This window comes from Serratia sp. NFX21, assembly GCF_048517035.1.
Classification (GTDB): Bacteria; Pseudomonadota; Gammaproteobacteria; order Enterobacterales; family Enterobacteriaceae; genus Serratia; species Serratia quinivorans.
This window is the reverse complement of the sequence record NZ_CP183196.1, coordinates 2685651-2742530: the sequence shown is the minus strand read 5'-3', so window position 1 is coordinate 2742530 and position 56880 is coordinate 2685651. Positions and strand designations below refer to the sequence as shown.

Here is a 56880-nt window from a genome sequence, read left to right as displayed (position 1 = left end):
CGAACGTCGGTATAGATGCGACCGATGTACTCTCCCAACAGGCCCATGCCGACAAATTGGGCGCCGATAAAGGTAAACAGCACGGCAAACAGGGTGAACACCCCGCCGCCCGACCATTCAGGTCCCATAATCAAACGCAAAGCGATCAACAGCACCGCCAGCAAAAAACCTGACAGCGCCACCACACTGCCCACCACGCTGAGCAAACGCAGCGGCGTCGTAGTCAGGCAGGTGATCAGGTCATACATCAGGTTAATCAGCTTCATCAGGCTGTATTTGGAATCACCAAACTCGCGCTCGGCATGCAGCACTTCAATTTCAGTGGTGCGGCGGGCAAAGGTATTCGCCAGAATGGGGATAAAGGTACTGCGCTCGTGGCAGTTCAACATCGCCTCGATAATATGGCGGCGATAGGCGCGCAGCATGCAGCCGTAATCCCCCATCGATTTACCGGTGGCACGTTGGATCATCATATTGATGATGCGCGAAGCGCTTTTGCGGAACCAGGAGTCCTGACGGTTGGCACGCACGGTTCCCACCACGTCGTAACCTTCTTCCGCCACTTTCACCAGACGCGGGATCTCTTCCGGTGGGTTTTGCAAATCGGCATCCAGCGTAATCACCAGATCGCCACTTACCTGATTGAAACCGGCCATGATCGCCGAATGCTGCCCATAGTTACGGTTAAGCAACACGGCAATCACGCAGCTGCCCGGCTGTTCGGCCGCGGCGGTCAGCATATCGGCAGAATTGTCGCTGCTGCCGTCATCGACCAGGATAATTTCATAAGGTTGGGTCAGTTGTTTACAGGCGGCGGTAGTACGTTCGAGCAAGGCAGGCAAACTTTCCTGCTCGTTATAGACCGGGATCACCACCGAAACTTTTTTTATCGGTTCAACGCGAGACACGTAACGACTCCACAACAGAAGACAAGGCTTTAACCACGCGATCAACATCGGCGTCGGTCATATCAGGGAATAGCGGCAAGGTGCACAGACGTGCCGAGTTCCATTCGGTATTGGGCAAGGAAAGCTGCGGATAGCGATCGCGATAAAACTTCTGGGTATGGGCGGCGCGGAAATGCAGGCCGGTACCGATACCCATTTCTTTCAGGCGTTCCATCAACTGGTCGCGATCGATACCGCAGCGTTCAGCGTCAACGCGCACCATAAACAGATGCCAGGCATGGTCGTGCGGATAATCAGGTAATCCCAACGGCAGGAAAGGCGAACCTTCCAGAGCGGTGAGGTAACGTTGCGCCAGCGCCTTGCGGCGAGCATTAAGCTGCGGCAGACGGGCCAACTGCACCACGGCGATAGCCGCGTGGATATCAGAAAGATTGTATTTGTAACCAGGCTCGACCACTTCGGCCTGGGGTTTGCGCCCCAACTGCTGGCGATCAAAAGCATCAACGGCCAGGCCGTGGAACTTCAGACAGCGCAGGCGATCTGCCAGTTGGTCGTCGTCGGTGGCGATCAGGCCGCCTTCGGCACAGGTCAGGTTTTTTATCGCATGGAATGAGAAAATTGCCGTGCCGCGAGCCCCCACCCACTCACCGTTGTAACGGGCGCCCACCGCATGAGCGGCGTCTTCAATCAGGGGGAGATTATGGCGTTTTGCCACCTCACGCAGTGCATCCATCTGCAACGGTGCGCCGGCGTAGTGCACCGGGACAATGGCTTTGGTTTTCGTCGTAATGGCGGCTTCAACATCACTGGCGCTGACCATCAGCGTATCTCGGTCAACGTCAATCATCACCGGCGTCGCACCGAGCAATTCAATCATGTTGAGGGTAGAAACCCAGGTCTGGGACGGGGTGATAACTTCGTCACCCGGGCCAATGTTCAACGCCATCAGGGTGATATGCATACCTGCAGTAGCGGAACAGACGGCAATGGCGTGTTTACAGCCGAAGGTGGCACAGAACTCACTTTCCAACTGCTGATTTTGCGGCCCGGTGGTGATCCAGCCTGAGCGCAATACCTTTTCTACCGCCGCGATCTCTTCATCGCCAATCGCCGGGCGTGAGAAAGGTAAAAATTGATCCATAGTTAACCCCAAACGTATCAAATTGCTTTAATGACACTGTAGATCTCTTTTATTTAACGAATATTAAACGCCAGAGAGAATCGTTCCTGATGGATTAACTGCCAATGTACGGCCGCAAGCTTAACTAAACCTTAAGATGCAATTTATTATCAGCTAACTATCTGATCTGCGGGGGCTATCATCATTAAATTTAATTGATTTCAAAATCAATTAGTTATAGTTATATGTAATTATATAATTATTCTGTTTGAACTTAATCATCGTAGCACTTCAGCGACGGCTTTCAAGATTGATGAGGTATTTTTGGGAAGCAAGGGGAAATAAAGCCGGTCGTTATCCGGCTATTTATATCAGGTCCGTTTATTTTTCGTTTAAGTCGCATTTTCAATGCGCTAACGCATTATGCCGTCCTGGTCATAATCCAGCGTTGATCGCCTACCGCCTGCAGGTGAAAATCCACGTCATAGATCTGTGAAAGCAATACCGGCTCCATCACTTCCCGCGTGGTTCCCTGTGCGACAAGGCGCCCGGCATGCAGCAACCAGACCCGATCGGCCTGCTGCAAGGTATGATTAAGGTCGTGCGCGCAAACCAACGCGCTACGTCCACTCTGACAAAACTCACGCAGTAACCGATCCAGCGCTACTTTTTGCGCCACGTCCAGGCTATTGGTCGGTTCATCCAGTAACAGCAGTTGGCTGTAAGGATTGACCGTCGGCCAAACCTGCAGTAATACCGCGGCCAGCCGCACCCGCTGCCATTCACCGCCGGACAACTGAGTCAGCATGCGCGGCAGCTTGTCCATCAGTTTAAAACGCTGGCACAGATAAACAATAGTGCTCTCCAGCGCCTGTTCCGTGCTACCTGCAGGCCGGTGCAGTTCCAGATACTGGAATACCGGCATCAGCGCCACTGGCGGCTGTTGCTGGCTTAAATAAGCACGGCGCAGAGCCAGTTCATTGCCCTGATAACCCGCCAGCGGCTGGTCTGCCAGCCGGATCTCTCCCGTGCCAGGCAGCATGCCTGCCAAACACGCCAGCAGTGTACTTTTGCCGGCACCGTTCGGACCAATAAGGTGAAACTGCAACCCAGCATCGACCTGTGCTGAAAATGGGGCCAGACGCCCTTCTACCCCAACCTGACTGAGTTGCAGCATTATGAATTATCGCTCCTTCTTTATATTACTTGGCCAACGCCTGTTTGACGGCGGCCACCAACGCAGGATCTTCCGGTGTCATATCCGGAGAGAAACGTTGGATCACATTGCCATCACGCCCGATCAGGAATTTCTCAAAATTCCACAGAATGTCACCGGTTTGCTTTGGTGCCCGGCCTTTACTGCTCATGCGCTCCAGGAATCCACTGTCCTGCGGCGCCACGGCTTGCGGTTCGGCGGCAATCAGCGCCTGGTACAGCGGATGACGGTTTTCGCTGTTCACTTCAAGCTTGGCAAACATCGGGAACTCAACGCCAAAGGTGCCACGGCAAAACGCCAGGATCTCTTCGTTGCTGCCAGGCTCCTGCCCGAGGAACTCGTTGGATGGGAAGCCCAATACCTCAAAACCCTGGTCACGGTAGGTTTCGTACAGGGCTTCCAGCCCGGCATATTGCTTGGTCAGGCCGCATTCCGAAGCCACATTGACCACCAGCAACACGCTGCCTTTATATTTGCCCAGCGTGGTGGATTGATTCTCGATAGTGTTCAACGGAATGTCATAAATCGCTTGAGTCATGGAGCTTATCCTCTTGTTTTACTTGCAGGTGAACAGAGAAACTACCTTAAGCTTTTTACCCGGGTCAGTAGCCAGATAAATAGCGGTGCCCCCAGCGTGGCGGTTACCACGCCGATGGGTAATTCAGCCGACAGCAGCGTAATACGCGCCACCACATCGGCCGCCAGCAACACACCGGCGCCAGCCAGTGCGCAGCCCGGCAATAAATATCGCTGATTGGTCAGGCCACTGAGACGCAGCATGTGCGGTATGACCAGTCCGACAAAACCAATCACCCCGGCCAAAGCCACACTGACGCCCACCAGCCAGCCGATGGCCAGCACCAGTAGATTACGCCACAGATGCAGGGAAAGCCCAAGTTGACGCGCCTGTACTTCACCCAGCGCCATAAAGTTTAGCGCCTTGCCCTGGCAACACAGCCAAAGCAGCACCGGTAACAATGCCAGCACCAGCCATTTCTGCCGCCAGTCTACACCGCCAAAACCGCCCATCATCCAATACATCAGCTGGCGCAGGTCCAGGCTGGAACTAAAATACACCGCCCAAGTCATCACCGCGCTACACACAATGCCCAAGGCAACACCCACCAGCAGTAGACGCGCATTGGTCAGACGTTTTCGACGGGCAAAGCTCAGCAACAGAAAGGTCATGATCAGCGCACCGGCAATGGCGCTCAGGCTCATAAATGCTACCGGCAGCAGGCCGTTGCCCAGCAGCACCGTTAGCACCAATGCCACCCCCGCGCCGTTGGCGACGCCCAGCAAACCCGGCTCGGCTAGCGGATTTTCAAACAGCGACTGCATTACCGCCCCGGCCACCGCCAGGCTGGCCCCTACCAACATCACTGCCAGCGCGCGCGGCAGGCGTAGTTGCCAGACAAACAGCTGCGCGGCCTCACCCGACCACTGTGAGGGCCAAAGCCAAACGTCGCCCGCACTGAGGCTGAAAACAAAGGCCACGGCAACGCCCAGCGTTAGCAGCAACAGATGGCGTTTATCGCGATGGCGCTGTTTGTGCAGCAATAAGGTAAAGGTCTGGCTGGCTGGCATAGGCGTGGCGATTCCCTGCTGGCCGCCAAGGCGGCCGAATAATTGACGTCTGGGTCAAATATTAGGGGGTTAGTGCCCGAAGGGAAAGCATTGCATCAGGATAATCACAGGAAAACAGCAGCTAATCCTGCCGGTCACCCGTAAGTGATGGCAAAATCAGCCGCCGTTGAATCAATCAGCGACGCGGGTCGTTATCGTTTTGCGGGTAAGGTTTACCATGGCCATTGTCCTTACCACGGTCATTGTCACGACCGCCGTTATCATGATGGTTGCCATTGTCACGGTGGTCGCCGTCGTTACGATTATCGCGTTCACCGTGGAACGGGTTACCGCCCCGGTCAGGGCCACGATGATCGTAACCACGCGGCGGCGAGGATTGCCAGCGGCCACCATCCCAATACATACCCCGATTGTTACGCTCCCCCATGCCACGCCCCTGGTGCTCATGCCACCACTGCGGCGGACGCCAGTCATAACCATCCCAATAGTAACCCCGACGGTCCTGATCCCCCAGATGCACCGCCACTCCCGGCACGTTGATATCGATAGAGACATCCGCCTGCGCAGCCACCGGCAGCAACAGCGGTAAACACACCAGCAACAGGATCTTTTTCATTGTACGCTCCGACTTTATTTTCTTGCTGAGTGGGTTATATCAGTGTGCTTATTTTGCGCCTATCTCACCAACGCCTATTTTCGGATCGTTTTCATCTCCCTTACACATTCCATACTTTTTATTTTTTTGAATAAAACAGTCGCTAACAACCTTTAACGAATAGCTAAAAAACCGAATGCCGTACGCTATTTATAAGCACTGTAGTACTGAGCACGGCGCTAAGCGCCTGCTGCTTCGGGCCTCACGGTGGGGGTCATCGTGGCGGTAGCGGACCGGGGCACGACTACAATCACTATTAATCTCCAGGGGCTTCGGCCCCTGCTTTATTTCCACTCAATCAGAATGTAAAATACATATAAGAATAATCCGCAATAAATATATTATTTAAATGTGAAGGGCCGGTGTCAATTTTATTGGGTAGGCGTTTTTATTTTATATAGTCTAAGAATAAACCGAAAACTCCCTCTAAAAAGAAAAAGGCCGCTAAAGCGGCCTTTTTTGGTTTCACGCAACTTACTCTTTCGGGCTTGCGTTCTCTACCCGACTTTTCAGTTTTTGCCCTGGACGGAAAGTGACCACGCGACGCGCCGTAATCGGAATGTCTTCGCCGGTCTTCGGGTTACGCCCCGGACGTTGGTTCTTGTCACGCAAATCAAAATTGCCAAAACCTGACAGTTTAACCTGCTCACCGTTTTCAAGAGCACGACGAACCTCTTCGAAAAACAGTTCTACCAGGTCTTTGGCATCCCGTTTGCTAAGCCCAAGCTTTTCAAACAGGTGTTCTGACATTTCAGCTTTAGTAAGCGCCATAGGTTCAATCCCTCAAGGATGCTTGGAATCGCTGTTTTAGAGCCTCTACACATTTTGCAACGGTAACGGCTATCTCCTCTTCTTCCAGTGTACGAGCGGTATCCTGCAATACCAGACTGATAGCCAGGCTCTTATAACCCTCTGCCACGCCCTTGCCACGGTACACATCAAACAAGTTTACGCCAACTACCTGATTTGCGCCAACTTTCTTACACTCTGCCAAAATATCTTCTGCGGGGACGTTTTCAGCCACCACAACGGCGATATCACGGCGGTTTGCCGGGAAGCGAGAAATCTCCCGCGCCTGAGGTACGGCGCGGCTTGCGACCTTGTCCCACTCCAGTTCAAACACCACTGTGCGGCCGTTAAGATCCAGTTTACGTTCAAGTTCCGGATGAACCACACCGATGAAACCTACACGTTCACCCTGGAAATAAATCGCTGCGCTCTGCCCTGGGTGCAGGGCCGGATTAGCCTCTGCCTTGAACTGAATTTCGGATAATTTACCGGTCAGCTCCAGGACAGACTCCAGATCCCCTTTTAAATCATAGAAGTCGACTGGCTTACGCGCCAGATCCCAATGTTCTTCATGCGTATGGCCCGCAATCACCCCTGCCAGCATGACATCCTGACGGATACCCAGATTTGCCGCAGTATCAGGGACAAAGCGCAGGCCGCTTTCAAACAGGCGCAGACGCGTCTGCTGGCGATTCTGGTTATAAACCACCGCGGACAACAAGCCGGTCCACAGCGACAAACGCATGGCGGACATCTCTACCGAGATTGGGCTTGGCAGGATCAGAACTTCTTCGCCCGGGTGCAGCAAGGCCTGTACTTTAGGATCAACGAAACTGTAGGTGATCGCTTCCTGGTAACCGTGATCGACCAGCATGGTCTTCACGCGTTTCAGGGTCAGATCTGCTTCGCGATGCTTGGTCATGATCAGGTCAGCGCGGACCGGCACGTCAGGAATGTTGTTGTAGCCGTAAACACGCGCCACTTCTTCCACCAGGTCTTCTTCGATTTCCATATCGAAACGCCAGCTCGGCGCAACCGCCAGCCAGTTATCGCCCTGCTCGGTCACCTGGCAACCCAGACGACGCAAAATGTCACTGACCTGCTCGCTTGGCACCACATGGCCAATCAGGCGATCGAGCTTTTCACGACGTAAGGTAATGGTAGCGCGCTTCGGCAACTCACTTTCGGTGGTCACATCGATAACCGGACCGGCCTGGCCGCCACAGATATCAATCAACAGGCGAGTCGCACGCTCCATCGCTTTGTACTGCAACGCCGGATCAACACCGCGCTCGTAACGATGGGAAGCATCAGTGTGCAGACCCTGACGGCGTGCGCGGCCGGTAATGGCCAGCGGGTTGAAGAACGCACATTCCAGCAGCACGTCCTGGGTGGATTCATTCACCCCTGAGTGTTCACCACCGAAGATGCCACCCATCGCCAGAGCTTTCTGGTGATCGGCAATCACTAAGGTATCGGCATTCAGTTTGGCTTCGGTACCGTCCAGCAGCGTCAGAGGCTCCCCAACGTTGGCCATACGCACCACGATACCGCCTTCGATGCGGCTCAGGTCGAAGGCATGCATTGGCTGCCCCAGTTCCAACAGCACGTAGTTGGTAACGTCCACCACCGCATCTATAGAACGAATGCCGCAGCGACGCAGCTTCTCACGCATCCACAACGGGCTGGCAGCCTTGACGTCGATGCCTTTTACTACGCGGCCAAGGTAACGCGGACACGCCTGTGGCGCATCTACGCGGATCGGCAGCGTATCGTTAATGGTGGCAGCAACCGGGCTCATGTCCGGTTCGGTCAGGGCAACCTGGTTCAGCACCCCAACGTCACGCGCCACGCCAATAATGCCCAGGCAATCGGCGCGGTTCGGCGTTACGCTGATTTCGATCGCGTTGTCATCCAGCTTCAGATATTCACGGATATCGGTGCCAATCGGTGCGTCTTCCGGCAACTCAATGATACCGTCGTGATCGTCAGTAATACCCAGCTCGGAGAACGAGCACAGCATCCCTTCCGAAGGCTCACCGCGCAGTTTGGCGGCTTTGATTTTGAAATCGCCCGGCAGCACCGCGCCCACGGTAGCAACGGCCACTTTCAGACCGGTACGGCAGTTTGGTGCACCACAGACGATATCCAGTAAGCGATCGCCGCCCACGTTGATCCTGGTCACGCGCAGTTTGTCTGCGTTCGGATGCTGACCGCACTCAACCACATGGCCCACGACGACGCCATTAAAGGCACCGGCTACCGGCTCCACGCCGTCCACTTCCAGGCCGGCCATGGTAATTTGATCGGATAATGCTTCGCTGCTGATGGCCGGGTTTACCCACTCGCGCAACCAGAGTTCACTGAATTTCATGTAATATTCCCGCCTTACTTAAACTGTTTGAGGAAGCGCAGATCGTTTTCGAAGAACGCACGCAGGTCGGTAACGCCGTAACGCAGCATCGTCAGACGCTCCATACCCATACCGAAAGCGAAGCCGGAGTAAACTTCCGGATCGATACCCACGTTGCGCAGCACGTTCGGGTGAACCATGCCGCAGCCCAGAACTTCCAGCCACTTGCCGTTTTTACCCATCACATCCACTTCAGCGGAAGGTTCGGTAAACGGGAAATAAGAAGGACGGAAACGAACCTGCAAATCTTCTTCAAAGAAGTTATTCAGGAAATCATGCAGCGTGCCCTTCAGGTTGGTGAAGCTGATGTCCTTGTCGACAATCAGGCCTTCCATCTGATGGAACATCGGAGTATGCGTCTGATCGTAGTCATTACGGTAAACACGACCCGGCGCAATAATGCGGATTGGCGGCTGCTGCTCCTTCATGGTGCGGATCTGCACGCCAGAAGTTTGAGTACGCAGTAAACGCGTAGCATCGAACCAGAAGGTATCGTGATCGGCACGCGCCGGGTGGTGGCCCGGAATATTCAGCGCGTCGAAGTTATGATAGTCATCTTCAATCTCAGGCCCGGTCTCTACGGAGAAGCCCAGTTCGCCGAAGAAGGCTTCAATTCGGTCGATGGTGCGGGTTACCGGATGCAGCCCACCGTTTTCCATACGACGGCCCGGCAAAGAAACGTCGATGGTTTCTGCCGCCAGACGCTCATTCAACGCAGCAGATTCCAGCGCATTCTTACGCGCGTTCAGCGCTTCCTGTACCGCCTGCTTTGCCTGGTTGATCACCGCTCCGGCCGCCGGGCGATCTTCTGCCGGCACGTCACGCAGCGATTGCATCTGTAAGGTAAAATGGCCTTTCTTGCCTAAATATTCGACGCGTACCAAATCTAACGCGGCAACATCCTGGGCATCTTCTACGGCTGCCTTGGCATTGGCAACCAGCTCTGCGAGATGTGGCATTGCTTTCCTCTTCCTCTGGCCGATATGGCTCTAAGTAATTGTTATCTATTATTCGAACACGCCTTTGGCTCAACTCCAAAGCATTTTAAGTTATAGCCCGGCAATGACTTGAGATGGCCAAAAACAAAAAAGCCTCCACAGGGGAGGCTTAGGCGCTACTTTTCGTTTCTTCTCTTACGCGCAAAGCCTCCTGAAATCAGGCGCTAAAGTAAAAAAAGAAACGAAAAATAACAGAGTTCATGATTGCGTTACCTTGTCGATGATTGCCCACCAGCGATACGGCGGCGGTCAATAAAAGCCAGTATTTGTAGCTGAAAAACAAAGATTAAAGAGGGAGCAAGCCCCCTCTTTAATAACTGACTTACGCCAGTGCTGCTTTCGCTTTCTCGACCAGTGCGCCAAAGGCCACTTTGTCGAAGACTGCGATGTCAGCCAGGATCTTACGGTCAATTTCAATAGAAGCTTTTTTCAAGCCGTTAATGAATTTGCTGTAAGACAGGCCGTTCACACGAGCAGCTGCGTTGATACGTGCAATCCACAGCTGACGGAACTGACGCTTACGTTGACGACGGTCACGGTAAGCATACTGACCTGCTTTGATTACTGCCTGGAAGGCAACACGATAAACGCGCGAACGGGCACCGTAGTAACCTTTCGCTTGTTTTAAAATTTTCTTGTGACGTGCGCGTGCAATTACACCACGTTTTACGCGAGCCATATGCTCTCTCCTAAAGTCTTATTCTAGATTCAAAAAAAATGGCTTATGCGTACGGCAGGCACGCAACAACCAGGACCATATCGTTTTTAGACACCATGCCTTTCGGACGCAGGTGACGTTTACGCTTGGTTGCTTTTTTGGTCAGAATATGACGCAGGTTAGCATGCTTACGCTTAAAACCACCGCTGCCGGTTTTTTTGAAGCGTTTGGCTGCACCACGTACAGTTTTAATCTTTGGCATTTTAATTAAATCCACTTCGCATTGTTAAACAACGAATCAGTTAGGCGAATAAAACCCACACAACGCAAGCGCTGCGTGAGTTTTATTACTTGGAGGCCTTACTGCCTCTTCTTCGGTGCGAGCACCATGATCATCTGACGGCCTTCGATCCTCGTAGGGAAGGATTCGACAATGGCCAAATCAGAATCTTCACACAGGTCTTTACGGACGCGGTTAAGCACTTCCATGCCGATCTGTTGGTGCGCCATCTCACGCCCACGGAAACGCAGGGTGATTTTGGCTTTATCGCCATCTTCAAGAAAGCGAATCAGGTTGCGTAGTTTTACCTGATAGTCGCCATCATCGGTACCAGGACGGAATTTGATTTCCTTGACCTGAATAACTTTTTGCTTCTTCTTCTGTTCTTTTGTCGACTTGCTCTTCTCGTAGAGGAATTTGCCGTAATCCATGATTCGACAAACTGGCGGTTCGGCATTTGGGCTGATTTCTACTAAATCAACGCCCGCTTCCTCAGCTTTTTCAAGAGCTTCATTCAGACTGACAATACCAATCTGCTCGCCATCGACGCCGGTTAGGCGAACTTCTTGCGCGCGAATTTCTCTGTTAATGCGATTAGGACGCGCCGGTTGAACTCGTTTTCCGCCTTTAATACTTTATTCCTCCAGTTGATGAAGACTACGGCTGCGAATCTCTTTTAGCAGCTTGTCTACGACTTCATTTACGTCCAGGCTTCCCAGGTCTTTGCCACGGCGGGTACGAACGGCAACTTTGCCTGATTCGACCTCTTTATCACCGCACACCAACATGTAAGGAACCCGTCGTAAAGTATGTTCGCGAATTTTAAAGCCAATCTTCTCATTTCTCAAGTCCGCTTTAACGCGAATACCTGCGTCCTGCAATTTTTTGGTCAATTGCTGGACATAATCAGACTGGCTGTCGGTGATATTCATCACCACCACCTGTACCGGAGCAATCCAGGTTGGGTAGAACCCTGCGTATTCTTCGGTAAGGATACCGATGAAACGCTCCATGGAGCCCAAAATAGCACGGTGAATCATTACCGGGACCACGCGATCGTTGTTTTCGCCAACATACGATGCGCCTAAACGGCCCGGTAAGAAGAAATCGAGCTGCACGGTACCACATTGCCATGCACGATCCAAACAATCATGCAGAGTAAATTCAATTTTTGGTCCGTAGAAGGCACCCTCACCCGGCTGATATTCAAACGGAATCCCGTTTTCAGTCAGCGCAGCGGCCAGATCTTCTTCCGCACGGGTCCACATATCGTCAGTACCAATGCGCTTCTCAGGACGGGTAGAAAGTTTTACCGCAATCTTGTCGAAGCCAAAGGTGCCGTACACATCATAGACCATTCTGATGCATTCGTTCACTTCGGCACGCACCTGCTCTTCAGTACAGAAGATATGGGCGTCATCCTGGGTGAAACCACGCACGCGCATCAGGCCATGCAGAGAACCCGAAGGCTCGTTACGATGGCAACTGCCGAATTCGCCCATACGCAGCGGCAAATCGCGGTAAGACTTCAGGCCCTGATTGAAGATCTGCACGTGACCCGGGCAGTTCATCGGCTTGATGCAATACTCGCGGTTTTCCGACGAGGTGGTGAACATGGCGTCTTTATAGTTTTCCCAGTGGCCGGTTTTTTCCCACAGCACACGGTCCATCATAAATGGCCCTTTCACTTCCTGATACTGGTATTCCTTGAGCTTCATACGCACAAAGGCTTCCAGCTCGCGGAAAATAGTCCAGCCATCGTTGTGCCAGAACACCATGCCCGGCGCTTCTTCCTGCATATGGTACAGGTCGAGCTGCTTACCGATCTTGCGGTGGTCACGCTTGGCGGCTTCTTCCAGACGCTGCAGGTAGGCATTCAGCTGTTTCTTGTCTGCCCAGGCAGTACCGTAGATGCGTTGCAGCATTTTATTTTTGCTGTCGCCACGCCAGTAAGCGCCCGAAGTTTTCTGCAGTTTGAAATGATGACAGAAACGCATGTTCGGCACGTGCGGCCCACGGCACATGTCGACATATTCTTCATGGTGATACAGGCCAGGACGGTCGTCATGGCTGATGTTCTCATCCAGAATTGCCACTTTGTAGTCTTCACCACGCGCAGCAAAGGTATCGCGAGCTTCTTGCCAGCTAACCTTTTTCTTGATGACGTCATAATCTTTGTCGGCCAACTCATGCATCCGCTTTTCCAGCAGATCCAGGTCTTCCTGTGTCAGGGTACGGTCAATATCAACGTCATAATAGAAACCATTGTCGATCACTGGACCGATCGCCATTTTGGTGTCTGGCCACAGTTGTTTGATCGCATGACCCAGCAGGTGCGCACAGGAGTGGCGCATGATTTCCAGGCCTTCGGCGTCCTTGATGGTGATGATCGCCAGTTGCGCATCTGATTCGATCAGATCGCCGGCATCAACCAGTTCACCGTTTACACGGCCGGCAATACAGGCTTTCGCCAGGCCAGGGCCGATATCAAGGGCAACATCGAGGGGGGAAACAGGGTTTGCGAAATGACGCTGACTGCCGTCAGGAAGAGTAATAACAGGCATTAATAATTCCTTATCTACAGTGGTGACCCTCACGACAGATCACATGCAGTACGAAAATTGGGTTGGGATTTAGTCAGTTAGGTTTCAGATCTCGCCCACAATTGCCAGATTGATACCTAACCGGGTACACAGAATGGAAAGCATACCTTCACAGCCAAATTGGCTAAGTGGATACTATCACTAAAATTGTTCCGGATAAATAAACTGCAATTCAGATCCAATCAGCGAATTGCCACAGTCCGCGACGATAAATAGTCTTTCAGGTAACTCAGGGTGGCAATCAGGCACAGGGAATACCCCAGGACTTCACAGCCCTCCTCTACCATATTCTTCACCACCCGGTTGTAACCATCGAGCATCAATGTCTGCCACAGTAAACTTATGCCGAACAGCCGTGAAAACACCAAGATACACAGCAGGCCGGCACACATCATGCCGTAGCTCGGGTGCGTCACAAAATGCGCCAGCCCCTGCAATGTGGCTGCGATATGACGTGATGCATACCCCAAACAAATCAGTGCAACCGCCACAGCAAACCAGATCCAGGAGCCATGCCAAAGCGTATCAAAGGCAAAATCCATCTCTCGAATCAGCATGCACAGAAAGAACCCCCCGACCAACATCCATGCTGGCCGATAAACAGCATCCCTGTATGCCACAATGAAAAAACAGGATGCTATGGCGGCAAGAATCAACTCCTGAGCTATTTCAGTTAACGAGGTTTCATAAACAAAATTATGCAACCAATGCACGTCGATAAAAATCAGGCCCACCAAGCCAGCCAGTAGCAGGCTGCAAAGCAGAAAGTGGCTTGCTTTTCCCAGTAAAATTTGCAGATTATGTTTCATAGTCACTCTCGTTATTATTTAAAGCGCGCCTATGGTATTTGTCTGTACCTGGGGATCGTGGCAATTAATGCGAAATAGAAGCAACTCGGGGAAAATTTGCGGTAAAAGTGCCATAAAAAACAAAAAAAACCACAAAACACCCTATGACAGTGCAGGAAATCACCGTGTCGGAACAAGATAAAAAGAGCATCGAGGTATTTCCCACTGAAAAATCAGCTATGGCGCACCTCATCCGCTCCCGCTATTCTGATGCCACTAACGGCAGAGTTGAGACAGCATCCCGCATCATGAATCGGTTATTGAAGTTACTCGTTGGCGTCTGCATCGTGCTGGTGGCTATTTTTGCATTGTTACACCTGGGGGCAGACCGCCGCCCAAGAGCCATTGCGGTAAACGAACCGCCCATCGAGTGTGAAGATACGCAGGAGATAACCAGCGATTGTGTGAATGACGATGATGCCAACACTGACGTGCTGCCCGAGCTGACCCCCTCCAGCACTCAGGGATAATGAGCTGCAAATACCATTCCTCTATATTTACAGCTCGCTTCCCTGGCGTTGCCGCTGAGCGTGCGGCAAGTTAGGGTATGACTTTATGCTGCGTCACAACATTCACTGAAAACAGGAAGTCTGACCCATGACGAGTATTCTGCAGTTATTCCAGGCCATTGGGCTGGGTTTGGTGCTACTGCTGCCCCTGGCCAACCCACTCACCACGGTCGCGCTGTTGCTCGGTCTTTCGGGCAATATGACGCGCGAAGAGCGCAACCAGCAATCGCTGATGGCATCGGTCTATGTGTTCTTTATCATGACGGTGGCGTTCTATGCCGGCCAGTTGGTCATGAACACCTTTGGCATCTCTATTCCCGGTTTGCGGATCGCCGGCGGGCTGATTGTGGCCTTTATTGGCTTTCGCATGCTGTTCCCGCAGCAAAGTGCGGACGAAGCTCCAGAGGTTGAGAGCAAAAGCAAAGAACTGCGCAAAAAAACCTCGGCCAATATCGCCTTTGTGCCACTGGCGATGCCCAGCACCGCCGGGCCGGGTACCATTGCGATGATCATCAGTTCGGCATCGAGCGTCAAAGAGAACACCCTGGGATTTGCACACTGGGTGCTGCTGGTTGCGCCAGTGGCCATCTTCCTGTCGGTAGCCCTGATTTTATGGGCTTGCCTGCGCAGCTCTGGCGCCATTATGAGGCTGGTGGGTCAAAGTGGCATTGAGGCGATCTCACGCCTGATGGGTTTCCTGCTGGTGTGTATGGGCGTGCAATTTATTATCAACGGCATATTGGAGATCATCTCCACCTATACCCCAGCCGTTGCCTGACCCATGAATACGGGCGCGACATGCGCCCGTTTCACTTACTTACCTGTTGGCGCCTGCGCGCCTAAAATACCATTGCCTTCCGGCACTTCGGTAAAACGACTGAGGATCTCGCTGTAGGTTTTCGCCGGATCCAAATCCTTGAACTGGTTCGGGTAGATAAACTTCGCCAAATACTCCAGCCCAACGATATTGTACGGGTGGTTATAGAAATTGTGATAGATGCCGTAGAAGCGACCGTCTTTTACCGCCGAAAGCTGGGCAAAGCCTGGGCGCTGTTTCATCCTGTTAAATGCAGCATCCACCTGCTGTTGCGTCACACCATAGCCAAAAGGCACCGCGGCGTTGGTTTTACTGGCCCACTGGGAACCGGAGACAATATACGCATCCGGCTTCATGCTGATCACTTTCTCAAGCGATACGTCGCCGGTCGCGCCCGGTAGCAGTGCAGAACCCACGTTGCGTGCGCCTACCGCTTCAATCATCCCACCCCAGCCGACGTGTGCATGGGTGAAACAGCAGGATTCCAGCCCGTTCAGGCCGGCTTTGGCTTCAATAAACACCAACGGCTTGGGTTCTACCGTTTTGGTTTTATCGAGGATGCTCTGATAGTGCTGCTGATAAAAGTCCGTGTACTGTTTCGCTTCACTTTCACGGTTTAGCGTTTCCCCCAGCAAGGTAATGCTTTTCGGGGTGTTCTCCACCGGTTTCAGCATGGTATCGATAAACAACACCGGGATATTCAGCGCTTGCAGCTTGTCGAGTACGCCAGTCTGGCTCAGAGAAGGTTTAGAGCGTAGCTGCGCCACCATCAGGTCAGGGTGTTTGGCGATAACGCTCTCCAGGTTAATCTCGCCCTTGTCGCTAAACCCCATATCGATAACGTTCTTGGCTTCTGGCCACTTGCTTTGCAGAATTTTCCAGGTTTCACCATCGCTCTTCTTCAGCAGGTTGTTCCACGCCACCAGCCGGGTAAAGGGATCGGCACGGTCAAGCAAGGCCAACGTCAGAATATCGCGCCCATCCTGCACCACAATGCGTTTCGGCTCTTGTTTAATAGTCAGGGTTTGACCAGAGGTATCGGTCAGGGTGAGCGGATAAGTGGTCGCCATCACCTGTGTAGAAAAGGCGCAGGCGAAAGCCAGCAAGGTTATTCGACGGTACACGTAACACTCCTTAGCGTGGGAAATTAATCCAGAAATAATAATGAGAATTGCTCCCATTATCAAAGAGAACGCCGGGCGTGTTTTCGGTTAATTGAAAAGAGATGTGAACAGCAACAAGGTGGTGCGCCGGAACCGGCGCACCAGTCAGGTTAAATCAGGCCGTAAATCAGCGCCGACAGCGCAATCAGCCCCATCACCAGCACAAATACATTGCTCAGCGCGCGGTAACGACGCATGGCGGGTACCCTACGCACCGCATACATCGGCAAAATAAACAGGATTGCCGCGATCAGCGGGCCGCTGATGGTTTCAATAATATGCAACGCACTCGGGTTCCAGACCGTCGCCGCCCAGGTCAGCAGGAACAGCAACACGGCAGAAATACGGTGTGTAATACGTGAGCTTAGCGGTTTACCGACCGCGCGCGTCAGGCCGTCAATCAGGCTGGTCGCTCCTTCGGTCACCCCCAATGAGGTGCCCAGATAGGACTTGGCCATCGCCAGCATCGCCATCATCGGCCCCAAATAAGCGATCAACGGGTTGGAAAATTTGTTCGCCAGCGTGGTCAGCACGGTAATGTTTTGATCTTTCGCCTGCTGCATATCCTCGTGGGACAGGCTCAGCACGCAACTGAAGACAAAGAACAATACGGTGACGCAGATCAGCACGTAGCTGTAGCGCATAATTCGCGCGCAGCGGCGTTCAGCCAGTTCGCCATACAGGCTCTTTTGGGTCGAAGCGAAGGACGAAATAATCGGCGCATGGCTAAAGGAAAACACCATCACCGGCACCGCCAACCACAACGAATGCCACAGGTCCGGGCTACTGAACTGAGTGTTGGCCAGGCCACTGACAAAGTTGGCGGTTTGCCAGGTCGGCATCAGGTACAGCGAAATACCCATCAAAAATACCAGCAACGGGAATACCAGCATGCCCATCGCCGAAACAATGGCATCTTTACCGCGCAGCAGCACCAGGTTCAGCACCACTACCACCGCCAGGCTCAGCCAGATACGCGGTAGCGGCGTCAGGTGAAACTGATGAGTCAGGAAACTGTCCAGCGCGTTGGTGATCGAAATGCTGTACACCAGCACGATCGGGAAGAACGCCATCAGGTACAGCACCATGATGATTTTACCGGCCAGCACGCCAAAGTGCTCAACCACCACATCATGGATATTGCCGTCACGGCTGGAGCCGGAAAGCACAAAGCGGCTCAGTGCGCGATGCGGTAAATAAGTCAGAGGGAAGGCAAACACGGCCATCAGCAACAGCACCAGTGGGCCGTTTAAGCCGGCATTGATCGGCAGAAACAACGTACCTGCCCCCACCGCAGTGGCGTAGAGACCAAACATCCAGACGGTGTCCGTCTTGTTCCATTTGCCCGGCTGGGCGGAAGCCAGCGTGCCTGAATCGGGAGAAATCGTACTCATAGGAAAGCTTACCTTAATCTGCAGCGACAACGATTGCGCCTAACGGGATATCCTTCTCCGCGAATTTTTAATAATAATCAGTTATTTAACTCAGAATTTCATTCTTATGCCTGGTAAAAGGACGGCAAAGGATAATTAAAAACGTTGCCCAGGTCTATCTTTCACTGGTTGAGTGGCTGTTTCGCGAACAATAATCGCTGTGAAAATCGGCTGAGAAGCACAAAAAACCAGGGCCTCGAATGAGGCCCTGGGAGGATGACTTACTTGTTGGCGTCCGGATGTTCCGGCACCGCGGCGCTGCCCATGTCCTTCTGGTCTTTACGCACGCTGGCCACGTCTGAGGCGCTGACCGGCTTGGCGCTGTTACCCCAGCTTGAGCGAATGAAGTTAACCACTTCCGCTACCTGCTGATCGTTCAGGCGCCAGCCAAACGGTGGCATGGTGATGTTGGATACCGCTCCCTTCACCGCCGGCGTGGTGTTACCGGTCAGCACGATGTGGATCAATGAGGTCGCATCTTCGGTCTGCACCACCGGGTTGCCCTTCAGCGCCGGGAAGGCACGCTTGTAGCCCACGCCATCGGTACGGTGGCAGGCAGCACAGTTATCGACGTACAGCGCCGCTCCGGGCTTGCTGTCGTCACCGCGCCACAGATCCTTGGCTACGCTGTCCTCTACCGGTGCGGCCTGTTGTTTGCCGTCTTTCGGCGGCAGCGTTTTCAGGTAGCGCGAAATTGCCGTCAGATCCTCATCGCTGAGATACTGCAGGCTATGCTCAACCACGTCGCTCATGCCGCCAAACACGATGGACTTATCGTTACGCCCGGTTTTCAGGAACTCGGTCAGTTCGGCCTCGCTCCAGGTTCCCAGCCCATCCTTGTTGTCACCGCGCAGGCTGGATGCCACCCAACCGTCGATCGGCGCATTGCTGCCGGACAGGTAGTTGTCGCCGTCGTTATTGCTCAGCGCTTTTTCCTGCATGGTAATGCTACGTGGCGTATGGCAGGCACCACAGTGGCCCAACCCTTCCACCAGATAGCGGCCCCGTTCAATCACCGGATCGGCCTTGGTGTCCGCCACAAAGTCCGCCGGTGATGGCGCAAACATGCCGCGCCAGATGCTCAGCGGCCAGCGCATTGACAGCGGCCAGGGGATGTCGGAATCCTTGTTGGCCTGCTCTACCGCCGGTACGCCGTGCATGAAGTAGGCATACATGGCACGCATGTCGTCCTCTTTCACCAGCGCAAACGACGGATACGGCATCGCCGGGTACAGGGTGCTGCCGTTTTTGGCGACGCCCTTGCGTACCGCGTTGTCGAAGTCTTCGAAGCTGTAATCACCGATGCCGGTTTTCTTGTCCGGCGAGATATTGGTGGAGTAAATGGTGCCGATCGGCGTTTCCATCGCCAGACCACCGGCAAACTCTTTACCGCTTTTGCCGTTGGTATGGCAGGCCACACAGTCACCGGCACGCGCCAGATACTCGCCGCGTTTGATCAACTCGCTGCTGACCGTGGCGTCCTGCGCCCAGACGGAGAAACTCAGTGCACTGAGAACCAGTGCGGGAACAAATGCTTTCATCAGTCGCCGTCCTTATGCCTGCACCAAAGGGCCTGGGTTTTTCAGATACTGCTCGCGAATAGCGCGTGCAGACCAGTAAGCCAACGCGGCCACGGTGCCGGTCGGGTTGTAACCCAGCCCCTGCGGGAAGGCCGACGCGCCGATCGAGAATACGTTATGCACGTCCCAGCTCTGCAGATAGCGGTTCACCGCGCTGGTGTTCGGATCTTCGCCCATCACCGCACCGCCGTTCATATGGGTGGTTTGGTAGCTGGTGGTATCGAAATGGCTGTCGGCATTTTTTGGGCTGCCGGAGATCAGTTTCGGGTTCATGGCCTTGGCGATCGGCGCCATTTTCTCGTACATAAATTGCGACATCTTGACGTCGTTTTCCTGCCAGTCGAACGTCATGCGCAGCAGCGGCTGGCCGAACACGTTCTTATAGGTAGGATCGAGATCCAGATAGTTGCTGCGATAAGACTGGTGCGCGCCGTGGGCATCCATCGAGACATGATGGGTATAGGCATCTGCCACCGCCGCTTTCCACTTACTGCCCCAGGTCGGGGTACCCGGAGGGGTTGGCAAGCCGGAGATCGGTTTGGTGCCCGCCTGGTTGACCCAGAACGGCGAACCGCCAACAAAGCCTGCCTCGGCATGGTCAAAGTTGTCGGCGTTGAAGTCGTCCACACCCACACCGTTACCGCCGGCGCCGATGAACGGGTTAGTGAACACGTCCTTGTCGAAGAACGCCTTGATGGTGGTCATGTTCTGATAGGCGAAGTTACGCCCAACCACCCCTTCGCCGGTCACCGGATCGTAAGGTTTGCCGATGCCGGACAGCAGCATCAGGTGAACATTGTGGAACTGGAACGCGCCCAGGATCACCAGTTCGGCCGGCTGTTCGACTTCACGGCCCTGCGCATCAATGTAATTCACACCGGTCGCACGAGACTTGTCGGCGGTCAGGTTCACTTTCAACACGTTGGCGTTGGTGCGCAGCTCGAAGCGTTTTTCCATGCGCAATGCCGGCAGAATATTGACGTTCGGCGAGGCTTTGGAATACATATAGCAGGCGTAACCGCTACAGAAACCGCAGAAGTTGCACGGCCCCATCTGCGCGCCATACGGGTTGGTATAGGAATCAGAGGTGTTGGCAGAAGGCAGGTTATAAGGATGGTATCCCACGTCTCGCGCGGCTTTCTCGAACATCTGGGCGGAGAAAGTATTTTTCTGCGCCGGCAACGGGAAGTCATCGGAACGGTCACCGGCAAACGGGTTACCGCCCTTTTGGCCCACTTTCTGGCCTTTGATGGTCCAGGCGGTGCCGGAAGTGCCGAACACTTTCTCCGCTTTGTCGAAGAACGGCTCCAGCTCGGCGTAGCTGACACCGAAATCCTGAATGGTCATGTCTTTCGGGATGAAACTCTTGCCGTAACGTTCTTCGTAGTGACTGCGCATGCGCAATTCAATCGGATCGACCCGGAAATGCACGCCAGACCAGTGCAGGCCTGCACCACCCACGCCGGTACCCGGCAAGAACGCCGCCAACTGACGGTAAGGCACCGCCGTCTGGCTGGTATTATGACGAATGGTCACGGTGCTTTTTGACAAATCCTGGAACAGTTTGCGGCGAATGTTATAGGTCAGTTCGTCGATCACCTGCGGGTAGGAGCCGTCCGGATAGGTATCGCGCATCGGGCCGCGTTCCAGCGCCACCACGTTCAGCCCGGCCTCGGTCAATTCTTTGGCCATAATAGCGCCCACCCAGCCGAAGCCGACGATCACCGCGTCTACTTTTTTCATTACCGTTGCCATTGTTACCCCCTCTCCCCACGAATTGATACCGGGGGTAAGGGATAACGTTCCCCTCGCTCAACCCAGTCCATAAAGTCGGCGCGTGCGCCCGGAAAATTAATCAGCTTCCAACCGACCATGTCTTTATTACCGCCATGGATCGGGTCGCTGAAGAAACCTTCGCGGGTGTTTTGCAGCAGGTAGGAGAAGAACAGTTTGGCAGGCAACTGCGCGAATTCCGCTTCGCCGGACTCAAATTTCTGCAACAGCGCGTCCTGCTGTGCGACGTCCAGCTCGGCAAAAGGTTTACCGGCGGTTTTCTTGCAGTAGGCATCGGCATCGGCGATACCCAGGTTGTAGATCTGTTTCGGCACCAGCGGCAGTTGGTAACCCATTTCCTTCGGGACATCCGGGTTAAACGGCCCCTGCATATACCAGATGGATCCGGTCGCGTACGGAGTGTTCATCTGACGATCGATAAACTCCGGCACGCCGGCTTCCAGCGCGCCTGGGCCACGATCGTCGGCCGGGATCAGGCGTGCCACAGCCGCCTTGACGAAGGCCCACTCTTCCGGGGTAAAGAAGGTAGGCTGGTAGTCGCTTGGTTTTGGGGTGTCTGTTGCCGCGACCGCCGGTATTGAGGCTGTCAGCGCGCTAACGCCACTGCCGCCAATCACCGCTGCGGGGATTAAAGTCATCGATTTCAACAGGAAATCGCGCCGTGAATTGTTAGTTTTATCGTCCGACATATCACATTCCATCCAAAGATAATCACAACTATTTAACCTCAACCTTGCGGTCGATGCGGGTTTTAAACATAAATTGTTACTTATTTGTATATTTATTGAAGCCCAAAATGTGACCAAACGCCACGATGTTACCGGTAACTTATTGAATGAACGTAAAGATTTGCGGGTTAATGTAAAATTAACTATTCGTGCGGTTTTTTAGGTAACAGGATGGGAAATAACGAAAAATGAGAAGTGCATCGCGATTTTACCTCGCGCCAATAAAAAAACCGGCCCCATTAAGAGGCCGGTTTAGCAAAGAAATCTGAACTAGGGTGACATTGCCTGGTAGGCGGTGGTCACCTTCCATAAATAGCGCGGCGCCTGCGGGGCCGGATGCTTTTTCTGGATATGCTGATAGAACTCATCCGGGCTCATCTGATTGATACGATTCACCGCTACGCGCTTGTCCGATGAGAAGGTCCGTAGCATGGCGCCCGCTCCATTCACATAAGAAACAATGGTGGCGTAACGTAACGTCTGTGGATCGTTGATCCCGGCTAGCTGCTGGCTTTGAAGAATATTGATATAGGCCGTTCCCAGATCAATATTAACCGCCGGATCCTTCAACTCACGCGAGCTTGGCTGCCCGCTTCTTCCTTTCAGACGATAGGCGTCACGCCCGGCGGTTGAAGGTTTCAGCTGCATTAATCCCACTGCGTTTGAGGTGCTGACTGCATTCGGGTTAAACCCGGATTCCACCTGAATAATCGCTTTAATCAGCGTTTCGTCAACGCCATAGCTGTTAGCGGCCTGACGAATGTAATCGTTATAGGCTATCGGTGTCCCTGTACGGTTAACCGGAGCCTGCGGGGGAGTCTTTAACCAACCGCCACGCGATGTGCCACTGCCTGAAATATTGGTTGCTGTTTGCGGGTCTTTGGCACAACCCGACAAAAGCAAAATTGCCGTCAGGCAACCTATTTTTGTTTTCACAGAATCCCTCACTCCTTTCAATGAGTTGCGTAGCATATACAACTTGTAAGGACGCCTGTACGCTTTTTTTGGTCTAATCTCAAGCTACTCGTATACCAAGAGGTGATTTATGAGTCAATCTGCAACAACGTGTTTTGTGGTGACTTTTCGCTATCAGGAAGAAGGATTAGCTGATTTGGCCAAGCTGACAGGACAATTAACCCTTCAGGGATTTGTCACGTCGGTGGCAGACGAAAATGGCGTTCCGCACGAACTGGGCAGCAACAGTTTTGCGCTGATAACCCCACTGGATCAACAGGATGTGCAACTACTGGCACAGAAGCTTGGGCAGGTCGCGTTGGGTAAGACTCCGGAGGTCGATATTGTCACCTACGACGATTACGCTAAGCGGTTACATACTGATACATAAAATGCTATAACTCACCGGGTGGTATTATTTTTTCCATTGAGTAAATAACCGGCAGTCAGCCGGCAGGTGACGCTTGACTTTGCTCTAGTTGATATTGATAATCATTTTCATTTGAGCCAGGAGATGTCACCATGTTTATGAAACAACGCGCTTTTCCCCGCCTATCCATTATTAAGCCCTGCAGCCTTTTCCGCCCTGTCGCCCTGCTGTGCCTGTTACTGACTGCCGGCCTCGCCAGCCAGGCCGCATTGGCAGAAAAAAAACTGCGCGTTGTAACCACCTTTACCATTATTCAGGATATCGCCCAGAACGTGGCCGGTGACGCCGCCGTGGTAGAGTCGATCACCAAACCGGGCGCAGAAATCCACGATTACCAACCGACGCCGCGCGATATCGTCAAGGCGCAGCACGCCGACCTGATCCTGTGGAACGGCATGAATCTGGAACGCTGGTTCCAGCGCTTCTTCGAGAACATCAAACAGGTGCCGGCTGCGGTCGTCACCGAAGGCATCACCCCGCTGCCGATCCGCGAAGGGCCGTATAACGGCAATGCAAATCCTCACGCCTGGATGTCCGCCAGCAACGCGCTGGTGTATATCGAGAATATTCGTAAGGCGCTGGTGCAACACGACCCGGCCAACGCAGAAACCTATAACCGCAATGCCAAGGCCTATGCCGCCAAAATTGCCGCGTTGGACGCACCGCTGCGCGAACGTCTGGCACGCATCCCGGCAGCCCAGCGTTGGTTGGTGACCAGTGAAGGTGCCTTCAGCTATCTGGCAAAAGACTATCAGTTGAAAGAAGTGTATCTGTGGCCAATCAACGCCGATGAGCAAGGCTCACCGCAGCAGGTTCGCCGGGTGATCGACGCCGTGCGCGCCAACCACATCCCGGTGGTATTCAGCGAAAGCACCATTTCCGACAAACCTGCCAAACAGGTCGCCAAAGAGACCGGTGCAAAATACGGCGGCGTACTCTATGTCGATTCACTGTCTGCTCAGGGTGGCCCGGTGCCGACTTATATTGACCTGCTCAATATCACCGTACAAACCATTGCCAAAGGATTTGATCAATGACCACCGAGGTTTTTGTCCGCCCTGAATTGAGCGTGGACGACGTTACCGTCACTTACAACAACGGCCATACCGCGATCCACAACGCCAGTTTCACCCTGAGTGGCGGTGCCATCTGCGCGCTGGTTGGCGTCAACGGCAGCGGTAAGTCAACCCTGTTTAAAAGCATTATGGGGCTGGTCAGGCCCACCAGCGGCCGCGTACAGCTCAACGAACAGCCGGTCGCGCAGGCGCTGAAGAAAAACGTGATTGCCTATGTCCCGCAAACCGAAGAGGTTGACTGGAATTTCCCGGTGTTGGTGGAAGACGTGGTGATGATGGGCCGCTACGGCAAGATGAACTTCCTGCGTATTCCTTCCAAGGAAGACCGGTTGCGGGTCGATAAGGCGCTGGAGCGCGTTGGCCTGAGCGAACTGCGCTCTCGCCAGATTGGTGAGCTTTCCGGCGGGCAGAAAAAACGCGTCTTTCTGGCGCGGGCGCTGGCTCAGCAAGGCACGGTGCTGCTGCTGGACGAGCCCTTTACCGGCGTCGACGTCAAAACCGAGAATGCCATTATTGATCTACTGCGCGCGTTGCGCGATGAAGGCCACCTGATCCTGGTTTCCACCCATAACCTGGGCAGCGTGCCGGAGTTTTGCGATCGGGTGATCCTGATTAACCGCACGGTGCTGGCCGCGGGGCCGACCGAAACCACCTTTACCCAGAGCAACCTGGAACAGGCCTTCGGCGGCGTACTGCGCCATATCAACCTGTCCGGCCCGGATCTGCACGACGACAACGATCCGCGCACCCTGACGGTGTTGACCGATGACGAGCGCCCGGCGGTGTTCTACGGCCATACCAAGAGTGACCCGCCTGCGCAAAGCCAGCCAAAGGAGAAACAACCCTGATGCTGGAACTTCTGCTGCAACCCTTCAGTTACAACTACATGGTCAAGGCCATCTGGGTCAGCGCCATCGTCGGCGCCGCCTGTGCGTTCCTGTCGGCTTACCTGATGCTGAAAGGCTGGTCGCTGATGGGCGACGCGTTGTCGCACTCGGTGGTGCCTGGGGTCGCGGGTGCCTATGCGCTGGGCCTGCCCTACGCCGCGGGTGCCTTCTTTACCGGCATGCTGGCCGCGCTGGCGATGACGCTGGTGCGCCACGTCACTCGCCTGCGTGAAGACGCGATTATCGGCTTTATCTTTTCCACCTTCTTCGCCGTCGGCCTGCTGATCGTTTCGCTCAACCCAACCTCGGTTAACGTGCAGTCGATTATCTTCGGCAATATTCTCGGCATCGCCGACGAAGACGTGTTGCAGGTCGAGATTATCATCGGCGTATCGCTGCTGATCCTGTGCCTGGTGTGGAAAGATCTGCTGGCGGTGTTCTTTGACGAAAACCACGCGGTGTCGATCGGCCTGTCGCCGCTGCGGCTGAAGATCCTGTTCTTCACCCTGCTCAGCGCCTGCACCGTGGCGGCATTACAAACCGTCGGTGCGATTTTGGTGATCGCCATGGTCATCACGCCGGGGGCAACCGCCTATCTGCTGACCGACCGTTTCAGTCGGTTGGTGATCATTGCCATCGTGATCGGCGCATTAACCAGCAGCTTCGGGGCCTACCTGAGCTTCTTCCTCGACGGCGCGACCGGTGGGGTGATCGTGACCCTGCAGACGCTGGTGTTCCTGGCCGCCTTTTTCTTCGCCCCGAAACACGGCCTGCTGGCATCCAAACGCCGCGTGGCGCGTGAACAGACCGGAGGCCACTGATGGAAACTCTGTATCAACTGCTCAGCGAACCGTTCGCCTATCCGTTTATGCAGCGGGCGATCCTGGCCGCTATCGTCACTGGCGTAGTCTGTGCGGTACTGTCCTGTTATCTGGTGCTCAAGGGCTGGTCGCTGATGGGCGATGCCATTTCGCATGCGGTGCTGCCCGGCATCGTGCTGGCGTTCGTGCTCGGTATCCCGGTGGTGATCGGCGCGTTTTTCTCCGGTATTTTCTGCGCGGTCGCCACCGGATATCTGAAAGAAAACAGCCGGGTGAAAGAGGATACGGTGATGGGCATCGTGTTCTCTGGCATGTTCGCCTTCGGGCTGGTGTTGTTTTCGCGCGTCGATACCGATCAGCATCTGAGCCACATTCTGTTCGGCAATATGCTGGGCATTACCGATGCCGAACTGAAACAGACGCTGTTGATGGCCGGTATTACCCTGTTGGTGGTGCTGCTAAAGCGCAAAGATCTGATGCTCTACTGTTTCGATCCCAACCATGCCAGGGTGATTGGTCTGCCGGTGAAGCTGTTGCACTACGGGTTACTGTGCCTGCTGGCGCTGACCATTGTCGCTTCGCTGCAGGCGGTGGGGGTGATTCTGGTAATTGCGATGCTGATCGCTCCAGGGATTATTGCCTTTATGCTGTGCCGCAGCTTTGATCGCATGTTGATGGTCGCCACGGTGGTTTCGGTGTTCTCCTGCGTGCTCGGCACCTTGATCAGCTTCCACATCGACGGCGCTACCGGCCCCTGCATTGTGATCGTACAGGCGATTCTGTTTGTGGTCGCCCTGCTCTACAGCAAGTTCAGGCCGTTACAACGTCACGATAACGATTTGCTCAACGCCAAGTCCTGAAACAGGCGGCGGTGCGCAATAGCACCGCCGCCTGATGTTACTGCTGCTGGTAGATATCCGGCCGGACAATGTGCCAGACAAAATCCTCACGATTCACCGCTTCATAACCCACTTTCTGATACAGCCACGGCGCAGTGCCCGTCACCAGCATTATCCGCCGCAGCCGTTGCAGCACAGGGTGTTCCAACGTGCAATCCATCAGCCAACGCGCCAGCCCTTGTCCCTGGTAATCCGGCGAGACAAACACATCACACAGGTAGCCAAAAGTGGCGTAATCCGTAACCAGACGGGCAAAGCCAATCTGTTGTTGCTGATGATACAAACCAAAACACAGGCTATTGTCGATGGACAACTGCACCGTCGCCAGCGAAATGCCACTCGCCCAGGTCGAGGTGGTCAAAAAAGCGTGGGTAAAGACGATATTTAATTCACTTTTATCACTGTTGATTCGGTATTCACCGCGTTGCCACTGCTGGTTTTGCTCCATGAATTTCTCATCTCATTGATAGTAAAAGACATCAATAAAAACCCCCCTTGTCTCAGCCGCAGCTGGCCTGATAAACATCGCCCTCCCGCCGGCAAGTTGCAACATGCGCCGTACTTAAATTAATCAATAGCGTATATACTTTGAGCAAACGCGGGTGGCGAGAAAATCGCCAATTGATGGTGCCAGCTGTGCGCCAGGTCGTGTTTTCTTCAGGCTAAAGACGCTAACCTAATGAATTCGCAGGCAACACAGAGGGGGTGTACCATGTGGCAAGCCGTTAGCCGTCTGTTAAGTGAACATCTTGGCAGCGCAGAAATCCGCGAAAGAACCGAACTGCCCGGGGGCGATATTCACCCGGCATGGCGTGTGAATTACGGTGAGCACCAGGTGTTTGTCAAATGCGATGCCCGGGAACTGTTGCCGATCTTTACCGCCGAGGCCGACCAGTTGGAGTTACTTGCCCGCAGTAAAACGGTGCGGGTGCCGCAGGTGTACGGCGTCGGCAGCGATCGCGACTACAGCTTCCTGCTGCTGGAATACCAACCCCTGAAACCCTTTGATGCCCACGGCGCCTACTGTCTTGGCCAGCAACTGGCTCATCTGCACCAATGGAGCGAACAGCCGCAGTTCGGCCTCGACTTCGACAACGATTTGTCCACCACTCCGCAACCCAACGCCTGGCAGCGCCGCTGGTCTGAATTTTTTGCCGAGCAGCGCATTGGCTGGCAGTTGCAGATGGCGGCAGAGAAAGGCATGACCTTCGGGGATATTGATGAGATTGTTGACGCGGTGTATCTGCGCCTGCAGCACCATCAGCCGCAGCCTTCACTGCTGCATGGCGATTTATGGCCGGCCAACTGCGCTTTAACCGCCAACGGCCCCTTGCTGTTTGATCCGGCCTGCTATTGGGGAGACAGAGAGTGTGATTTGGCGATGCTGCCACTGTACCCGGAGTTGCCGCCGCAGATTTATGACGGCTACCAGAGCGTCTGGCCTTTGGAGAATGGATTTATCGAACGTCAGCCGCTGTATCAACTGTATTACCTGCTCAACCGCAGCAATCTGTTTGGCGGTCAGCATCTGGTTAAGGCCCAGCGCGCGGTAGAAGCCCTGCTGCATTCCCAGCCGCAATAAAATCGAGGCGCTGAACCCAGCGCCTCAACTTCATCTCACCTTAAGCCGCGCCGGCCAGTTGGCCCAGCAGTTTGATGACAAACCAGGCGATCACCGCAATCACCACCGGCAAAATGTACAGCGGGAAGTATTGCAGCAAAATGGTGTGGTGCGGCAACGTGATACGTTCTTCCAACTGCGCGCGGGTGTGCCCATCGCTGCCCTTGGCCTGTTCGAGGATCATCTGGTCTTCCAGGCCTTCGCGAATAAACTTCACCTGACGCGACATGCGCGCACCTGAAGCCTGCAAAGCCAGCCCGACGAAAATCAGAATATAAATCACGATAAACATGAAATTAGCGCCGCTGAACAGGCTTTTTTCTACGTCAGGAACCGGCGAGTTATACCAGAAGATATTCAGGAACGGCGTATTGAAGCGCACCATATCGACCATCACGTGGACAAAATCCAGCATTACCGCATTGATGCCTTTAGTCTTTTCGCTGTGCTGATAAACAAACATCAACATTGAGATCAGCGTCGACAGTAACGCAGGGATAAAAACCACCCAGCCAAGAATACGTTTGATAATGGCGATGCGCCCAGCCTGTTGATACGTCATGTGTTCCCCTTGTAAGCGACGTAACCGTAATTGGCTAAGTCTACCTGTAGTTACTGAAACTCGCCCACCGTTTTCTTCACCGTTACTGTGCTACAAGCGTAGCCGGGATTATCCGAAATCAACAGCTTAACGATGACCGCGCGTTACCATTAAATAGTTATATAGTTAAATCAATCCGTTTAAACAGGAGCCGCCATGATTCGGCTGATTATCTTATTGCTGGGCGCGCAGGCGCTGCACGGCCAGCGCCGCCTGCTGATGCTGTTCGGCTGGTTGTGGATCTGCGTGGGCGTACTGATGCTGTTTGATGTGTTGCAAGATGGTCGTTCGGTGCTGGCGTTAGATGCCTTGGCCATCATGCTGGCGCTGGAGGGGCTGGTGGCGATATCCGCCGCGTTGGTGATTGGCTCTGCCGCCAGCCGACCGGTGCTGCTGAAAGGGCTGAGCTTCTTGTTTATGGCCTTTTTGATACTGGACGTGCCCGCAGACGATAACATCGTCGCCACGCTGGTGTTTGGCAGCGCACTGTTGCTTGACGGCGCGGTACGTATCGCCTCCTCCACGGTGATCCAGCACAGCCGATGGAAACCGGTAGCGCTGGCCGGCAGCGGCGAAATTCTGCTGTCGCTGATGATTTTCGTCGGCTGGCCGGTGCCGCACCGGATGACGGTACCCTTTTGCCTTGGCGTAATGATCCTGCTTTCCGGTTGGGCGCTGCTGCGTATTGCACGGCGACTGGAAAGCTTTTCGCTGAATCAGAATCAGGGTCAGCCCGAACCACAATGGACGCATGATATCACCCCGCTCAACGTGTACGTCTGGACGCCAATAGGTTCGGCAAAGGACGCGCGCCGACGTTACATCGTCGACCGCTACATCGCTGCGGTAGACGGCGGCGGTAATATTTCCACCGGTCATGCCGCTCTGGCGCTCGATCCGGATCTGTATATTAGCCACTATCCGCTTAACGATATCAGCCACTCCGCACAGGATTTTCGCCAGTTGCTGCATTCCGGCGAGCAAAACAACGTCGACGGCCGTTTTCTGCCGGGCCTGCAACAAGAGGTGGCTGCCTGGTGCCCACCGGACAAAAAAATCCAGTTTCACCGCTATAACCCCGCGGCGCTGCGCACTTTCTGGCAGCACTATCAGCAGGACACCACCTACAACCTGACCCGTCGCAACTGTTCCACCACGGTGATTCGGGCACTCGACAGCGCGCTGGAGGGCGTTCTGGGCGATAAACATTTGTGGCGCCGTTTTCTGTTGCTGGTGCTCGATCCCAACCTGTGGATGCTGGCGGTGCTGCGCAGCCGTGGCGAAAGCATGACCTGGACGCCAGGATTGGTGCTGGACTATGCGCGCATGCTACAGCAGGTCACCGAGCGCCAACATCAGCGTTGGTGGTTAAAACTGCGGAAAGTGTGGCGTATCCTGCGCTTTGGCCGGGCTCAACCCGGCAGGCAAAAGTTTTAGTCTCGCCGTCAGCGATGATAAAGTGTTGGCCACATTCACCGGCGCCGGCAAGGAGTTAACCGCTAATGGCCTATTCGCAACGCATTGAAACCGCTATTTTTGATATGGATGGTTTATTGATCGATTCAGAACCCCTGTGGTTACAGGCGGAACTGGATATCTTTGGCGCACTGGGGCTGGATTTGTCTGACCGCCACAAGCTACCGGATACCCTGGGTCTGCGCATCGATCTGGTGGTGAAAATGTGGTACCAGGCCATGCCGTGGCAAGGAGTCTCGCAAGAGGAAGTCTCAGCGCGGATCATCGAACGCGCCATAGAACTGGTACGTGAAAAACAGCCGCTGTTGCCGGGCGTGCAGCAGGCGCTGGAGCTGTGCCGCAGTCTGGATCTGAATATCGGCCTGGCCTCAGCTTCGCCGCTGCACATGCAGCAACAGGTTCTGCAGATGTTTGACCTTGAAGGTTACTTTGACCAATTGGTTTCCGCCGAATATCTGCCTTACAGCAAGCCGCACCCCGAAGTGTATCTGATTGCCGCCGAACGTCTCGGCAGTGATCCACTGCGCTGTATCACTTTGGAAGATTCATTCAACGGCATGATTGCCACCAAAGCCGCCAGAATGCGTTCGATCGTTATCCCGGCGCACGAGTATCGCAACGATGCGCGCTGGGCATTGGCCGACCATAAGCTCGAAACGCTGGAACAGCTGACACCTGATCACCTGGCATAATCTTCACGGCATCGGTCTGCTCCCGGTGCCGTTACACATCCCCTTTAAGCCCCATCACCGCTTAATTTCAAAATAGCGCATTACGTCATAAAATAAATAAAACACCATTTCATTTATATTGAGTTAACCTGCCGCTCTCTCTATGCTAGGGCAATAAGAAAGCGCCGGGCGATCGGTACAGGCTGTCACTGCCACGCAACCTCACCCCGTCACCCGGTGCTTTCCCCCATCTTTTCAACAGGCCCTATCAAAAACGCACAACGATTAACCGCTTACGATAACAAGCCGTTGTAAAACCGTATAAAATAAACAATTGGTTACAGGGTAACTGCTTCCACTACTGGGAATTTTCCCATATACTGGATAAATTAACAGTTTATCAGCCGGAATTGCAGTATGACCGCGGAAGGACATCTTATTTTCTCTGTCGCTTGCGCGATTTTCGCCAAGAAGGCTGAGGTGACACCATCGCTTGCTACCGGCGACTGGTGGCATATTATCCCCGCCGCTCTGCTGACTTCGTTGCTGCCTGATATCGATCACCCCAAATCGGTGTTAGGCCAGCGCCTGCGCTGGATCGCCATTCCTATTTCACGCGCCTTCGGCCATCGTGGTTTTACTCATAGCCTGCTGGCGATCGCCGGTGGCATGGCACTGTTCCAGCTTGACGTGCCACGCAGTTGGCCGATCCCGCCGGATGTCCTGCATGCGATGATTATCGGTTACTTCAGTCACCTGTTGGCAGATATGCTCACCCCCGCCGGCGTGCCCTTGCTTTGGCCCTGTCGCTGGCGTTTTCGCCTGCCGCTGCTAAATTCTCAGAAAGGCAACCAACTCGAGCGCGCTCTGTGCCTGTGTCTGGTGGCTTTTGCGATCTACTGGCAAGGCGGTTGCACCATTCCTGTGCAGTCCTATTTTGAACAAATAAAAAATATCAGACTGTGATCACAAAAAAATGGCCATTTAATATCCGTAAAGATTATTAATTAAACAAAATCACCAATAAAGTTATATAAAATTCCATTTGGATATAAGTGAGCCGTTACGCAAACTGTTACGATATTTAGTATCGCTACGCCTTGGTGCATAGCCATTTTTATATAAGAAAAAATAATTGGAGACATTGGGGATGAATCTTCCGCTGGTTATTAACGTGGTGATTTTTGTCGCCCTCCTTTTGCTGTTGGCGCAAAGCCGTCATAAGCAATGGAGCCTGGCGAAAAAAGTACTGGTCGGCCTGGTCATGGGCGTGGTGTTCGGTCTGGCGCTGCAACTGGTGTACGGCTCGGACAACCCGGTACTGAAAGAATCCATCAGCTGGTTCAACATTGTCGGTAACGGCTATGTACAACTGCTGCAAATGATTGTGATGCCGCTGGTGTTCGCCTCAATTCTGAGCGCGGTCGCCAAGCTGCACAACGCCTCTTCTCTGGGGAAAATCAGCTTCCTGACGATTGGCACCCTGCTGTTCACCACGCTGATTTCGGCGCTGGTGGGCGTGCTGGTGACCAACCTGTTTGGTCTGACCGCCGAGGGTCTGGTGCAAGGGGCGCAAGAAAGCGCGCGTCTGTCAGCGATCCAAAGCAACTACGTCGGTAAACTGGCCGACCTGACCGTACCGCAGATGGTGCTGTCCTTCATTCCTAAAAACCCGTTTGCCGATCTGACCGGGGCCAGCCCGACCTCAATCATCAGCGTGGTGATCTTCGCGACCTTCCTCGGCGTGGCGTCGCTGCAGTTGCTGAAAGACGACAAGCCTAAAGGCGAACGCGTGCTGGTGGCGATCGATACCCTGCAGGCCTGGGTAATGAAGCTGGTGCGTCTGGTGATGAAACTGACTCCATACGGCGTACTGGCACTGATGACCAAAGTGGTCGCAGGCTCTAACGTCCACGACATCATCAAACTGGGTAGCTTCGTCGTCGCCTCCTATCTGGGTCTGGCGATCATGTTTGCCGTGCACGCCGCCCTGCTGGCCTTCACCGGCGTTAACCCGTTGAAGTTCTTCCGCAAAGTATGGCCGGTGATCACCTTCGCCTTTACCAGCCGCTCCAGCGCCGCCAGCATTCCACTGAACGTGGAAGCGCAGACCCGTCGTTTGGGCGTACCTGAATCCATTGCCAGCTTCTCGGCCTCGTTTGGTGCCACTATCGGCCAGAACGGCTGTGCCGGTCTGTACCCGGCCATGCTGGCGGTAATGGTAGCCCCAACCGTCGGTATTAATCCGCTGGACCCGGTGTGGATCGCCACCCTGGTCGGTATCGTCACCATCAGCTCCGCCGGCGTTGCCGGTGTCGGTGGCGGTGCGACTTTCGCCGCGCTGATCGTGCTGCCGGCGATGGGCCTGCCAGTTACGCTGGTTGCGCTGCTGATCTCGGTTGAACCGCTGATCGACATGGGCCGTACCGCACTGAACGTCAACGGCTCTATGGCTGCCGGTACCATCACCAGTCAGTTGATGAAGCAAACCGACAAGTCCATTATGGACAGCGAAGACGAAGTGGAACTGGCTCACCAGTAAATTTCGTCGGCATTAAAAAACCGGGGCTGAAGCAGGCCCCGGTTTTTTTTCGTCTGAAAAACCGCTAAATCTAAAATAAAAAAAGCGCTGCCCATAACTGGCAACGCCATGAATTATTCGAACCCGCGGGATCAGAATGGGTAGTGGTGATAACCCATTTGCTCGGAAATGTTGCGGGCGGCGGTATGCAGACGTTTGACGTAATCGGCTTTGGCATCCTCCGAGTAACGAATGGACGGGAACGAGATACTCAGACCGGCGGTTACCACGCCAAAACGGTCAAACACCGGCACCGCAATGCAGCGCAACCCTTCTTCCTGCTCTTCAATGTCTTCACCCACCCCCTGCTCACGCACCTGCTCCAGTTGCGACATCAAGGCTGCGGCATCGGTCAGGGTGTTCGGGGTGCTGCGGGTAAACTCAATTTTTGACAGGATTTGCGCCACTTCAGCCCGTTCACGCCAGGCTAACAGCACTTTACCGATCGCCGTGCTGTGCAGCGGGTTGCGACGACCAATACGCGAATACATGCGCAGGTTATACATGGCATCAATTTTATGGATATAGACAATACTGTCCTCATCCAGCGCCCCGAGGTGAATAGCTTCGCGGGTGTGGCTCGACAGTTCACGCATCTGGATATCGGCGCTGCGGATTAGATCGACGCTTTGCAGCGACTTGGCCCCCAGTTCAAACAGCTTGAGCGTGAGCGCGTATTTTTCCGACTCACCCTCCTGCGAAACATAGCCCAATGACTTCATGGTCTGCAGAAAACGGTAGACGGTGCTCTTGGACATCATCACCCGCTGGGAAAGCTCAGTAATGCCAATTTCGCGTTCCTCACCCAGCGCCTGCAGGATACCGAATACCTTCAGTACGGATGAAACTGCATCCGGTTGTTTATCTGAGTCTGCGTTAACCATAGTCAATATCCTATCCGGCATTTTCTGTTTTAAGAAATTTGAACAAGGGTTTCAGTATACGCGGTACCCCAGAGAGCACGCAATCTGCCCCGGGGACAAATGCCAGAGGGGCTTGGGCACTCTGCAGTGATGGGTTATTACAATTGCGCAGGAAACTGCGGGTGCAATCACAGACGAATATGATTAGCATGGTAATACTCCCCTGAATTAATACCTTCGAGATCAACATGCGTTCTTGTACTGACGGCCTCCCCGTCCCGCAACGCTATGGGGCTATCCTCGCCATTGCCCTGGGCATCACCGTTTCGGTGCTCGATGGCGCGATTGCCAACGTGGCACTACCAACCATCGCGCGCGATCTGAATGCCAGCCCGGCCAGCTCCATCTGGGTGGTGAACGCCTACCAGTTGGCGATCACCATTTCACTACTGTCGTTGGCCTCGCTCGGCGACCTGATTGGTTATCGTCGCATCTATCAGGCAGGCCTGTTGGTATTCAGCATTACTTCGCTGTTCTGCGCCCTGTCAGACTCGCTGACGACGCTGACCATTGCCCGCGTGCTGCAAGGCTTTGGTGCCGCCGCCATCATGAGCGTCAACACGGCGTTGATCCGCATTATCTATCCGCAGCGGTTTCTCGGGCGCGGTATGGGCATCAACTCGCTGATTGTCGCTTTCTCCTCGGCGGCCGGGCCTACGGTGGCGGCGGCGATCCTGTCGGTGGCCTCCTGGCAATGGCTGTTCGCGATTAACCTGCCGATTGGTATCGTGGCGTTGCTGCTGGGGATGAAGTACCTGCCCGGCAATAGCCAAAAAAGTACTAATCAGCGCTTTGATCCGACCAGCGCGGTGATGAATGCCCTGACCTTTGGGCTGCTGATCACCGCCATCAGCGGCTTTGCCCAGGGCCAGAGCCTGACGGTGATATTCAGCGAAATCGCCGCGCTGCTGGTGATTGGCTTCTTCTTTGTTCGCCGACAGCTGCGTCAGGAGTTCCCACTGCTGCCGGTCGACCTACTGCGCATCCCGATTTTCGCCCTGTCGATGGGCACCTCGGTTTGTTCGTTCACCGCGCAGATGCTGGCGATGGTCTCATTGCCGTTCTTCCTGCAAAGCACGCTGGGACGTGATGAGGTCGCCACCGGATTGCTGCTGACGCCATGGCCTTTGGCGATAATCGTCATGGCACCGCTTGCAGGACGCCTGGTGGAGCGCATTCATGCCGGATTGTTAGGCTGTATCGGTCTGGCGGTGTTTGCACTGGGCCTGTTTTTGTTGGCGCTGCTGCCGCAAACCCCTTCAGACCTGGATATCATCTGGCGTATGGTGCTGTGCGGTGCCGGTTTTGGGCTGTTTCAGTCACCGAATAACCACACTATTATTTCCGCCGCCCCGCGCAACCGCAGCGGAGGTGCCAGCGGCATGCTGGGCACCGCCCGGCTGTTGGGTCAGACCTCGGGAGCCGCGATGGTGGCGTTAATGTTCAACCTGTTTCCCACCTCCGGCACTCATGCCTCATTGATTCTGGCCGGTACCTTCGCCACCCTGGCGGCAGCGGTCAGCAGCCTGCGTATTACCCAGCCGCGCTCGCAGCCGGAGCCAAGCAGTCAGCAAGCCAAATAGCGGACATAAAAAAACCCCGGCGAGCCGGGGTTTTTTACTTTCTGAAGGTTACTTCAGGTACTGACCTGAACGCAGCGCTTCGATACGTTTATCGAGCGGCGGGTGCGACATGAACAGTTCGCTGAACGACTTGGATTTGCCGTTGATGCAGAACGCCATCATGTTGCCCGCTTCCTGCGGTTCATAACTGGTTTTCAGCCGTTGCAGCGCCGCGATCATTTTCTCGCGGCCCACCAGTTTGGCGGAACCTGCGTCGGCGTAGAACTCACGGTGACGCGAGAACCACATGGTGATAATGCTGGCCAGGATGCCGAAGACCAACTCCAGAACCATCGACACGCCGAAGTAGATCATCGGGTTGCCGTTGCCTTCCCCTTCGCCGTCACGGTTGCCCAGGAAGCCGGCGGCCGCCTGTGCGATCAGTCGTGAGATGAAGATCACAAAGGTGTTCACGATGCCCTGGATCAGCGTCATGGTGACCATGTCGCCATTGGCAACGTGGCTGATTTCGTGGGCAATAACCGCTTCCGCTTCATCACGGCTCATGCTTTGCAGCAGGCCGGTGCTGACGGCGACCAGAGACGCATTACGGCGCGCACCGGTGGCGAAGGCGTTAATGTCTGGTGCGTGATAAATAGCCACCTGCGGCATGGCAATGCCTGCCTGCTGCGACTGACGGCGTACCGTTTCCAGCAGCCAGTTTTCGGTCTCGTTACGCGGTTGTTCAATCACTTCCCCGCCGACGGAGCGCAGCGCCATCCATTTGGACATCAGCAGTGAAACAAACGAACCGCCGAAGCCGAACAGACCGGCCATGATCATCAGGCCCTGAACGCTACTGGATTGGATTCCTGTCAGGCTGAGCACCAGCCCGAAAACCAACATCACCGCCAGGTTGGTGAGCAGGAACAGAGCTATACGCATCATAAAATGTTTACTTCCTCATAAATGTTAACAAAACGCTGCCTCGGATACCCTAGATGGTATGGGCATTCGTCACAGTTTCAAGAGTTGCACGCCATTAACCTACTAAAAATACGAAACTTTACAAAAACGGCGCTCAAGCAATACTTTTCAAATTGTAAACGATTGTTGCGCAAAACGGTGGGAATTTTTTTGCGTAAAAATGACGGTGTAGGTTATTCAATACCGCCAGGAGCGCCCATTAAAAAACGCACCCGAAGGTGCGCTTTTCATTTACTGAGACTCTACTGAGACTCGGCTGCGTTATTTCGCCGCCGCCGGCTGCGCCTGATCAAGGTGCGCCAGATCCAATGCGATGTGCACGGTTTCATCCAGATATGGGTCAGGTTCCTGGTAATCCTTCGGCAAATCTTCCAGGGCCTTCAGCGGCTTTTTACCGGCGCGCTGCAGGCGATCATTAACACGTTGCAGACGGGTAGCGTCATCATCGTGGTTCTCTTTCTCGCGCTGAACCAGGTTGAGAGAGACGATGTTACGCTTGTCCTTCAGCGCCTTGTAATGAGCGATATCCTGCGCGATGTACTGGAACTCAGGATCCTTGGCGATACGCTGCTCATGATCCTTCAGCAGTTCAGGCTCAAACGGCTTCATGTCACCGGTTTTGGTGTAGGTCGCCGCATTGATGCTGTCCCACGGCATAGCGTTATCTTCAAACGCTTCACCGGTTTCCGCCGGATCAATGCCGCTCGGCATCAGGATATCCGGGGTAACCCCCTTACGTTGGGTACTGCCGCCGTTAACGCGGTAGAACTTCTGTATGGTGTATTGCACCGACCCCAACGCCGGCCACTCCGGACGCAGCATCTGATCGTAAATGCGGTTCAGCGAGCGATACTGCTGCACGGTGCCTTTCCCGAAGGTCGGTTCACCGACGATCAGCGCGCGACCATAGTCCTGCATTGCCGCGGCGAAGATCTCCGAAGCCGAGGCGCTGAAACGGTCAACCAGTACCACCAGCGGCCCCTTGTAATAGGTCACGCCGTCGGTATCCGCGTCTTCACGTACTTTACCGTTGTTGTCACGTACCTGCACTACCGGGCCGCTCGGAATGAACAGACCGGACAGCGATACCGCTTCGGTCAGTGCGCCGCCGCCGTTAGTGCGCAGGTCGATGATCAGGCTCTTGACGTTCTGCTTGGCCATCTTCTGCAACTGAACTTTCACGTCATCGGTCAGGCCTACGTAGAAGCCCGGAATGTCCATCACCGCGACTTTCTCTTTGCCGACGGTCTTGATGGTCATTTTCACCGCGCGGTCTTCCAGACGGATACGCTCACGGGTCAAGGTGACCACTCGGGTTTTAGTGCCCTTGCCGGCCGGCAGGATCTCCAGGCGCACCTTGCTGCCCTTCGGCCCTTTAATCAGGGAAACCACGTCGTCCAGACGCCAGCCGATCACATCGACCACAGGCTTGCCCGCCTGGCCAACGCCGACAATACGGTCACCCACGGTGATCGCCTTGCTCTTCGCCGCCGGGCCACCTGGCACCATGGAGTTGATCAGGGTGTAATCGTCATCCATCTGCAACACCGCACCGATACCTTCCAGTGACAGGCTCATCTCGGTATTGAACTGTTCGGTATTGCGTGGGGAGAGATAGTTGGTATGCGGGTCGATTTCATGCGCAAAGGCATTCATCGCCAGTTGAAAAACGTCTTCGCTGTTGCTTTGCGTCAGGCGCTTGATGGCAAACTGATAGCGCTTGGTCAGCGTTTCACGAATTTCCTTGTCGGTCTTGCCGGTCAGCTTGAGGTTCAGCTCGTCATATTTGACTTTCGCATTCCACAGCGCGTCCAGTTCGGCCTTGTCTTTCGGCCACGGCGCTTTGCTGCGGTCGAGATCAATAGTGTCGTTGCCGGTGAAGCTCATTGGCTTTTCCAGCAGCGACAATGCATAGGTGTAACGCTCAAAACGGCGTTTCTGCGCCAGATTGTACAGCGCGTATGGCGTATCGAGCTTACCGCTTTTCAGTTCTTCGCCCAGCTGATTGCGCTTGTTGGCGAATTGCGCCACGTCGGAGGCCAGCAGCACATTATGGCTGTAGTCCAGCATATTCAGGTAACGATCGAAGATCTTGCCTGAAAAGTCCGCGTCGAGGGAAAACTGACGGTAATGAGAGCGAGTGAAGCGCGAAGTTACGCGCTCACTCACAGTGGCATGTTGCGGTTCCTGCTGCAGCTGAGGCAGTTGATCGATGCGGATGTTGGCTGGTTCCGCTCCGTAACTGACACCCGCCCACAACAGACCCGCGACTGCTGTTAATCTGACAAATTTGTTCATGCCTTGGTTGGCCTCCGTATCAGAACTGCAAGTGTTCTGCGCGCACAATCATCGCCAGACCGGAAGAGAGCTGCACACGTACGCCATCTTTGGCGATTTCAAGTACGGTTGCATCCATCGCACTCTGGCCTGCTCTGACTTTGATTTCCTGGCCAATTTGCAGTTTAGAGATATCCGTGACTGGCACACGACGCTGCTGGCTTTCCTCTTTGACTTCACGAGGTTGGCGAGCGGGCTGTGGGCGAGTTTGTGGGCGCGGCTTGCGGTTCTCCGGAGCGGCTCCGCCTTCGCGACGTGCAGCAGGTTTTTTACCGGCTGGACGTGGACGACGAGGTTCCGCAGCGGCTGATTCACCGGCAGCTTCACGTTTTTTGGCGTTTTGCTCGGCACGCTGTGCCTGAACTCGCGCTTTGGCTTCTTCAAGCTGTTGACGGGCATGATCGACATGCTGCTGTTCCAGCTCACCGCACGGGTTGCCGTCCAAATCAACGCGCTGGGCGCCAACTTTGACGCCGTACAGGTAACGCCAGCTTGAGGTGTACAGGCGCAGTGCAGAACGCAATTGCGTTTTGCTTAGGTTTTCTTCCCCCTGAACACGCTCGACCAGATCCTGAAAAATACCGATTTTCAACGGGCGAGCTTCGCCCTCGGCGCTAAAGCAGAGCGGAAAACGCTCGGCAAGAAAAGCAATGACTTCTTTACTAGAGTTCAACTTAGGTTGATTTTCCATGAAATTTCCTGATTACAACGGGTTTGCCAACCAGCGCAGGCATGAACAGGCGTCATTATAATGACGCCATCGGTAAATGCCACGTTAACCGTAGATCAACTTGCCGTTACAGTGACATATTTCGCACTATCACACTGTTCCAGCTGCGCGCAAAGCCCCGCCACCACTGCTTCCAGGCCCCTTTCGTCCTGTTCGTCGAAACGTTGATAAACTGTGCTGTCGATATCGAGAACGCCGATAATCTGACCGCCAACGTTGAGCGGCAGCACAATTTCTGCATTACTGGCCGCGTCGCAGGCGATATGACCAGGGAACTCATGGACATCACCAACGCGCTGCACGCGATTTTCCGCCACGGCGCTGCCGCATACTCCTTTGCCAACCGGAATGCGCACACAGGCGATTTTTCCCTGGAACGGACCCAGCACCAGTTGGGTGCCGTCCATCAGGTAAAATCCAACCCAGTTAACGTCGTCAAGGCGCTCGTTGATCAGCGCACTGGCGTTGGACAACGCGGCGATAAAGTTGGTTTCCCCGTCGAGCAGCGCGCACAAATCACGTTTTAATTCCGCGTAGAATTGTTCTTTTGTCATGTGTTAACCATTAATACAGTGAAGAAGGCCACTAGCCCAAGTCTTAAGCCCTATAAAATAAGCATTAAATGCGTATAGCCACAAGGTTAATCATCTGTTGCTTCACAAAACCCTACCGGGCAGGGTATGTTTGCCGCTCAGAAACCCTGTTTTGCCGCCCGGTGCTTGGCCCTATAAGGCACGGACAGATTTATTTTTCAGCTACGCTAATCGATACGGCGAGCTCTGGGGCAGTTTTTTGTCATGATGAAAATACACGCGATCACCGGCCCGCTATCCAAAGCACGCCACCAACGCTGTTGCGAATGCGACCTGCTGTTTGTGTTGCCGCCACTGAGCGGCAAACAGGCGGCCTACTGCCCGCGCTGCGATGCCAAGGTGGTCAGTGGCCGTGACTGGTCGATGACCCGACTGACCGCCATGGCGGTCACCATGCTGCTGTTGATGCCCTTTGCTTTCAGCCAGCCGCTGATCAGCATCCGCCTGCTGGGGGTGCGCATTGACGCCAGCCTGCTGGAAGGCATCTGGCAGATGAGCCACCAGGGGGATCCTCTCACCGCCAGCATGGTGGCGTTTTGCACTATTGGCGCCCCGCTGACGCTGGCGCTGTCGCTGCTTTACCTGCGTTTCGGCCATGCACTGGGCATGAACCTGCGCCCGGTGCTGCTGATGCTCGATCGCTTGAAAGAGTGGGTGATGCTCGATATTTACCTGATCGGCATGGCGGTGGCGACAATCAAAGTAAAAGAATACGCCGATATCCAGGCCGGCAGTGCGCTGATCGCTTACCTGGCGCTCACCCTGCTCAGCATCCTGACGCTGATCCACGTCAATCTGGAACAGCTGTGGGAGCGCTATTATCCGCAGGAACAGCCGAAAGGCCTGCCAACGGCACTGCATATCTGCCTGTCCTGCCACTTCACCGGTTACCCAGACCAGCGTGGTCGCTGTCCACGATGCCACATTCCGATGTGCCGTCGGCAGCCCTACAGCCTGCAAAAAACCTGGGCGGCGCTGATTGCAGCGATGATTTTACTGATCCCGGCCAACCTGATGCCGATCTCCATCATTTACGCCAATGGCGCACGAATGGAAGACACCATCTTCTCCGGAGTGGTCTCACTGGCGACCTCCGGCAATGTACCGATCGCCGCCATCGTGTTCATTGCCAGCGTACTGGTGCCCTTTACCAAGGTCATCGTGCTGATCACCTTGCTGCTGAGTATTCATTTCAAGACCTCGCACAGCCTGAGAACCCGTATTCGCCTGCTGCGCCTGGTCACCTGGATCGGCCGTTGGTCAATGCTCGATCTGTTTGTTATTGCTTTAATGATGTCGCTGGTGAATCGCGACCAATTGTTATCTTTTACTATGGGGCCGGCAGCCTTTTATTTTGGGTTTGCGGTTATTTTAACTATTCTTGCCGTAGAGTGGCTGGATAGCCGATTGATTTGGGATGCACATGCAACAGGAAACGCCGAATACACCGACTGAAGCGCGGGTCAAAAACAAGCGCCGTATTTCGCCATTCTGGTTACTGCCGTTTATTGCCCTGCTGATCGCGGGATGGCTGGTCTATAACAATTTCCAGGAACGCGGTACCACGGTGACCATTGATTTCCAGTCCGCGGCGGGCATTGTCGCCGGGCGTACTCCGGTACGTTATCAGGGGGTGGAAGTAGGCACCGTACAGAGCATCAGCCTGAGCAAGGATCTGCGCAGTATTGTGGTCGAAGCCAGCATCAAGAGTGACCTGGAAGATTCCCTGCGCGACGGCACCCAGTTTTGGCTGGTCACGCCCAAAGCCTCGCTGGCGGGCGTGTCTGGCCTGGATGCCCTGGTGGGCGGCAACTATATCGGCATGATGCCGGGCACTGGGAAACCTCAGACCCACTTCACCGCGCTCGATACCCAGCCCAAGTATCGGCTGAACACCGGTGAGCTGATGATTCATCTGCACGCTGACGATCTCGGCTCACTCAACACCGGTTCGCTGGTGTATTACCGCAAGATCCCCGTCGGTAAGGTCTATGACTACACCATCGCCGAAGGCAATAAGGGCGTCACAATCGATGTGCTGATTGACCGCCGCTTTGCCAATCTGGTGAAGGGCAGCAGCCGTTTTTGGAACGTCTCGGGCTTCAAGGGTGATTTCAGCCTGGCGGGTGCTTCGGTGCAGATGGAAAGCCTGGCCGCGCTGGTCAACGGTGCCATTGCCTTTGACTCACCGCTAGATGGTCAGCAGGCCAAGGCCGATCAAAGCTATACCCTGTATCCGGACCTGGCACACAGCCAACGCGGCGTGAATATTACGCTTGATCTGCCGAGCGGCAATAACCTGAGTGAAAACCGCACGCCGCTGATTTATCAGGGATTACAGGTGGGTACCCTGACCAAGCTAACACTGCAACAGGACAGTAAGGTCACCGGTGAGCTGACCATCGATCCGTCGGTGGTGGATTTAATGCGCAGCGGCACGCGGATTGTCATGCGTAGCCCACGCCTGAGCCTTAACGACGCCAAACTCAGCCAGTTGCTAACCGGCAATACGCTGGAACTGGTACCGGGCGAGGGTGAACCGCAACAGCATTTCAACGTGCTGGACAGCAGCGAAACCCTACTGCAACAGCCGGGCGTACTGACCGTAACGCTGAACGCGCCGCAGAGCTACGGCATTGACGTCGGCCAGCCGCTGGTGGTGCATGGCGTTAAGGTCGGTCAGGTGATGAGTCGTGCCCTGACGGACAACGGCGTGGTATTTACTGCCGCCATCGATGCCCAATATCGCCGCCTGCTGCACAAAGACAGCAAGTTCGTGGTCAACAGCCGCGTCGACGTCAAACTGGGCCTGGACGGCATGGAAGTGCTGGGGGCCAGCGCGCAAGAGTGGCTGGACGGCGGCGTGCGCATCATCCCCGGCAGCAAGGGCGAGCCTGTCGGGCAGTATCCGCTGTATGGCAATAGTGAAAAGGCCGAGGCCGGTATTATCGGCAACAGCCCTACGCCAACCCTGACGTTGACCGCCGTCAGCCTGCCGGACGTACAGGCCGGATCGGTGGTGCTGTACCGTAAATTCCAGGTGGGCGAGATTGTTAACGTGCGTCCAAAGGCCAACGAGTTCGAAGTTGATGTTTATATCAGCCCGGAATACCGCAAGCTGCTGACCAGTGAAAGCATTTTCTGGGCCGAAGGCGGGGCCAAGGTGCAATTGAACGGCAGTGGCCTGACGGTGCAGGCTTCACCGCTCAACCGGGCGCTGAAAGGGGCTATCAGTTTCGATAATTTGCAGGGCGTCACGCTGAGCAAAGGCGCCAAACGCATGCTGTACGCCACAGAAACCGCTGCCCGCGCGGTAGGCAGCCAGATAACCCTGAAAACTTACGACGCCAGTAAAGTGTCGGCAGGCATGCCACTGCGTTATCTCGGTATCGATATCGGCCAGGTAGATTCGCTAAAATTGGCGCCAGAGCGTAATGAAGTCCTGGTCAAGGCCGTGCTGTACCCGGAATACGTGCAGACCTTCGCCCGTCTTGGCAGCCGGTTCTCCATAGTATCACCGGAGATTTCCGCCGCCGGGGTCAGCAACCTCGACACCCTGTTGCAGCCCTATATTAACGTGGAGCCAGGCCGTGGACGGGAGCTACGCAGCTTTGAGCTGCAAGAGGCCACGATCACCGACTCGCGCTACCAGGACGGCCTGAGCGTGATCCTCGACGCCGCCGAAACCGGCTCGTTGCAGATTGGCACTCCGGTACTGTTCCGTGGGGTCGAAGTGGGTACCGTGACAGGCTTCTATCTGGGCGCCATGTCCGATCGCATCCACGTCGCGCTGCGTATCAGCAAGAAGTACCAGTATCTGGTGCGTAACAACAGCGTGTTCTGGCTGGCTTCCGGCTACAACCTGCAGTTCGGCCTGACCGGCGGCGTGATCAAGAGTGGGACCTTCCAGCAGTTTATTCGCGGCGGCATTGCTTTTGCCACTCCGCCGAGTATTCCGCTGGCGCCGAAGTCAACGCCGCACAAGCACTTTATGCTGAATGCGGAAGAGCCAAAAGACTGGCGTGAATGGGGCACCGCCATCCCTAAAGAGTAAATTCCTCACCCTCTCAGGGGCTCGGCAATGCCGGGCCCCTACTTTTTTCGGTTTGTGGTAAACTCCCGCCCTTATTTTGATAGCTGCCAGAGAGCTCACCCCGTGGCCAAACCCGCCTGCGTTTTTTTGCCGCCCGCCTTTCTCGAGGCGACGCGCGCCATCATGCCCGCCGACCTGTCGATGGACGATTTCATTGCCGCCTGCCAGCGCCCGCTGCGCCGCAGTCTGCGAGTTAATACGCTAAAAATCAGCGTCACCGACTTTCTGACGCTGGTGCAGGATTATGACTGGCGTCTGGAGCCCATCCCCTGGTGCGCGGAAGGCTTTTGGATCGAACGCGGGGACGAAGAACTGCGACTGGGCAGCGCTGCTGAACACCTGAGCGGCCTGTTTTACATTCAGGAGGCCAGCTCAATGCTGCCGGTCAGTGCGCTGTTCGCCGGAGCCGAAGCACCAAGCCGGGTACTGGACGTAGCGGCCGCACCAGGATCCAAAACCACCCAGATTGCGGCGCTGATGAACAATCAGGGCGGCATTGTCGCCAATGAATACTCCGCCAGCCGGGTCAAGGTATTGCACGCCAACATTAGCCGCTGTGGCGTGAAGAATGTGGCCCTGACCCACTTCGACGGCCGGGTGTTCGGCGCTGCGTTGCCGGAAAGCTTCGACGCCATCTTGCTCGATGCCCCCTGCTCTGGCGAAGGCGTGGTGCGAAAAGATCCGGACGCCATGAGTAACTGGTCACCGGAAAGCGTGACCGCCATTGCCGACACCCAGCGTGAACTGATCGACAGTGCCTTCCATGCTCTGGCGCCCGGCGGCGTGATGGTTTACTCCACCTGCACGCTCAACGCGCAGGAAAATCAGCAGATCGTCAACGGGCTGCTGGCGACCTACGGCGACGCGGTCAGCATTGAACCGCTGGGTGACTTGTTCCCCGGTGCTAAACAGGCGTTAACCGCCGAAGGTTTTCTGCACGTGTTCCCACAAATCTACGACAGCGAAGGCTTCTTCGTGGCGCGGTTGCGCAAGCACCACTCCGTCCCCCCGCTGGCAAAGCCAAGCTATAAGCTGGGCAAATTCCCGTTCACTCCGCTTTCCGCTAAGGATTCGGCCGAGATCGCTCAGGCCGCAGCGGCCTCCGGATTAGCCTGGGATAAAACCAGCCGTCTGTGGGCTCGCGATAAAGAAATCTGGCTGTTCCCTGCCGAGCTGGAAGCGCTGGTTAATAAAATTCGCTTCTCGCGTATCGGGCTGAAACTGGCCGAGCGTTTCACCAAAGGCTACCGCTGGCAGCATGAAGCGGTTATCGCGCTGGCGGTTGCCGACGGCAAACAGCGTTTTGAACTGGACGCCACGCTGGCGCAGGAGTGGTTCCACGGCCGTGACCTCTACCCGGAACCACCGCCGCAGACCGATGAATGTATTGTCACCTACCAGCAACAGCCGCTGGGTATCGCCAAACGCATCGGCAGCCGGATCAAAAACAACCTGCCGCGCGAACTGGTTCGTGACGGCGTGTTGGATTTCCATCAATAATCCCCTGTCACTGGCCGGAAAACTCCGGCCAGTTAATACCGCTAATAATATTCCGACAGGAGAATATTATTATTCTAATCATTTTACCCTCTGGGTATTCTCGCCCTTTCCATTGAGAAGATAACGACGCCTTTCAAAATAAAGAAAATTTTCAGCCTCTCACCAAGACAATTCCGGGTTCTTACTCTATTAATTAAACTGTAAATACATTAATGCGTTTATCCATTTCCGGATGGCGTTTTTTGGGGCTCACCTTTAACACGGCAAGGAAAAAGACATGAAAAAAATTCTGATGGCATTGACCTCGGCAGCCACCTTGCTGTGCGCGAGTGGTGCAGCCAACGCAGCTGGCACTATTCAGGGTAACCTCGGGGTAACCTTAACCATTGGCGCAGGTTGCGTGGTCGGCGGCGGTAACAGCGCGGGGAGCGCCAACGACTTTGGCTCTATCGACTTCGGTACCTATTCTTCCCTGTCCAACATTATCGACGCCAGCGCAACCGGTTCCGGCGGTGCAGGAACTTTGTCGCTGACCTGTACCACAGGGACCGCCTACACCGTGGCATTAAACAACGGTTTGCATGTAGGTGCCGGTAACCAGCGCCAAATGGCCAGTACGGCGGGTTCCTTTATCAAGTACAACCTCTACCAGGATCAGGCCCGTGCTACCGCCTGGTCCAGCGGTGCCAACGCCCTGACCGGCACCGGTACTGGCGCAGCGGTTCCGTTGATTGTCTATGCCCGTGTCCCGGCGGCGGTCACCACGCCCGATCCTGATACCTACAACGATACGGTGACCATGACGGTAACCTGGTAACAGTGCGGCAGGTTGTTTTGGGCTGTGGATTGCTGGCGTTAAGCCTGGCGGTAAATGCCGATAGCAAAACCGCCACTATTGGCGTCAGCGCCACCTTGTTGAAGGCATGTGAAGCCGGCAGCAGTTCGGGTGGCAATGTCAGCTTCGGCTCACTGGACTTCGGTACGGTCTATTTCCTCACCACCAGTGTCAGCGTAGCCGGTCAGCAAAACGCCGGGGCCATTCGCGTCAAATGCAACAATGGCACCAGCTACAATGTCCTGCTTAACGGGGGGCAAAGCGGTAACACCGCTGCCCGCTATCTGAAAAGCGCCGCCGGCCAGCAGGTGAACTACAACCTGTATACCAACAGTTCGCACAGCATCATCTGGGATAACCTGACCGGGGTGTCGCAAACCGCCAACGGTCAGGACAACTGGTTACCGGTGTACGGCATGATCCCGGTGCAATCCACCCCGCCGATCGGCAGCTACACCGATACCGTGCAGGTCACCATCAATTGGTAATGGCAATGCGTATTTTAAGCGGTGGTTTACTGCTCTGGATGATAACGCCACCGGTACTGGGCGACACCGGCGTCAACGATCAGCAAAAGACCCAGGCAATGACCGTCAATGCGACGGTGGTTAAAGGCTGCATCCTGGGTAGCGGCAGCAGCGACGTCACCACTTTCGGCAACCTCAGTTTTGGTCAGGTCTCTTCGTTAGCCAGCAACATCAGCATTGTTTCCAGTTCCGGGGCCGGTTCCGTGCTGTTTCGCTGCAATCCTGGTCTGAGCGTCACGCTGGCGCTTGGCATCGGCAACAACGTCACCGGCTCCATCTCCGCCGGACGCAAATTAAAAAACACCCTGACCCCAGAAACCCTGATTTATCAACTCTATCAGGACAGTAACTATTCCACCATTTGGGGCGATGGCACCAACGGCGGCAGCACCGAGATCGTCGCAGCCACCGGTAGCACCCAGGAAATAAAAGTTTATGCCCGTTTGTTCTCGACCAGTACCCTGCCCACCAGTGGCACTTACAGCGATACGGTCTTACTGACGGTCACTTATTAGTATTTTGAAATAAGGATTTAGCCATGCGTATACCCTTCCGACTGCCATTGACGGCAGCGCTGCTGATTGTCGGCCAACAACAGGCGCTTGCCGCCGCCTCGATCCTGATTTGGCCCATTGACCCGGTAATTGAAGATCAACAGCCTGCTACGGCACTGTGGCTGGAAAACCGCGATACCAAACCCGTCTATATGCAAGTTCGCGTACTCGGCTGGAAACAAACCGCCGGCAAAGACGATTACAGCAACCAGAGCGAAGTGATCGCCAGCCCGCCGGTAGCCTCTATTGCCCCAGGCAAACGCCAACTGATCCGGCTGGTTAAGCAAACCCCGCCGCCTGCCGGCCAGGAGCGTGCCTACCGTATTCTGATTGATGAAGTCCCGGTGAAAGATTCAGGCAACCCATCCGCACCAGATGGCGCACAAATGGGATTGAAATTCCAGATGCGCTATTCGGTACCGCTGTTTGTCAGCGGCAAGGGCGTCTGGACCAAGCAGGATTCAGAGAAGCCGCGCGATTATGCCACCGCCAGTCAACCGCAACTCAGCTACCGGCTGTTGCAGCAAAGCAGCCAGCGTTGGCTGGAAGTACGCAACCAGGGCACGGTACATGCGCGCATCTCCAAAGTGACGATGCAGGGGAAGACGCTCAATGCCGGCCTGATGGGTTACGTATTACCCGGCTCGCAGATGCGCTTTGCCATACCGGCCTCTGGCAGCTTCAGCAGCGGTCAACTGCAAGCCACGGTCAACGACAATAAACAGCCAATAACCCTGCCTGCTTACTGAGTGTCAGGTGCCGTTAACCAGGATAGCGTCACCCAGGCGTAACGGGTTCGGGCTCAAACCGTTAGCCTTCGCCGTACTCTGCGCAGTGGCCACACCGTGGTCACCGTACGCCTGCGCCGATGATTTACCGCCCCCGCCCAGCGCCATCAGCATGCCGGACACCACCTTGTATCTGGAGCCGGTGGTCAATGGGCGTCAAACCGGAAAAGTAGTACCGGTCAACTACCGAGGCGGCCACTATTACCTTACGCCGCAGCAGTTGCTCGATGCAGGCCTGCCGGTGGCGGATAAACAGGCGAAAGAAATTGCGGTCGACCAATTGGAGAAAGTAGACGTCACCTACAGTGGCGATACTCAGCAGTTGATGATCAACGTCCCCAACGACTGGTTACCCAATCAGAAATTCAACGCTCAAAACCCGCTGGATCGCCTGCCGGCACAAAGCAGCCTCGGTCTGCTGTTCAATTATGATATTTATGCCAGCCAAAGCAGCGCCAACGGCCAGCCGGGCTATCTTTCCGCCTGGAGTGAACAGCGGCTGTTCGACGGCTTTGGCGTGGTGTCCAACACCGGTATTTTCCGCGGCAGCTTTAACGACGGTGCCAACAACAGTGACCAGGGCAACCGCTATATCCGCTACGACAGCCAGTGGCGCTATAACGATGATGAACGCCTGCTCAGCTATACCGCCGGCGATCTCGCCACCGGCGCTCTGACCTGGAGCAGCTCGGTGCGTATCGGCGGCGTCCAGCTGGCACGTAACTTTGCCTCGCGCCCGGATCTGATCACCTATCCGCTGCCGCAGTTTTCCGGCCAGGCGGCGCTGCCCAGCAGCGTCGATCTGTATATCAACAGCTATAAAAACAGCAGCACCAGCGTTAACCCTGGCCCTTTCACCCTCAATACCGTGCCTTACATTAACGGCGCCGGGCAGGCCACGGTGGTGACTACCGACGCGCTGGGCCGCCAGGTCAGCACCGTGGTGCCGTTTTATGTCGCCAGTAATCTGTTGCAGGCCGGCATGAGCGATTTCAGCCTGTCCAGCGGCGCGTTACGGCGCAATTATGGTATTAATTCAGCCGATTATGGACAGTGGGTGGCTAGTGGCAGCGGGCGTTACGGTGTCACGGACTGGTTAACCCTGGAAGGTCGAGCAGAAGGAGCCGCAGAGTTGGCGGTGGGTGGCGCAGGGGCCAATATTCGTGTTGGTCAGTGGGGGGTATTCAATGCCTCTTACAGCTACAGTCAGGCCGGCGAAAATGCCTTTAACGATTATCAACCTTCGCAGCAGCGCAACTACTACGATCCGCTGACCGGTCAACCCATCACTCAGCCCGATCCGCAGCCGGTCTATCAGTACAGCACCAACCATGGCGATCAGAGCAGCATCGGCTACACCTACAGCAATCGCTATTACAGCCTGAATGCCCAGCGCATCCTGCGCAGTGCGGGTTTTGGCGATATTTCGGTGTATAAAAGTGACTATCGCCTGAGCCGCCGTACCGATCAACTGACCGGCAGTATTGGTCTGAACCGATTCGGTAGCATCGGGGCCGGCTATTTCGATGTACGCGATGCCATTGGCCTGCGCACTCGCCTGGTTAACTTCTCTTACAGTATTTCGCTGTGGCGCAATACCAGCCTGTATGCGTCAGTGAACCGCGAAATCGGCAGTAGCGGCTACAGCGCCCAGCTGCAACTGTCTATCCCCTTCGACAGTTGGGGTACCGCCAGCGTCAGCGCCTCTCGTGACAATGAAAACCGCTGGAACCAACGCGTCAGCTACAGCCGCGCCGCGCCGACCGACGGCGGTTTGGGCTGGAACCTGGCCTATGCCGATGGGCAAAGCAGCGAAAGCTACACCCAGGCCGATATCACTTGGCGCACCCGCCTGCTCGAAGCCCGCGGCGGGATGTACGGCAACAGCGATGATTACACCCGCTGGGGCGAAGTGAGTGGTTCGCTGGTGGTAATGCAAGGCGATCTGTACGCCACCAACACCATCAACGATGCTTTTGCATTGATCTCTACCGACGGCTATCCGGACATTCCGGTACGCTATGAGAATCAGTTAATCGGCGTGACCAACGCCAAAGGCTATCTGCTGGTGCCGACCGTCACCTCCTATTACCACGCCAAATTCCAAATCGATCCGCTCAATCTGCCGGCGGACGTGGCGGTTCCCAGCGTGGAGAAAACCGTGGCGATCCGCGATCACAGCGGCTTCCTGGTCGATTTTCCTGTCCAGCCGATCTCCGCCGCCGACATCAAACTGGTCGACGCCCAGGGGAAACCGCTGGCCAACGGCAGCGAAGTCGCGGTTATCGGTAGCAAGCAGCAAAGCTACGTCGGTTGGGATGGCATGGTTTATGTGGATCCGGTGCAACGGCAAAACCGCCTGAGCGTCATTCCGGCCGACGGCAGCGCCCCCTGTCAGGCGCAATTTAGCCTGACCAAAACCCAGGGGATCCAAAGTATCGGCCCCATTGTTTGCCAGTAATTCATGATGGAGAAAAATATGATTAGTGTATCCAAAGCGTTATTACTGGCGCTGCTGCTGCTCATCGGCCGACAGGCGCTGGCCGACTGCACCACCGCCAACGGCAGCGTCACCTTGCCAGGCAGCAGTACTTTCGCGGTTTACAATGGCTCGCTCAGCGCGCAGGGCACTGCCGGACTCAACTGCAGCGGCCTTGGCCTGTCATTGCTGACGCAAAATACCGTGACGGTAAAAATTAACTCCACCACGCACAATATGGCGCTGGCCAATGCCGACGGTTCCGGCGATACCATTCCCTATCTGATTTACCCCGATGCGAATTACCAATATCCCTATAGCGTCGGGCAAACCATCGATTACAGTTCATTGAACCTGTTGACGCTGATCCTTATCTCCCCAAACGTCAACTTTCCGCTGTATATCAAGACCACCGCCGGGGCTAACGTCCGTTCCGGCACCTATACCGATACCGTCAATCTGGTCTGGAACTACCATATTTGCGGCCTGGGTCTGATTGGGTTGTGTATTTGGTGGGATGGCACCAATAAGCCCAGTACCGTAACCATTAGCCTGACGCTCACCAAAGACTGCCTGTTCGGCACCGCGCAAAACGTCAACTTTGGCAGCATGGCGCTGGTCGGGCAGTTTAACCCGGTGAACCAGAGCATCACCCTCACCTGTACCAAAACCGAGGGCTACAACACCTACTTTACCGACGGAAATAACCCGGTGACCGGCTGGCGACGCATGAAAAGCGGCACCAGCAACTATATGCAATACCAAATTTACCTGCCCAACAGCACCACGGTATGGAACAGCACCAACAAGCAAGCCGGGGCGGGTACCGGCTTGGCACAAAGCATTCCTTACCTGGCGCGAATCAACCCGGCGCAAACCGAAGTACCGGTAGGAACCTATCAGGACAACATCAGTTTTGTGGTGGAGTATTAAGCCCGGCCGCTAGCCACGGATTGCCAATGTTGCCAGCTTGTATTTTTTATGTGGCATTTTTTGCTCATTTGACTATGCTGATGATGACGGCCTCAACTGGTCACACCTCATACCAGCAGATCAAGCAAGGAGTTCCAATGGGCAAAACCGTGGTAAAAATAGGCAGTTTCGAGGTCGACGATGCGCATTTGTCCTCCTCGCCCGAGCAGGCCAGTACGCTGGCGATCCCTTGCAAGTCGGATCCCGATCTGTGCATGCAGTTGGACGGTTGGGATGAGCACACCAGCATCCCGGCGATACTCGATGGCAAGCAATCGCTGCTGTATAAGCAACATTACGATCGGCAAAGCGATGCCTGGGTGATGCGATTGGAATGAACGATGACAAACTGAAGAACGCGCGGTGTCCCCACAGGAGCACGGCGCGTTTTTTTTATCTGATGGCAATACCACGACCGGCGAAGAAACGACCAAAACTGCTCAGCGGCAAAGTCACCTGTTGGCGCGTAGCTGGGCTGTCACCGGAAGGATTATGGAAGGTCACACCATTGCCCTCAACCGCGGTAACCAATACCAGATGGCCGCCCCGCTGCGGTGGCGTCTGCTCGGGCCGGCGAATGCCGGGATGTACCGAAGCGATAAAATAACGCCGCTGCGCCAGTAGCTGCGGCAACGTTTCTACCTCAACACCGACCCGCACCTCGGCCTCCAGCGCAAACTGCTCACGCACATAGTCGACAAATGGCGCGTAAATCAGCCCTTTGATACGTTCACCTTCCCGCACGTAAGCACCGTACGGCAAGCTGCGGCGTGCCAATTCCAGCAGTGGCGGCGCATCCCCGTCGCGATGGGTCAGCACCATTTTCAGGCAGGCCATGCCACAGACGTGATTGGCCCACTCGATATATTCCGCCCGATCGCGTGCGCCACTGAGCGCCCAGTTGGCATCATCGGCCAGCGTCGCTCGACCGGCAATCAGCGCCGCCGCCAGTTCGGGCGTCGCCCATTGACAGACGTAAGGGACCGAGGAGCTCAAATCAGAAAGTCTCTGCCACTTTGAAATTCATCAGCACCAGCGTCATATCCGGTGAGAACAGCTCATATTCTTCGAAGAAGCTTTGCAGCTCTTTGCGCCAGTAGGCCAGGGAACGGTCACCCTCACCTTCAGCAAAAGCATGGGCTTCATCAACCTGATCGTAGGTTTTCATTTCGACCGACGTCAGCTCTACCGCACACACCGGGTTACCTTTACCATCAACCACCACAAACACATCACCGGCCAGCGGGATGCCTTCGCCGTCAAGATTGGCGCAGGTGGCCGTCTTGGTACCGTTGAGGATCAGTTTGACTACCTCATCGGCCTGCTGCTCGGTGTTGCCAAACGCCCAACGTTCGGTGTTTTCGTATTTCTTCGGAATTTCGTTCGCCATTGCCATACCTTATTGAATGAATCATTGTGCAGACAGAATAGTACAACGTATTCCCCGCTGCCTGCACCTGCCGAATTCACCCTCAATCTTCTAATCCCGCAGCTTTACAGGCTATTTACGGTAAATCCCTGTGCCTATGTCGGGACAACAGGCATACTGTGAACGCAATTTACTCCATGGCTATCAGCCCGGCGGCAAAATGAAGCATGACGACCAAAATTCCGATGACACCTTCAGCGCCTTATTAAAGGTGCTGGCAGTGGTGGTGATTGCTATCTTTATTATCGCCGTCTGGTATTTCATCTGATCGGCAAAACAGGAGGTCACATTGGCAACCAAACGCATGCGTACCAAGCACTGGAAGATGTTTTTGATACTGTTGCTGATCTGTCTCGCCCTGCTGTTATTGCGCTGGGCGGCGATAGTCTTCGGCTAATGGCAGGGAGCAAAACAGATGGCAAAACGAAACGGCAACGGGGTACAGATCGCCTTACTGCTACTGGCGCTGGTGATTTTGGTCTGCGGTATTTTAATGATCACCACTGAGCTGGGTCATCAGGTACTCGAAGAGATCGAAGATATTCTCGAATAACACCAGTCCGGCCGGATACTGGCTCACATCACCTTATCCTCGTTCCGCGGGTTGTTTGGTTTCCGGTTCCAACAGCTCGCGCAAATAGGCAATCCGCGCCTCTCCTTGCGGCAACCACAGACGACACAGCCACTGTGGCACTTCGGCCGGCTGGCTCCGGCGATGGTACTCAGCCAGTTGTTCAATCAGTTTCATCATTCACCCTCCACAGTTTCGACACTGTCAGTATTGGGTGAAAAAACCAGAAGAAATACTGATGGCTTATCTTTTATGCTTCCTGATTTAATATTGTGCGATCGGTACGGTGGCGAACCCCAGGCTCAACTGCTACATTGACCAAAAATCACCCAGCCGAGGTAAACGATGATGTTCTCGGAGCAGGAGATAAAACCCGTGTGGGACGAAGTGGCGCGCTTGATCGGCGACAGCGTGATGCAGTTACGCCATCGTGGCGAGGTTTTATCGGTAGAAACGTTGGCGAAACATCTGGCGCAGCAACTGGCCGACAGTCACGATATTGAACGCCGGATCCTGATTGGTACCGCGATCAACATGCTGAAAGATGGAAAATGAATCGCCAACCGGAAAGGTTGGCGATTCTGCAGAAGCCCGAGGTATGCAAGCCCGGCCTTCTGTGCGCAATTATGTCAGGCTAACATGACGGAATTAATAGGAATTGTCGGGTTTTTCCTCAAAATACCGAATTTTTATTGCCATCTGGCCTCAAGCCAGCACGAAATCACTGGTTTCCAGCGGCTGCCCCACCACTTTCACCAGAAAATCGCTAGCGTCAAACCCACCGCCCAGATTGATGGCTAAATCGCTGACGTGCGCCTGCGCGTCGTAGCTCAGCATTGCCTCACCCGCCTTGCCGCTGAACTGGCTGACAAATTCGATGCCGTTGCTGCTGCCGGTATTAAACAGCGACAGATCAATTTCATCCTCATACAGAATTATCTGATAAAAAATAATCTCGGCAATTCTGATTCCATTTCAATGCTTATTATTAATCGATGACATAAATAAAAAAACCGGGGCAATCCACCCCGGTATCCATAATTCAGTCTGGACTCAGATTAACCAACCCAACAATAGCGTGGCGCCAATCACGGTGGACGCACCGCCAATACGGGTGGCGATTTGCGCGAACGGCATCAACCCCATACGGTTAGATGCGGAAAGGATCGCCACGTCGCCGGTACCGCCTAACCCACTGTGGCAGCAGGTGACGATCGCCGCTTCAACCGGGTACATTTTCAGGTATGGCGCAATCAGGAAGCTCACCAGCCCCATCGACAGCACCACCGAACCGCAGACCACCACATAGCCTACCGAGAACACCGCCACCACGCTTTCCAGCGGTACGTACAGCATGCCCAGGCCAATCATCAGCGGCCACACCAGCGCGGTTGAAACAAACTTATAAAAACTGTGCGCACCGGTTTCCATTGAGGTCGGGATCACCCGGCAATATTTGCACAGTACCGCAAACAGAATCATCAGCACCGGGCCGGGAATATGAACGATGTGTTCGAACAACCCGCCGACGATAAAGAAGGCGCAGATCACCAGCAGCCCGCCGCCCATCAGTTGGAAATCCACGTTGCCGGTGCTTTCCTTGATGGCAAACACCGCGTTGTCCTGCGCCGACCGGATCAGCATACCGTCGCCGCTTAGTGCCTTGCGCTTCATCCCCAGACGGGCCAATACGCCTGCCGCCACAATGGCGAAGATATTGCCCAGCACCGCTGCCGGTGCCAGTTGCGCCACGTACACATCCGGCGTCGATCCAAGGATCGCTGAATAGGCCAGCGACAGCGGTAATATGCCCTCGCCGATACCGCCACCGATAATCGGCACAATGATAAAGAAGAAGGTGTGATAGAAGGTAAAACCAAACAG

At 54.8% G+C, this 56880-nt stretch carries 60 protein-coding genes and 1 other annotated feature (2 of these 61 running past the window's edge); of the genes, 26 read left to right on the top strand and 34 right to left on the bottom strand.

Going from position 1 to position 56880, the window contains the following annotated elements:
• The 15 genes from arnC to ACNT1W_RS12965 all read right to left on the bottom strand — a co-directional run.
• On the bottom strand, nt 1–908 hold the 5' portion of the coding sequence (gene arnC / locus ACNT1W_RS13035; RefSeq protein WP_012144887.1) for an undecaprenyl-phosphate 4-deoxy-4-formamido-L-arabinose transferase. It extends 73 nt beyond the left edge of the window; the window shows 908 of its 981 coding nt (coding positions 1–908); it begins with the start codon at nt 906–908; its stop codon lies beyond the left edge, outside the window.
• Nucleotides 895–2049, bottom strand: a complete 1155-nt coding sequence (arnB, locus tag ACNT1W_RS13030) for a UDP-4-amino-4-deoxy-L-arabinose aminotransferase (RefSeq protein WP_419245677.1) — start codon at nt 2047–2049, stop codon at nt 895–897. Before arnB ends, arnC begins: the two co-directional genes overlap by 14 nt.
• A gap of 400 nt (nt 2050–2449) precedes the next feature.
• Nucleotides 2450–3205 (bottom strand): vitamin B12 ABC transporter ATP-binding protein BtuD, encoded by a 756-nt coding sequence (btuD, locus tag ACNT1W_RS13025; RefSeq protein WP_012144885.1) that lies wholly within the window; start codon nt 3203–3205, stop codon nt 2450–2452.
• Nucleotides 3206–3230: 25 nt separating this feature from the next.
• Complete coding sequence (locus ACNT1W_RS13020; protein WP_261422983.1) at nt 3231–3782, bottom strand: glutathione peroxidase; 552 nt, start codon at nt 3780–3782, stop codon at nt 3231–3233.
• 41 nt (nt 3783–3823) lie between these two features.
• Complete coding sequence (gene btuC / locus ACNT1W_RS13015; RefSeq protein WP_261422984.1) at nt 3824–4831, bottom strand: vitamin B12 ABC transporter permease BtuC; 1008 nt, start codon at nt 4829–4831, stop codon at nt 3824–3826.
• Between the two features lie 175 nt (nt 4832–5006).
• A complete protein-coding gene (locus ACNT1W_RS13010; protein WP_419245676.1) occupies nt 5007–5447 on the bottom strand; it encodes a DUF2502 domain-containing protein in 441 nt (146 codons plus the stop codon).
• Between the two features lie 513 nt (nt 5448–5960).
• On the bottom strand, nt 5961–6257 hold the full coding sequence (gene ihfA, locus ACNT1W_RS13005) for an integration host factor subunit alpha (protein ID WP_004943604.1): 297 nt from the start codon (nt 6255–6257) through the stop codon (nt 5961–5963).
• A gap of 4 nt (nt 6258–6261) precedes the next feature.
• Complete coding sequence (pheT, locus tag ACNT1W_RS13000) at nt 6262–8649, bottom strand: phenylalanine--tRNA ligase subunit beta (protein WP_419245675.1); 2388 nt, start codon at nt 8647–8649, stop codon at nt 6262–6264.
• Nucleotides 8650–8663: 14 nt separating this feature from the next.
• Nucleotides 8664–9647: a phenylalanine--tRNA ligase subunit alpha gene (gene pheS / locus ACNT1W_RS12995; protein WP_012144881.1), complete on the bottom strand. Its 984-nt coding sequence runs from the start codon at nt 9645–9647 to the stop codon at nt 8664–8666.
• Nucleotides 9648–9769: 122 nt separating this feature from the next.
• Nucleotides 9770–9892 (bottom strand) — a sequence feature (Phe leader region).
• Complete coding sequence (gene pheM / locus ACNT1W_RS12990; RefSeq protein WP_197724622.1) at nt 9844–9888, bottom strand: pheST operon leader peptide PheM; 45 nt, start codon at nt 9886–9888, stop codon at nt 9844–9846. Its footprint overlaps the feature before it by 45 nt.
• Before the next feature lie 116 nt (nt 9893–10008).
• On the bottom strand, nt 10009–10365 hold the full coding sequence (gene rplT, locus ACNT1W_RS12985) for a 50S ribosomal protein L20 (RefSeq protein ID WP_004943595.1): 357 nt from the start codon (nt 10363–10365) through the stop codon (nt 10009–10011).
• A gap of 43 nt (nt 10366–10408) precedes the next feature.
• Nucleotides 10409–10606, bottom strand: a complete 198-nt coding sequence (rpmI, locus tag ACNT1W_RS12980; RefSeq protein ID WP_004943591.1) for a 50S ribosomal protein L35 — start codon at nt 10604–10606, stop codon at nt 10409–10411.
• Nucleotides 10607–10704: 98 nt separating this feature from the next.
• Nucleotides 10705–11256, bottom strand: coding sequence for a translation initiation factor IF-3 (gene infC / locus ACNT1W_RS12975; protein WP_013812633.1), 552 nt, complete (start codon nt 11254–11256; stop codon nt 10705–10707).
• 3 nt (nt 11257–11259) lie between these two features.
• Entirely contained in the window at nt 11260–13188 is a 1929-nt protein-coding gene (gene thrS / locus ACNT1W_RS12970; RefSeq protein ID WP_261408036.1) for a threonine--tRNA ligase, read from the bottom strand.
• Nucleotides 13189–13409: 221 nt separating this feature from the next.
• Nucleotides 13410–14036, bottom strand: a complete 627-nt coding sequence (locus ACNT1W_RS12965; RefSeq protein ID WP_419245674.1) for a hypothetical protein — start codon at nt 14034–14036, stop codon at nt 13410–13412.
• A gap of 164 nt (nt 14037–14200) precedes the next feature.
• On the opposite strand from ACNT1W_RS12965, the gene ACNT1W_RS12960 reads away from it, so the two are divergent.
• Nucleotides 14201–14545 carry a hypothetical protein gene (locus ACNT1W_RS12960; RefSeq protein WP_419245673.1) on the top strand — a complete coding sequence of 115 codons (345 nt, stop codon included), beginning with the start codon at nt 14201–14203 and terminating at the stop codon, nt 14543–14545.
• A 127-nt stretch (nt 14546–14672) separates the two neighbouring features.
• The gene (locus ACNT1W_RS12955; protein ID WP_012144877.1) at nt 14673–15362 is read left to right on the top strand and encodes a MarC family NAAT transporter; all 690 of its coding nucleotides are present in this window, start codon (nt 14673–14675) and stop codon (nt 15360–15362) included.
• A gap of 35 nt (nt 15363–15397) precedes the next feature.
• Here ACNT1W_RS12955 and ACNT1W_RS12950 read toward each other — a convergent pair whose 3' ends face one another.
• The 6 genes from ACNT1W_RS12950 to ACNT1W_RS12925 form a co-directional block, all read right to left on the bottom strand.
• Nucleotides 15398–16525 carry an ABC transporter substrate-binding protein gene (locus tag ACNT1W_RS12950; RefSeq protein WP_419245672.1) on the bottom strand — a complete coding sequence of 376 codons (1128 nt, stop codon included), beginning with the start codon at nt 16523–16525 and terminating at the stop codon, nt 15398–15400.
• Between the two features lie 149 nt (nt 16526–16674).
• Complete coding sequence (locus ACNT1W_RS12945; protein WP_012144875.1) at nt 16675–17958, bottom strand: septum site-determining protein; 1284 nt, start codon at nt 17956–17958, stop codon at nt 16675–16677.
• A gap of 260 nt (nt 17959–18218) precedes the next feature.
• A complete protein-coding gene (locus tag ACNT1W_RS12940; RefSeq protein ID WP_167796641.1) occupies nt 18219–19538 on the bottom strand; it encodes a c-type cytochrome in 1320 nt (439 codons plus the stop codon).
• 12 nt (nt 19539–19550) lie between these two features.
• Nucleotides 19551–21332: a GMC family oxidoreductase gene (locus ACNT1W_RS12935; protein WP_026142344.1), complete on the bottom strand. Its 1782-nt coding sequence runs from the start codon at nt 21330–21332 to the stop codon at nt 19551–19553.
• A gap of 2 nt (nt 21333–21334) precedes the next feature.
• Complete coding sequence (locus ACNT1W_RS12930) at nt 21335–22060, bottom strand: gluconate 2-dehydrogenase subunit 3 family protein (protein ID WP_041418546.1); 726 nt, start codon at nt 22058–22060, stop codon at nt 21335–21337.
• 309 nt (nt 22061–22369) lie between these two features.
• Complete coding sequence (locus ACNT1W_RS12925) at nt 22370–23035, bottom strand: transglycosylase SLT domain-containing protein (RefSeq protein WP_017892622.1); 666 nt, start codon at nt 23033–23035, stop codon at nt 22370–22372.
• A 109-nt stretch (nt 23036–23144) separates the two neighbouring features.
• Between ACNT1W_RS12925 and ghoS the strand changes: the two genes are divergently transcribed.
• The 5 genes from ghoS to ACNT1W_RS12900 all read left to right on the top strand — a co-directional run bounded on the left by ghoS (nt 23145) and on the right by ACNT1W_RS12900 (nt 27127).
• On the top strand, nt 23145–23444 hold the full coding sequence (ghoS, locus tag ACNT1W_RS12920; RefSeq protein WP_012144870.1) for a type V toxin-antitoxin system endoribonuclease antitoxin GhoS: 300 nt from the start codon (nt 23145–23147) through the stop codon (nt 23442–23444).
• A gap of 131 nt (nt 23445–23575) precedes the next feature.
• Complete coding sequence (locus ACNT1W_RS12915; protein WP_419245671.1) at nt 23576–24520, top strand: metal ABC transporter substrate-binding protein; 945 nt, start codon at nt 23576–23578, stop codon at nt 24518–24520.
• Nucleotides 24517–25407 carry a manganese/iron ABC transporter ATP-binding protein gene (locus tag ACNT1W_RS12910; protein ID WP_017892620.1) on the top strand — a complete coding sequence of 297 codons (891 nt, stop codon included), beginning with the start codon at nt 24517–24519 and terminating at the stop codon, nt 25405–25407. The genes ACNT1W_RS12915 and ACNT1W_RS12910 overlap by 4 nt, the downstream gene beginning before the upstream one ends.
• Nucleotides 25407–26267 (top strand): iron/manganese ABC transporter permease subunit YfeC, encoded by an 861-nt coding sequence (gene yfeC / locus ACNT1W_RS12905; RefSeq protein WP_012144867.1) that lies wholly within the window; start codon nt 25407–25409, stop codon nt 26265–26267. Before ACNT1W_RS12910 ends, yfeC begins: the two co-directional genes overlap by 1 nt.
• Complete coding sequence (locus tag ACNT1W_RS12900) at nt 26267–27127, top strand: metal ABC transporter permease (protein ID WP_012144866.1); 861 nt, start codon at nt 26267–26269, stop codon at nt 27125–27127. The genes yfeC and ACNT1W_RS12900 overlap by 1 nt, the downstream gene beginning before the upstream one ends.
• 37 nt (nt 27128–27164) lie before the next feature.
• Here the strand turns inward: ACNT1W_RS12900 and ACNT1W_RS12895 are convergent, their stop codons facing one another.
• Nucleotides 27165–27614: a GNAT family N-acetyltransferase gene (locus tag ACNT1W_RS12895; protein WP_012144865.1), complete on the bottom strand. Its 450-nt coding sequence runs from the start codon at nt 27612–27614 to the stop codon at nt 27165–27167.
• Between the two features lie 264 nt (nt 27615–27878).
• Here ACNT1W_RS12895 and ACNT1W_RS12890 point away from each other — a divergent pair, with 264 nt between their 5' ends.
• Nucleotides 27879–28748, top strand: a complete 870-nt coding sequence (locus ACNT1W_RS12890; protein WP_419245670.1) for a fructosamine kinase family protein — start codon at nt 27879–27881, stop codon at nt 28746–28748.
• A gap of 40 nt (nt 28749–28788) precedes the next feature.
• Here the strand turns inward: ACNT1W_RS12890 and ACNT1W_RS12885 are convergent, their stop codons facing one another.
• Nucleotides 28789–29349 carry a YniB family protein gene (locus tag ACNT1W_RS12885; RefSeq protein WP_419245669.1) on the bottom strand — a complete coding sequence of 187 codons (561 nt, stop codon included), beginning with the start codon at nt 29347–29349 and terminating at the stop codon, nt 28789–28791.
• Between the two features lie 195 nt (nt 29350–29544).
• Here ACNT1W_RS12885 and ACNT1W_RS12880 point away from each other — a divergent pair, with 195 nt between their 5' ends.
• From ACNT1W_RS12880 to ACNT1W_RS12865, 4 genes are all read left to right on the top strand, one after another.
• Nucleotides 29545–30825 carry an HdeD family acid-resistance protein gene (locus ACNT1W_RS12880; RefSeq protein ID WP_419245668.1) on the top strand — a complete coding sequence of 427 codons (1281 nt, stop codon included), beginning with the start codon at nt 29545–29547 and terminating at the stop codon, nt 30823–30825.
• A 65-nt stretch (nt 30826–30890) separates the two neighbouring features.
• Nucleotides 30891–31556, top strand: a complete 666-nt coding sequence (gene hxpB / locus ACNT1W_RS12875; protein WP_135344375.1) for a hexitol phosphatase HxpB — start codon at nt 30891–30893, stop codon at nt 31554–31556.
• Nucleotides 31557–31952: 396 nt separating this feature from the next.
• Nucleotides 31953–32501: a metal-dependent hydrolase gene (locus ACNT1W_RS12870; RefSeq protein ID WP_012144860.1), complete on the top strand. Its 549-nt coding sequence runs from the start codon at nt 31953–31955 to the stop codon at nt 32499–32501.
• A gap of 184 nt (nt 32502–32685) precedes the next feature.
• On the top strand, nt 32686–34077 hold the full coding sequence (locus ACNT1W_RS12865; protein ID WP_012144859.1) for an L-cystine transporter: 1392 nt from the start codon (nt 32686–32688) through the stop codon (nt 34075–34077).
• Nucleotides 34078–34208: 131 nt separating this feature from the next.
• Here the strand turns inward: ACNT1W_RS12865 and kdgR are convergent, their stop codons facing one another.
• The gene (gene kdgR / locus ACNT1W_RS12860) at nt 34209–35000 is read right to left on the bottom strand and encodes a DNA-binding transcriptional regulator KdgR (protein WP_218218020.1); all 792 of its coding nucleotides are present in this window, start codon (nt 34998–35000) and stop codon (nt 34209–34211) included.
• 227 nt (nt 35001–35227) lie between these two features.
• On the opposite strand from kdgR, the gene ACNT1W_RS12855 reads away from it, so the two are divergent.
• On the top strand, nt 35228–36622 hold the full coding sequence (locus ACNT1W_RS12855; protein ID WP_419245667.1) for an MFS transporter: 1395 nt from the start codon (nt 35228–35230) through the stop codon (nt 36620–36622).
• Nucleotides 36623–36670: 48 nt separating this feature from the next.
• Here the strand turns inward: ACNT1W_RS12855 and htpX are convergent, their stop codons facing one another.
• The 4 genes from htpX to ACNT1W_RS12835 form a co-directional block, all read right to left on the bottom strand.
• The gene (htpX, locus tag ACNT1W_RS12850) at nt 36671–37549 is read right to left on the bottom strand and encodes a protease HtpX (protein ID WP_012144856.1); all 879 of its coding nucleotides are present in this window, start codon (nt 37547–37549) and stop codon (nt 36671–36673) included.
• 300 nt (nt 37550–37849) lie between these two features.
• Nucleotides 37850–39886: a carboxy terminal-processing peptidase gene (prc, locus tag ACNT1W_RS12845; protein WP_012144855.1), complete on the bottom strand. Its 2037-nt coding sequence runs from the start codon at nt 39884–39886 to the stop codon at nt 37850–37852.
• 19 nt (nt 39887–39905) lie between these two features.
• Complete coding sequence (gene proQ / locus ACNT1W_RS12840; protein WP_012144854.1) at nt 39906–40616, bottom strand: RNA chaperone ProQ; 711 nt, start codon at nt 40614–40616, stop codon at nt 39906–39908.
• 95 nt (nt 40617–40711) lie between these two features.
• Nucleotides 40712–41209, bottom strand: a complete 498-nt coding sequence (locus tag ACNT1W_RS12835) for a GAF domain-containing protein (protein WP_012144853.1) — start codon at nt 41207–41209, stop codon at nt 40712–40714.
• Between the two features lie 246 nt (nt 41210–41455).
• Between ACNT1W_RS12835 and yebS the strand changes: the two genes are divergently transcribed.
• From yebS to ACNT1W_RS12800, 7 genes are all read left to right on the top strand, one after another.
• Nucleotides 41456–42703, top strand: a complete 1248-nt coding sequence (yebS, locus tag ACNT1W_RS12830) for a membrane integrity lipid transport subunit YebS (protein ID WP_419246870.1) — start codon at nt 41456–41458, stop codon at nt 42701–42703.
• Complete coding sequence (locus ACNT1W_RS12825) at nt 42672–45302, top strand: PqiB family protein (protein ID WP_017892611.1); 2631 nt, start codon at nt 42672–42674, stop codon at nt 45300–45302. Before yebS ends, ACNT1W_RS12825 begins: the two co-directional genes overlap by 32 nt.
• Nucleotides 45303–45404: 102 nt before the next feature.
• Nucleotides 45405–46841, top strand: coding sequence for a 16S rRNA (cytosine(1407)-C(5))-methyltransferase RsmF (gene rsmF, locus ACNT1W_RS12820; RefSeq protein ID WP_115184979.1), 1437 nt, complete (start codon nt 45405–45407; stop codon nt 46839–46841).
• Nucleotides 46842–47118: 277 nt separating this feature from the next.
• The gene (locus tag ACNT1W_RS12815; protein WP_419245666.1) at nt 47119–47658 is read left to right on the top strand and encodes a spore coat U domain-containing protein; all 540 of its coding nucleotides are present in this window, start codon (nt 47119–47121) and stop codon (nt 47656–47658) included.
• 2 nt (nt 47659–47660) lie between these two features.
• Complete coding sequence (locus ACNT1W_RS12810; protein ID WP_026142341.1) at nt 47661–48164, top strand: spore coat U domain-containing protein; 504 nt, start codon at nt 47661–47663, stop codon at nt 48162–48164.
• A 5-nt stretch (nt 48165–48169) separates the two neighbouring features.
• Entirely contained in the window at nt 48170–48718 is a 549-nt protein-coding gene (locus ACNT1W_RS12805) for a spore coat U domain-containing protein (protein ID WP_026142340.1), read from the top strand.
• A gap of 23 nt (nt 48719–48741) precedes the next feature.
• Nucleotides 48742–49506 (top strand): molecular chaperone, encoded by a 765-nt coding sequence (locus ACNT1W_RS12800; RefSeq protein WP_115184809.1) that lies wholly within the window; start codon nt 48742–48744, stop codon nt 49504–49506.
• Nucleotides 49507–49509: 3 nt separating this feature from the next.
• On the opposite strand, the gene ACNT1W_RS12795 is transcribed toward ACNT1W_RS12800, so the two are convergent.
• Nucleotides 49510–49659: a hypothetical protein gene (locus tag ACNT1W_RS12795; protein ID WP_017892606.1), complete on the bottom strand. Its 150-nt coding sequence runs from the start codon at nt 49657–49659 to the stop codon at nt 49510–49512.
• Between ACNT1W_RS12795 and ACNT1W_RS12790 the strand changes: the two genes are divergently transcribed.
• From ACNT1W_RS12790 to ACNT1W_RS12780, 3 genes are all read left to right on the top strand, one after another.
• Nucleotides 49658–52006 (top strand): fimbria/pilus outer membrane usher protein, encoded by a 2349-nt coding sequence (locus ACNT1W_RS12790; RefSeq protein ID WP_419245665.1) that lies wholly within the window; start codon nt 49658–49660, stop codon nt 52004–52006. The two genes, ACNT1W_RS12795 and ACNT1W_RS12790, sit on opposite strands and share 2 nt — an antisense overlap.
• An 18-nt stretch (nt 52007–52024) precedes the next feature.
• Entirely contained in the window at nt 52025–52957 is a 933-nt protein-coding gene (locus tag ACNT1W_RS12785) for a spore coat U domain-containing protein (RefSeq protein WP_419245664.1), read from the top strand.
• A gap of 137 nt (nt 52958–53094) precedes the next feature.
• Nucleotides 53095–53334, top strand: a complete 240-nt coding sequence (locus ACNT1W_RS12780) for a YebV family protein (RefSeq protein WP_012144844.1) — start codon at nt 53095–53097, stop codon at nt 53332–53334.
• A gap of 55 nt (nt 53335–53389) precedes the next feature.
• Here ACNT1W_RS12780 and ACNT1W_RS12775 read toward each other — a convergent pair whose 3' ends face one another.
• Both ACNT1W_RS12775 and ACNT1W_RS12770 read right to left on the bottom strand, forming a co-directional pair.
• Entirely contained in the window at nt 53390–53992 is a 603-nt protein-coding gene (locus tag ACNT1W_RS12775; RefSeq protein ID WP_261098626.1) for a C39 family peptidase, read from the bottom strand.
• A gap of 1 nt (nt 53993) precedes the next feature.
• Nucleotides 53994–54386: an ASCH domain-containing protein gene (locus ACNT1W_RS12770; RefSeq protein ID WP_012144842.1), complete on the bottom strand. Its 393-nt coding sequence runs from the start codon at nt 54384–54386 to the stop codon at nt 53994–53996.
• 328 nt (nt 54387–54714) lie between these two features.
• Here ACNT1W_RS12770 and yniD point away from each other — a divergent pair, with 328 nt between their 5' ends.
• Together yniD and ACNT1W_RS12760 are read left to right on the top strand one after the other, a co-directional pair.
• Nucleotides 54715–54822 (top strand): small membrane protein YniD, encoded by a 108-nt coding sequence (gene yniD / locus ACNT1W_RS12765; RefSeq protein WP_012144841.1) that lies wholly within the window; start codon nt 54715–54717, stop codon nt 54820–54822.
• A gap of 18 nt (nt 54823–54840) precedes the next feature.
• Nucleotides 54841–54978 (top strand): hypothetical protein, encoded by a 138-nt coding sequence (locus ACNT1W_RS12760; RefSeq protein ID WP_017892602.1) that lies wholly within the window; start codon nt 54841–54843, stop codon nt 54976–54978.
• Nucleotides 54979–55011: 33 nt separating this feature from the next.
• Here the strand turns inward: ACNT1W_RS12760 and ACNT1W_RS12755 are convergent, their stop codons facing one another.
• Nucleotides 55012–55176: a hypothetical protein gene (locus tag ACNT1W_RS12755; protein ID WP_165366757.1), complete on the bottom strand. Its 165-nt coding sequence runs from the start codon at nt 55174–55176 to the stop codon at nt 55012–55014.
• A gap of 165 nt (nt 55177–55341) precedes the next feature.
• Here ACNT1W_RS12755 and ACNT1W_RS12750 point away from each other — a divergent pair, with 165 nt between their 5' ends.
• Nucleotides 55342–55551 carry a hypothetical protein gene (locus tag ACNT1W_RS12750; RefSeq protein ID WP_012144839.1) on the top strand — a complete coding sequence of 70 codons (210 nt, stop codon included), beginning with the start codon at nt 55342–55344 and terminating at the stop codon, nt 55549–55551.
• Nucleotides 55552–55701: 150 nt separating this feature from the next.
• On the opposite strand, the gene ACNT1W_RS12745 is transcribed toward ACNT1W_RS12750, so the two are convergent.
• Nucleotides 55702–55914: a M10 family metallopeptidase C-terminal domain-containing protein gene (locus ACNT1W_RS12745; protein ID WP_256378009.1), complete on the bottom strand. Its 213-nt coding sequence runs from the start codon at nt 55912–55914 to the stop codon at nt 55702–55704.
• Between the two features lie 135 nt (nt 55915–56049).
• On the bottom strand, nt 56050–56880 hold the 3' portion of the coding sequence (locus tag ACNT1W_RS12740) for a 2-hydroxycarboxylate transporter family protein (RefSeq protein WP_419245663.1). It continues 513 nt past the right edge of the window; the window shows 831 of its 1344 coding nt (coding positions 514–1344); its start codon lies off the right edge, out of view; it ends in the stop codon at nt 56050–56052.

Bases quoted from the DNA above. Each gene is read 5' to 3' on its own strand.
- arnB (WP_419245677.1), bottom strand. From the start codon at position 2,049: ATGGATCAATTTTTACCTTTCTCACGCCCGGCGATTGGCGATGAAGAG.
- btuD (WP_012144885.1), bottom strand. From the start codon at position 3,205: ATGCTGCAACTCAGTCAGGTTGGGGTAGAAGGGCGTCTGGCCCCATTT.
- ACNT1W_RS13020 (WP_261422983.1), bottom strand. From the start codon at position 3,782: ATGACTCAAGCGATTTATGACATTCCGTTGAACACTATCGAGAATCAA.
- btuC (WP_261422984.1), bottom strand. From the start codon at position 4,831: ATGCCAGCCAGCCAGACCTTTACCTTATTGCTGCACAAACAGCGCCAT.
- ACNT1W_RS13010 (WP_419245676.1), bottom strand. From the start codon at position 5,447: ATGAAAAAGATCCTGTTGCTGGTGTGTTTACCGCTGTTGCTGCCGGTG.
- ihfA (WP_004943604.1), bottom strand. From the start codon at position 6,257: ATGGCGCTTACTAAAGCTGAAATGTCAGAACACCTGTTTGAAAAGCTT.
- pheT (WP_419245675.1), bottom strand. From the start codon at position 8,649: ATGAAATTCAGTGAACTCTGGTTGCGCGAGTGGGTAAACCCGGCCATC.
- pheS (WP_012144881.1), bottom strand. From the start codon at position 9,647: ATGCCACATCTCGCAGAGCTGGTTGCCAATGCCAAGGCAGCCGTAGAA.
- rplT (WP_004943595.1), bottom strand. From the start codon at position 10,365: ATGGCTCGCGTAAAACGTGGTGTAATTGCACGCGCACGTCACAAGAAA.
- rpmI (WP_004943591.1), bottom strand. From the start codon at position 10,606: ATGCCAAAGATTAAAACTGTACGTGGTGCAGCCAAACGCTTCAAAAAA.
- thrS (WP_261408036.1), bottom strand. From the start codon at position 13,188: ATGCCTGTTATTACTCTTCCTGACGGCAGTCAGCGTCATTTCGCAAAC.
- ACNT1W_RS12965 (WP_419245674.1), bottom strand. From the start codon at position 14,036: ATGAAACATAATCTGCAAATTTTACTGGGAAAAGCAAGCCACTTTCTG.
- ACNT1W_RS12955 (WP_012144877.1), top strand. From the start codon at position 14,673: ATGACGAGTATTCTGCAGTTATTCCAGGCCATTGGGCTGGGTTTGGTG.
- ACNT1W_RS12945 (WP_012144875.1), bottom strand. From the start codon at position 17,958: ATGAGTACGATTTCTCCCGATTCAGGCACGCTGGCTTCCGCCCAGCCG.
- ACNT1W_RS12940 (WP_167796641.1), bottom strand. From the start codon at position 19,538: ATGAAAGCATTTGTTCCCGCACTGGTTCTCAGTGCACTGAGTTTCTCC.
- ACNT1W_RS12935 (WP_026142344.1), bottom strand. From the start codon at position 21,332: ATGGCAACGGTAATGAAAAAAGTAGACGCGGTGATCGTCGGCTTCGGC.
- ACNT1W_RS12930 (WP_041418546.1), bottom strand. From the start codon at position 22,060: ATGTCGGACGATAAAACTAACAATTCACGGCGCGATTTCCTGTTGAAA.
- ghoS (WP_012144870.1), top strand. From the start codon at position 23,145: ATGAGTCAATCTGCAACAACGTGTTTTGTGGTGACTTTTCGCTATCAG.
- ACNT1W_RS12915 (WP_419245671.1), top strand. From the start codon at position 23,576: ATGTTTATGAAACAACGCGCTTTTCCCCGCCTATCCATTATTAAGCCC.
- ACNT1W_RS12910 (WP_017892620.1), top strand. From the start codon at position 24,517: ATGACCACCGAGGTTTTTGTCCGCCCTGAATTGAGCGTGGACGACGTT.
- yfeC (WP_012144867.1), top strand. From the start codon at position 25,407: ATGCTGGAACTTCTGCTGCAACCCTTCAGTTACAACTACATGGTCAAG.
- ACNT1W_RS12900 (WP_012144866.1), top strand. From the start codon at position 26,267: ATGGAAACTCTGTATCAACTGCTCAGCGAACCGTTCGCCTATCCGTTT.
- ACNT1W_RS12895 (WP_012144865.1), bottom strand. From the start codon at position 27,614: ATGGAGCAAAACCAGCAGTGGCAACGCGGTGAATACCGAATCAACAGT.
- ACNT1W_RS12890 (WP_419245670.1), top strand. From the start codon at position 27,879: ATGTGGCAAGCCGTTAGCCGTCTGTTAAGTGAACATCTTGGCAGCGCA.
- ACNT1W_RS12885 (WP_419245669.1), bottom strand. From the start codon at position 29,349: ATGACGTATCAACAGGCTGGGCGCATCGCCATTATCAAACGTATTCTT.
- ACNT1W_RS12880 (WP_419245668.1), top strand. From the start codon at position 29,545: ATGATTCGGCTGATTATCTTATTGCTGGGCGCGCAGGCGCTGCACGGC.
- hxpB (WP_135344375.1), top strand. From the start codon at position 30,891: ATGGCCTATTCGCAACGCATTGAAACCGCTATTTTTGATATGGATGGT.
- ACNT1W_RS12870 (WP_012144860.1), top strand. From the start codon at position 31,953: ATGACCGCGGAAGGACATCTTATTTTCTCTGTCGCTTGCGCGATTTTC.
- ACNT1W_RS12865 (WP_012144859.1), top strand. From the start codon at position 32,686: ATGAATCTTCCGCTGGTTATTAACGTGGTGATTTTTGTCGCCCTCCTT.
- kdgR (WP_218218020.1), bottom strand. From the start codon at position 35,000: ATGGTTAACGCAGACTCAGATAAACAACCGGATGCAGTTTCATCCGTA.
- ACNT1W_RS12855 (WP_419245667.1), top strand. From the start codon at position 35,228: ATGCGTTCTTGTACTGACGGCCTCCCCGTCCCGCAACGCTATGGGGCT.
- htpX (WP_012144856.1), bottom strand. From the start codon at position 37,549: ATGATGCGTATAGCTCTGTTCCTGCTCACCAACCTGGCGGTGATGTTG.
- prc (WP_012144855.1), bottom strand. From the start codon at position 39,886: ATGAACAAATTTGTCAGATTAACAGCAGTCGCGGGTCTGTTGTGGGCG.
- proQ (WP_012144854.1), bottom strand. From the start codon at position 40,616: ATGGAAAATCAACCTAAGTTGAACTCTAGTAAAGAAGTCATTGCTTTT.
- ACNT1W_RS12835 (WP_012144853.1), bottom strand. From the start codon at position 41,209: ATGACAAAAGAACAATTCTACGCGGAATTAAAACGTGATTTGTGCGCG.
- yebS (WP_419246870.1), top strand. From the start codon at position 41,456: ATGAAAATACACGCGATCACCGGCCCGCTATCCAAAGCACGCCACCAA.
- ACNT1W_RS12825 (WP_017892611.1), top strand. From the start codon at position 42,672: ATGCAACAGGAAACGCCGAATACACCGACTGAAGCGCGGGTCAAAAAC.
- ACNT1W_RS12815 (WP_419245666.1), top strand. From the start codon at position 47,119: ATGAAAAAAATTCTGATGGCATTGACCTCGGCAGCCACCTTGCTGTGC.
- ACNT1W_RS12805 (WP_026142340.1), top strand. From the start codon at position 48,170: ATGCGTATTTTAAGCGGTGGTTTACTGCTCTGGATGATAACGCCACCG.
- ACNT1W_RS12800 (WP_115184809.1), top strand. From the start codon at position 48,742: ATGCGTATACCCTTCCGACTGCCATTGACGGCAGCGCTGCTGATTGTC.
- ACNT1W_RS12790 (WP_419245665.1), top strand. From the start codon at position 49,658: ATGCCGGACACCACCTTGTATCTGGAGCCGGTGGTCAATGGGCGTCAA.
- ACNT1W_RS12795 (WP_017892606.1), bottom strand. From the start codon at position 49,659: ATGCTGATGGCGCTGGGCGGGGGCGGTAAATCATCGGCGCAGGCGTAC.
- ACNT1W_RS12785 (WP_419245664.1), top strand. From the start codon at position 52,025: ATGATTAGTGTATCCAAAGCGTTATTACTGGCGCTGCTGCTGCTCATC.
- ACNT1W_RS12780 (WP_012144844.1), top strand. From the start codon at position 53,095: ATGGGCAAAACCGTGGTAAAAATAGGCAGTTTCGAGGTCGACGATGCG.
- ACNT1W_RS12770 (WP_012144842.1), bottom strand. From the start codon at position 54,386: ATGGCGAACGAAATTCCGAAGAAATACGAAAACACCGAACGTTGGGCG.
- ACNT1W_RS12760 (WP_017892602.1), top strand. From the start codon at position 54,841: ATGGCAAAACGAAACGGCAACGGGGTACAGATCGCCTTACTGCTACTG.
- ACNT1W_RS12755 (WP_165366757.1), bottom strand. From the start codon at position 55,176: ATGATGAAACTGATTGAACAACTGGCTGAGTACCATCGCCGGAGCCAG.
- ACNT1W_RS12750 (WP_012144839.1), top strand. From the start codon at position 55,342: ATGATGTTCTCGGAGCAGGAGATAAAACCCGTGTGGGACGAAGTGGCG.